The following is a 57,671-nucleotide window of genomic DNA, read 5'->3' as shown; positions in this document are numbered from 1 at the left end:
TTCGCGAGCTGGAGCGCGCCGACGTCATCGTCGCCGATCGGCTCGGTCCGCGTGACGAACTGGGCAGCCTCGACCTCTCGGCGCGCATCATCGACGTCGGCAAGTCGCCGCACCATCACCCCGTGCCGCAAGACGAGATCAACGCGACCCTGGTGCGCGAGGCGCGGGCCGGCCGGTACGTCGTGCGCCTCAAGGGCGGCGACCCCTATCTGCTCGGCCGCGGTGGCGAGGAGTACCTCCACTGTCGGGCACACGACATCGAGGTCGACGTCGTTCCGGGCGTGACGAGCGCGGTCTCTGCGCCGCTCGCCGGCGGAATCCCCGTGACGCACCGGGGTGTGTCGGCAGGCGTACTCGTCTTGTCCGGTCACGACGACCTGTCACTCCCGGCCCTGGCCGCATGGCCCCACACCATCGTCGTCCTCATGGGGATGGGGCGTCTCGCGGAGCTTGCTGCGGGGCTCGTCGACGCGGGCAAGAGCCCCGCGACGCCTGCGGGCGTCGTGCACCGGGCGTGGACGCCGGCTCAACGCGTCGTCAAGGCAACGCTCGCCGACATCGCCGCACGCTGCGCCGAGGGCGGTATCGGTAACCCGAGTGTCATCGTCATCGGTGACGTCGTCGACGCGCTCGGTGACGAGCAGATCGCAGCCCTCAGCCACAACATCGAAGGGGAGCGCCCATGACGCAGGATCTTGCCGGACGCCGCATCGTCCTCACCGCCCAGCGCCGGGCCGAGGAATTCGCCGGAGCACTCGAACGACGTGGCGCTGAGGTGATCCACGCGCCGACCATGTCGCACGTCCCTCACGTTGACGATGCCGAACTCAACGCTCGGACAGGGGAACTCGTCGACAAGAAGCCTGAGCTCGTCGTTGTCACGACGGCGATCGGTTTTCGCGGGTGGCTCGAGGCAGCCGAGGCGGCCGGGCAACGCGAAGCGCTCGTCGAAGCTCTCGCAGGCGCTCGCATCCTCACCCGCGGACCCAAGGCCCGCGGTGCCGTTCAGGGCGCCGGGCTCGAGGTCTCCTGGAGTGCCGAAAGTGAAACAGCAGACGAGGTGAAGCGTCATCTGGCGACCCTCGATCTGCGCGGCACGCGTGTAGCCGTGCAGCACCACGGCGCAGGGTCCGACGGCGTCGACGAGCAACTGCGCGACTCGGGCGCCGACGTCGTCTCGCTCGTCGTCTACCGCTGGGGCCCGGCTCCCGACCCGCAGGCCGTCGAGCGTGCCGTCCACCTCGTCGCGCGCGGCGGGGTGGACGCCATTGCCTTCACGGCAGCCCCCGGCGCGGATGCCTTCTTCACCGCAGCGCACCTCGCCGGGTTTCGGGACGAGGTCGTCGCCGCACTGCGGGAGGGGCGTGTCCGCGCGGCCGCCGTGGGCGACACGACGGCCGCGCCACTGCGTGCCTACGGCATCGAACCGCTCGTACCGGAGCGCTTCCGCCTGGGAGCGCTCGTCAAACTCGTCATCGCCGAACTCGGTCGGGACGCCTCGTGACGCCCAACCCGAGCGCCGGCGAAGCAGTAACGCCGGCGAGCAGGGCATCGACCCGACGCGCCGTCGTCCTCGTCGCCCACGGGACGGCGAACGAACGGGGCCGGCAGGTCGTTCTCGACCTCGTCACCGCCGTGCAGAACCGACGGCCGGAACTCGATGTCACCGACGCCTACGTCGACGTGCAGGAGCCACGCGTCGCCGACGTTGTCGCTCAACTCGCCCCCCGCTACGACGAGGTCGTCGTCGTGCCGCTGCTCTTCTGCGGCGGGTACCACGTCCGTGTCGACGTGGGGAAGGCCGTCGATGCGTGGCCGAACGCCCGCTCGACCGGCGCCCTGGGTCCGTCGCGCCGAATCGCCGACCTGCTCGTCCAACGCCTGACCGAGGCAGGCGTCGAGCGCCGGGATCCTGTTGTCATGGCCGCCGCCGGTTCCAGCCGGCTCGAGGCCGCGGCCGACGCCCGCGCTCAGGCGCGCCTGCTCGCCGAGGCGTGGGGTGCCGAGGTCGATGTCGCGTTCGGTTCGGCCGGCACGCCCGCAGTGCCCGACGCGGTCAACGCCAACCGCGACCGGCCCGGTGCTCGCGTCGCCGTCGCCTCGCTCCTGCTCGGGGAGGGCCACTTCTCCGAGAAGCTGCGCCGATCGGGTGCTGACATCGTCACCGAGCCGCTGGGCGCCGCCCCCGAGGTGGTCGAGCAGATCCTCGCGCGTCTCTACGAGGCCTGAGCCTGCAGCCGAGCAGCACGCCCTACGATCGTCGCCATGAAGCATCCCGCCGCCGTTCCCCTTCTGGCCGTGGCCGCCGTCCTGTTCTGGGCGTGGTCGATCTACGGTTTCGTCGCCGGTGTGCTCAACGGCTACGGCGACGGATCGGGCGGTAACGCCGGCCGTCTGGGCGCCGCCGCAGGCGTCCTCATGACGGGTCTGGTCGCGCTCGCGGCGACGATCTACCTCGTCAAAGCGCTCAAGGTGCGCCGCGGTCGGTGAACCGGGCCGCCCCGCACAGCGTGATCGGTGCGCACTGTTCGGCTAGGGTCGAACCAACCAAGCTGATACTCCGGCACACACGTTCAATTGGAGCCTTGTCATGACGTGGGTCATCATCCTTCTTCTCATCATCGTCGCGCTCGCCGTGGCTGCCGTTGTCATGTACAACGGCCTCGTCAAGCAGCGCAACACGGTGCAGGAGGCGTGGCACCAGATCGATGTCGAACTGACGCGCCGCCACGACCTCATCCCGAACCTCGTCGAGACGGTCAAGGGCTACGCGCAGCACGAGGCCAAGACGCTCGACGACGTCATCCGCGCTCGCGGCGCTGCCGTCAACACGCACGGTTCGCCCGACCACGCCGCTGACGCGGCCGCTGCGGAAGGCGAGCTGACGCAGGCCCTCGGTCGCCTCATCTCGGTCTCCGAGGCCTACCCGGACCTCAAGGCCAACCAGAACTACCAGCAGCTCATGGGCGAGCTGTCGGCCACCGAGGACCGCATCGCCTCCGCGCGTCGCTACTACAACGCCTGCGTGCGTGACCTGAACTCGAAGGTCGACTCGATCCCGACGAAGTTCATGGCCGGCCCCGCCGGTGTGACGAAGGCCGAGTACTACGAGGCCGACGAGGCCACGAAGGGCGCGCCGCAGGTCAACATGACGAACGCGGAGGCTCCGTCGGTGCAGTTCGACGCCCCGCAGAGCCAGCAGCGTCCGTACAACGAGCAGCCGCAGCTGCCGCCGTCGCAGATGCCGTACCCGACGCAGGGTGGCCAGTCGAACACGTTCCAGGCTCCTGGTCAGCAGGGCTACGGGGTGGAGTACCCCGAGCAGCGCAAGTGATCCGATCCCGACGACGCCCCGAATCGCAGCAGCGGTTCGGGGCGTCGCCCGTTTCCGCTTCCCGGCTGCGGATGATGAGTCGGACGAGCGAGGCCGAGGCCCAGCAGGCGGCCTCCGACGACCCGATGAAGTACCTGTGGGCCACCGAGGGTGCCTTCCGGATGCTCACCCTCGCGTATTCGCTCTTCATCCACACGGGCGCCGTCGATCACTACACGCGCCCGCACCTCGCGACGGCGCTCATCGCCGTGCAGTGCATCTGGTCGGGTGTCGTGGCCCTCGCGCTGTTCGCACGCCCGCGGTGGCGTTCCTGGCTCGTCGCGGGCGACATCGTCGTGACGCTCGGACTCATGTACGCGACGTGGATCGTCGCCGACGCGAGCTGGTGGGACCACAACCAGAGTCTGCCGACGACGATGTGGGCCACGAACGCCGTGCTGGCCGCCGGCATGCAGTGGGGCGTGACGGCGGGCTTCCTCGCCGGCGTCGGTGTTTCCCTCGCAAGCCTTCACATCGGCGACGATCTGTCGTGGATGGTGCGTTCGCCGACGATGCCGATTCTCGTGAGTTCCGGCATCGCAGCCGGTGTCGGGGGTGTCGGTGCGCGACGCTCACACGCTCAACTCGTCGCCGCTCTCGAGCTGCGTGCCCGTGCGGCCGAGCGAGAGCGGCTCGCGCGAGAGGTGCACGACGGCGTGCTCCAGGTGCTCGCGCTCATGGGGCGTAAGGGCCCGTCGTTCGGTGCGGAGGGCGCGGCCCTCGCGCAGTTGGCCACCGAACAGGAACGGGCGCTGCGCACCCTCATCGCCGACGTCGACGAAGCGCCGATCGCAGCGGCTCGAACGACCTCCGAGCCGTCCGGCGGATCGATGGACGATGCACCGCTCGACTTACGCCGTGAGCTCCTCGCACTGGCTGGTGACCGTGTTCGCGTCTCGGCAGGTTCGTCGCCCGTGCTCCTCGACGCCGCTCGAGCTGGGGAGTTGCTCGCCGCGACGAAGCAGGCGCTCGCCAACACCGAACGTCACGCGGGGGAGCACGCCACGGCCTTCGTCCTCCTCGAAGACCTCGACGACGAGGTGACGCTCACCGTCCGCGACGACGGCCCCGGCATTCCCGACGGCCGCCTCGCCGAAGCCAAGGCGCAAGGCCGCATGGGGGTAAGCCGGTCGATCGTCGGACGCGTCGAGTCGATCGGGGGCCGGGCGTATCTCGAGGCAGCACCGGGGGAGGGCGTCGAGTGGGAGTTCACGCTGCCGCGTTGAGTCACCTTGCCGAGGGCCAGCGCGAGAGGATGGGCACATGACTTCCGACGGTGCCGCCCCCACCACGCGACTCATGGTGGTCGACGACCACCCGATGTGGCGCGACGCCGTCGCGCGTGACCTGCGCGAGCACGGCTACGACGTCGTCGCGACGGCCGGCTCCGTGCGTGAGGCTGTGGATCGTGCCAAGGCAACCTCGCCCGACCTCGTCCTCATGGACATGAACCTGCCCGACGGCAACGGCACCGATGCCACGACGGCCATTCGCGCGGTTTTCGACGACGTCAAGATCCTCGTGCTGTCTGCGTCGTCCGAGCGCACGGACGTGCTCGACGCCGTCCGGGCCGGAGCGTCCGGCTACCTCCTCAAGAGCGCCGGCGCCGAGGAACTGCTCACGGCCGTCCACGACACGGCGCAGGGACGCGCCGTTTTCACCCCGGAACTGGCCGGCCTCGTCCTCGCCGAACTGCGCGGACGCGAGCGCGAGGAAAGCCCCGATCCCACTGCCGTGCTCACACCCCGCGAGACGGAGGTGCTGCGCATGGTCGCCAAGGGCCTGGCATCGAAGCAGATCGCCACCCGCCTCGGCCTGAGCCACCGCACCGTCGACAACCACATCGCCTCGACGCTGCGGAAGCTGCAACTGGGCAACCGCGTCGAGCTCGCCCGTTTCGCGCTGGAGAACGGGCTCGACTGACGCTGCTGTTCACTCGGGTGAGCGTGCACAGATCACCCAGGCCACCTGAGTAGCACTACTCAGGCCCGCGAGTCCCGTCGTCGCGAGGCTTGAGGCATGAACACACAGCAGCCGTACGGCACCCCCCAGGCCCCCCGTCCCGACCACCCCACGTCCTTCCCACCGCCGCAGCCCATGAACGTTGCGGCGGCGCCGTCACGTCCGTCGCACACCGAGTACCCGCAGCACGCGCAGACCCTCATCAGCAACAACGCGGACGCTGCCGCACGCGGAAGCCAGGGTCCGTGGAGCGGCCCGATCCCGCCTCAGGGCGCTCAGCAGTACGTCCCGCCGTTCCAGGGCGGCCACTCCGGCGGTCCGATGTCCCCCGGCGGTCCCGGTGGCGCCGGCTTCGCCGGCCGGCCGCCCTACGATCAGACGCCGACTCCTCCGGCCCCGCGTGAGCCGCGCTTCAGCCGCGAGCAGATGGTGGCCGCGCTTCTCGCGGCCGCCGGTATCGCAGTGACGCTCATCGGCGTCGTCCTTCTGCTCGCAATGGCCGCTCGTGAGGGCTTCCTCACCCCGCCGGTCCGTGTCGGTGGAGGCGCCGTTCTCGTCGGTGCCCTCGCCGCTGCCGCGCAGTGGGTTCGGCCCCGTCCGGGAGGTCGCATCGGTTCCGTCGCTCTCCTCACGACTGCGGTCGCCGGAGCCTTCTTCGACGTCGTCGCCGTGACGCGCATCTACGACTGGATCCCGCTCACGGCCGGCCTCGGTCTCGCGCTCGTCGTCGCAGCGGCAGCTAGCTTCCAGGCTCTGCGCTGGGACGAGAAGTGGCTCTTCATCGCTGTGACGATCGGCGTCGCGGCGCTTGCGCCCTACCTCACGGGCGGCATCACGGCGACGTTGGTCGGATTCCTCGCCGTGCTCCAGATCGCCGGTGCCATTCCCGAGATCACCAAGGGCTGGGACGAAACGGCGCTCGCCCGCACGATCCCCGTGTCGTTCGCCGGCATGTTCTGGGTGGCGCTCGAGGCGTCATCGACCCGCACGCTCGTCTTCGGTGCGTCGACGATCGCGGCCGTCGGCCTGCTCACCGCGGTTCAGGCCGGTCTCACGCGTCGTGACGCCATCGGCGCTCCGGTGGCACTGGCCGCCTCGTGGATTCCGCTGTGGGTCTTCGCCGGCTTCGAAACCGGAATGCGTTCGGCCCTCGTCGCCTCGATCATGGCCGTCGTGGCGCTCGGCGGCTTCGCCGTCCTGCGGACGAGCGGTTCCACCGTTCGGATCGCGACGCTCGTGCTCGCCGGTGTCAGCGCCGTCATCGCCGGTGTCTCTGCCGCCCAGGCCGACTGGTTCGCGATGCCGTTCCTCGTCATTGCCGTCGTGCTCATGGCCGTGCACGCTCGCGTTCCCGGCCCGATCGTCGCAGGTGGCGCCGTCATCGCGTTCTTCCTCGGATTCATGGCGCAGGGGACGGTCACCGCGTACGTGGACTTCTTCTACCGCAGCCGCGTCACCGACATGACGATGCAGACGCTCGTCACCGGGCTGATGTTCGTTGCCTTCGCAGCACTCACGGTTCCCGCCGTGCGTGGACGCAAGCTCGACGCCACGTATGCCCAGTTCCTGCTCGTCGTCGGCGGTTTCGCCGGGATCGTCGGCACGGCCATGACGATGCTGAGCGTCTTCGGTAAGACACCGACGGGCTTCTTCCTCGTGCACCTCGCCATCACGGTGATGTCACTGGCGCTCGCGGCCCTCGTCCTCACGTCCGGTCTGAGCCGGCCGCGTCACCTGACGGCGTCGATGGGCTGGGGTCTGGCGCTCGTCGGCTGCGCGCTCGTGAAGCTGTTCATCTTCGACCTGCAGTACATGGGCTCGATGACGAAGGCTTTCACCTTCATGGCCGCGGGCCTCGTTCTTCTCGCCGCGGGTACGAAGTACGCCCGGATCTACGGCGAGGCAGCCGCCGAGCGCAAGCGCGGCGAGCAGGCCGGACCGCAGGAGTTCGGCCCTCACGCACCGGCGTCGTTCTGAGAAAGGAGCCGTGCGGCGCAGCCGGTGCGCGAAGGGCGGGTGAGGTGGCCAGGGGGCTCCTCACCCGCCCTTCGTCATGTCGGGCGGCGTCGTTCGTCAGTTGGCGACGGCGAAAGCCTTGCCCGAGGAACTCGTGCACGACGAGGCGCGCTTGCCGTTGAACTCGCCGGTGGAGCACTGGTACTTCTCACCCTTGTACTCGACCGATTCGTTGGCGGCCTGGTCGCTCTTGCCACCGAACGCGTTCCACACGCCCTTCGCGTCGTCGCAGCTCATGCCGATGACGGAGGTCGTGGCTTCCTTGCCGTCGACAGAGATCTTGCAGTCGCCACCGGCCTGCGACTGCATCGACTCGAGACTCTTGGACGCCGAGGCCAGCTGGTCGTCGGCGTTGGCACTCGTGTCGCCGCCGGCACTCGTGGCCGCGGAACTCGCGCTGGAGGCGGCCTTGCTGGCTGTCGTCGCGGCGTCCTTCGCCTTCTCCTTGTCGTCCGACGAACAGCCGGTGACAGCGAGCATGCCGATCAGGGCCGTGGCTGCCAGAGCGGAGCGTGTGTTCTTCATCGAGATCTCCCCCCTCGTGGTGTCGTGAGTGTTTTGATCATGGCATCCACAGGGGTGAGCGCGGGGGAAACACCGCATGACATCGCGGGTAGCGTGAAGCGCATGTCCGACCTGTTCTGCCCGGCCCGCTTCTTCGTCGCGCGTCACGGTGACGCTGCCTACGAGACTCCGCGCGGTGTCATCACGGAGGCCGGCGGGTGGCTCACGCCGCTGGGCCTTTCGCAGGCGCGGGAGCTGGGGGAGAGCCTGCGGACCGAGAACATCGCGACGGTGGTGTGCTCCAACGTCGCCCGGGCGCAGGAGACGGCCCGCGTCGCCGCCGAGATGCTGGGCGTCGACTGGACGAGCCTGCCCGGCTTCGAGGAGTACCGCGTCGGGGAGCTCGTCGGTCAGCGGTTCGGTGACGCCGGCATGCAGCGCGTGCTCGCCGCCTGGATGGACGGTGACCTCGACGCCGCCTTTCCCGGAGGGGAATCGGGCCTCGACGTGGTGAACCGGTACCGAGAAGCCTTGCGGGACCTCGCCGATCAGTACCGCGGCGAGAGCGTGCTCGTCATCAGCCACGGCGGCGTGATGTCGCTCGCGCTACCGCGTCTGTCGGCGAACGTGCGCAACGACCTCGCGCGGCGTCAGTACATTCCGAACGCCGTGCCCGCCGAGGTGCTCGTCGACGCCGACAGCTTCCGCATCGAGCACTGGCCCGGGAAGGCGGACAAGAGCGTCATCTGACGCTGCCACTGCACGGTAAAGGCGGGTTGGCGCAGGGCCTTTAGGACCCGAGCTGTCCGGCCCATCCGCGCGGGAGGTCGAGCCAGGTGGCCATCGTCGCGAGTTCTCGCTCCAGGGCGCCGGCCGCTTCCGGGTGGCGCGTGAGCGCACCCGGCTCCCAGTGCACCGCGTGGGCTCGGAGGACGCCGTTGGCCCGGTCCGCCTTGAGGTCGACACGGGCCACGAGGTGCTCGCCGAAGAGGAACGGCAGCACGTAGTAGCCGTACTGACGCTTCTCGGCGGGTGTGTAGATCTCGAGCCGGTAGCGGAAGTTCCACAGCGCCTCGGTACGTTCGCGCTGCCACACGAGCGAGTCGAACGGCGACAGGAGCGCCTCTGCCTCGACGCGCCGCGGAGTTTTCGCATCGACGTGGCGCCACGCCGGCTTGTCGAAGCACTCGACGTCGACGGGCTCGAGTTCGCCGGCGCGCACGAGATGGTCGATGGCCGGCACGACCTGTGCCGTTTTGAGTCGGAAGTAGTCGCGCAGGCACAACACCGTGCCCACGCCGTGCGCGATCGCGCTGCGGCGCACGAGGTCGACGACGTCGTCGAAGAAGTCGACGTCGTCGCCGGCCGGCGGGGCGAGAAGCGGTTCGGGGGAGAAGAAATCCTCCGCGACGGCGCTCGTGGCGATCTCACGGGGTAGGACGCGCTCGAGGCTCGCGTACCGGCGCTCGAACTGACGGGTGCGCCCTGCCGACGTGATGCGCCCGGCCCAGAACAGGTGCTCCAGCGCAGCCTTGATGAGGGACCAGTTCCAGCCCCAGTGCTCGCGCGAGAGTTCCTCGTCGTGCGCGAGTTCCGCCTCGATCGTCTTCGCCGTGGCGGGAGCGTGCGTCGTCACGTACTCGTAGACGCGCTCCACGAGCTCCGGGTGGTCCGCCGCGACGCGACGCATGCCGCCCCACGCGTCGGAGTGAGCGCGCGCCATGCGGTGACGCAGCAGCGGCCACACCTGCGGGGAGACGAGGCTGGCCTCGTGCGCCCAGTACTCGACGAGACGGCGCGGCGCGCGATCGCGCAGAGCGTCAAGGGCGGCCGGGTCGTAGGGACCGAGACGGCTGAAGAACGGCAGGTAGTGGCTGCGCGTGAGCACGTTGACGCTGTCGATCTGCACGACCTGAAGTCGCGCCGCGGTCGCGCTCAGGTGGCGGGTGGTGACCTCGTCAGGACGCGGGCGCGCGAAGCCCTGCGCCGCGAGGGCGATGCGACGAGCCTGGGAGGCACTGATGCGACGCGGCGAACTCATGCCCGGAGCCTAGCGGCGACCACCGACACCGGTCGTCACGGCAGAAAATGCGCCGCGGGGCATCGTGGGGTGCGGCGGGCGTTTCTATTACCGCGCCCCGCGTCGGTACCGTGAACGCATGGACGAGGTGAGGCGCCACGCGCGCAAGAACATGATCCGCGGCGCCGTGATGCTGTGGATCGTCGCACCGCTCTTCATCGGTGGCGGCATCGCGCTCATCACCAACCTCGCGAACGACGGCCACCGGGGCGCCCTCGTCATCACCGGCGTCGTCATCTGGGCGATCCTCTCGCTCATCGTTCTGCTCGGCGGGTTCGGCTCCCTCCTCATCGGTGTCTTCCTGTGGTGGAAGGCGCGCCAGGAGCGTCCGGTCGTGACGACGAACGTGTCGCGCTCGGAGCGCGACGAGGTGCTGCGAGACCTTCGCGGCGGAGCGCGCAGCGCGGAACCCACGCCGCCGGCGGACGATTCGCTGGAGCCCGGCGCGCGCCGGTAAACTTCGCAAGTTATGTGCACGCGGGGGTGCGGGACGGCTCGTCGTCCGGCACCCGGCAATTCGAACGAGGTGTGACGTGCCGGTCGGCAAGGTCAGGTTCTTCAACGCCGAAAAGGGTTTCGGCTTCGTCTCCGGCGACGACGGCGACGACGTCTTCCTGCCCGCGAGCGCGCTCCCAGCGGGCGTCACCCAGCTGCGTGGCGGCACGCGCGTCGAGTACAGCGTCGCCCAGGGCCGCAAGGGCGCTCAGGCCATGCACGTCGAGGTGCTCGAGAAGATGCCCTCCATCGCCGAGCGCAAGCGCAAGCCCGCCGAGCAGATGAGCGTTATCGTCGAAGACGTGATCCGTCTGCTCGACGACCTGTCCTCCGGTCTGCAGAAGGGGCGCTACCCCGACCGGTCCCATTCGAACAAGATCGCGGCGGTGCTGCGCGCCGTTGCCGACGACCTCGAGGTCTGAGACCCATGACTGAACCCGCAGTGGCCGAACCGGAGCGCGTCGAGGACTTCGCCGCCGACGCCGAGGTGACCGCACCGACGTCCGAGGCACCTCGTGCGACGCGCGCTCGCCGCGCCAAGGCCGTCAAGCACGACGCCGTTCTCGCGAGCGAGGCGGCGCAGAAGCTCGCGCTCGAGGCCGTCACCGCCATCGCCGATCCGGGCGCCGTCGGCGAGCATGTCGACTTCGTCATGGACGCGGAGCGTCTCGGAACGCACTACTTCGCGAGCAACGCCAAGGGCTACCCCGACTGGCGCTGGGCCGTCACGGTGGCCCGTGCGCCGCGCGCCAAGGTGGCCACGGTCTGCGAGACCAACCTCATGCCGTCCGCGACGTCGGTGCTCGCGCCCGAGTGGGTGCCGTGGGCCGACCGCCTCGCGCCGGGCGACCTCAGCGCTGGTGACGTCCTTCCCTACAAGGAGGACGACCCGCGCCTCGAGGCAGGCTTCGAGGCCACCGGTGACGAGGACGTCGACCAGGTCGCCTTCTTCGAGCTCGGCCTCGGCCGCAAGCGCGTGCTCTCGGCCGAGGGCCGTGACGAAGCGGCGCAGCGTTGGTACGACGGCGATCACGGCCCGAGCGCCGAGGTGGCCCGCAAGGCCCCCGCGCAGTGTGGTTCGTGCGGCTACTTCGTGCCGATGGCGGGCGTGCTGCGTCAGCAGTTCGGCGTCTGCGCCAACGACTGGTCGCCCGCCGACGGCAAGGTCGTTGCGCTCGACTTCGGCTGCGGTGCGCACTCCGAGGTGGAGATGCAAGCCCCCGAGGCCCACGACCACCAGGACGCTCCGGTGCTCGACGAGTTCGACGCCGACCTCGAGGTCGAGAACGCCGAGACCGACACCTCGGCTGCGACGAGCGACAAGGCGAACGAGAGCGAGTCGCCGCAGGCCTGAGCCCGCCTCGTGGCATCGAGGGAGGATTTCTTCCCTTGTGGTGCCCAAGGCCGTCGCCTACGCACACGACGGGAAGGTTTCTTCCCTTCTAGTGTCCGAGAACCCGGCCCATGACGAAGGCCGCTCACCTCGTGAGGTGAGCGGCCTTCGTCATGCTCGCACGGTGCGTCAGACGGTGGGTTCGCGCCACTTGCGCTCGAACGGCAGGCGCCAGCCCCGCGGTGCGATGAGCTGGTGGATCTGGTTGGGGCCGTAGGTGCCCGGGTCGTACGGGCGCACCGGCGGCGGGTTGTCGAGCAGCGGTTGGCTGACCTCCCACAGGCGCTCGATGCCGTCGGCCGTCGTGAACAGGGTGTGGTCGCCGCGGATGGCGTCGTAGATCAGACGCTCGTAGGCCTCGAGTGCGCCTCCGGCCCAGTCGGTGTCGCCCATGGCGAACTGCATCGACAGCTTGTCGAGGCGGAAGCCCGGCCCGGGGCGCTTGCCGTAGAAGCTGAGCGACATGCGGGCCTTGTCGGCGAGGTCGAACGTCAGGTGGTCGGGGCCGTGCTGACCGACGCCCGATCCGCTCGGGAACATCGACTTCGGGGGCTCCTTGAAGGCGATCGAGATGATGCGTGCGCCCTCGGCCATCTTCTTGCCGGTGCGCAGGTAGAACGGCACGCCGGCCCAACGCCAGTTGTCGATGTAGCACTTGAGCGCGATGAACGTCTCGGTCTCGCTCTCGGGGCCGACGCCCTTCATGTCGCGGTAGCCGAGGTACTGCCCGCGCACGACGTCCTCGGGGTTGAGCGGCATCATCGAGCGGAAGACCTTGTTCTTCTCCTCGGTGATGGCATCAGGCTCGAGTGACGTCGGCGGTTCCATCGCGGTGAACGCGAGCACCTGGAACAGGTGCGTGACGACCATGTCGCGGTAGGCGCCCGTGGACTCGTAGAACTCGGCGCGCGTCTCGAGACCGAGCGTCTCGGGCACGTCGATCTGCACGTGGTCGATGTTGTTGCGGTGCCAGATCGGCTCGAACAGGCCGTTCGCGAAGCGGAACGCCAGGATGTTGAGCGCCGCCTCCTTGCCGAGGAAGTGGTCGATGCGGAAGATCTGGCTCTCGTCGAAGTACTCGTGGACCGCGGCGTTGAGCTTCTTCGCGCTCGCGAGGTCGGTGCCGAAGGGCTTTTCCATGATGACGCGGCTGCGTTCGACGAGCCCCGCCTGGTGCAGCTCGGCGAGGACGGAGAGGGCGGCCTTCGGCGGGACGCTGAGGTAGTGCAGGCGCTGGCTGCCCTGCGGGAAGTGCGACTCGGCCTCTTCGACGGCCTTGCGCAGGGCGTCCGGGCCTGCGTCGGAGCGGACGAAGGTGAGGCGGTCGTCGAAGTCGTCCCACTGCTGGTCGGTGACCGGGTGGGAGGAGAACTCGGCGATGGCGGTACGCGCGAACTCGCGGAACGACTCCGTGTCGAAATCCTCGAGCGACGTCCCGACGACGCGCAGGTCGTCACACAGGTCGCTGGCGAACAGGTGGAGCAGCCCGGGAAGGAGCTTGCGTCGAGCGAGGTCGCCGGTGGCGCCGAACAGGACGACGGTGGTTGCTGGTGCTGGCATGGCCCCAGCATTGCCGCTGGGCGGGCAAAAGGGAAGGCGCGCTCATCCGTGCGCGCGCGGCGCGTGAAGGCCGTGGCTCACGTGCGATGAGCCACGGCCTTCACGCGCAGGAGTGCGCCGTCATGCGAGACCGAGGCCGCGGCGTCCGATCTCGTTGAGGTCTGCTTCGGTGAAGCGTCCCTCCCAGTCGACCTCGTAGTTCTCGTCAGGGAAATCGCTCGGGCTGGCGCCCGTTGCGAAGGCCTCGCGAACACTGGCGCTGTACGCCTCGTTGCGCGGGCACCAGGGGGCGGCGGGGATGTACATGACGTTGCCCCAGCCCTCCTGGTTGGTCACGTCCTCGACGGCGTGCACCATGTCGCAGTGCCACCAGACCGAGTCGCCGGCTTCGACGTCGGGGATGACCGACAGAGCCTCCATGAGGTGAGGGTGCCACTTCCAGTTGCACGGGAAGACCTGGCCGACGGTGACCCCGCACATGTCGTCGTCAGGTACGTCCTCGACGAGCGGTCGAAGCATGAGGTAGGCCATCGCCTCGGGGATGGGCACGCTCTGCAGGACGCCCTGGTCGTTCTTCATGTCCGACAACGCGGTCCAGCCCTGGAAAGTGCGGAAGGCCGAGCACATCGTCGAACCGGGGTACTGCGGCCCCGACGTGCGGTGAGCGGCATCCCAGGGGTCGTATTCCTCGGGACGACCGTCGAAGAGTGGCGCGAAGTGCCTCTGGTACTCCTCGGTCATCCACAGGTCGAGCGTTCCCGGGTCGAGGTGTGCTCCGAGGCCGGCGGAGTCCGCGCCCGGAGGGCGACGGCGGATGCGGTCCGGGTAGAGCGAATCGCGGTTCGGGTCGAACCACTGCTGCCCGTCGGACTCGCTGGTCCAGACGCTGTTGAGGAAGGCTTGGACGGTTGCCATCCGTTCGCTCTGGCGGGCTTGCATCTGCGGCTTGCTCCAGTAGATCGGGTAGATCTCAGGCTTCGAACCGACGGTGCCGAAGAAGTCGTCGCCGGGGCCGCGGTAGTTCTCGAAGAAGGCGTTCTTCTCGACGTAGTCGACGATCTGGGCATCCCACTCCAGGGCCTGTTCGCGGGGGAAGTGCCCCTTGATCACGGCGCACCCGCGGCGGCGGATCTGCTCGCGCAGGGTGTCGCGCTTCGAATCGTCGAGGAGGTCTTCGTACCGCACGACCGGCCAGGGGTTCTCACCGCGTGCCTTCATCTCCTTGAGTTCTTCGACCTGGTCCGCGACGCGCTTCTCGACGACCTCGAAGACCTCTTCGACCGTGCGTCCCGACGCCTCGACGCGGGCGCGCAGTGCGGCCTTGATCTCTTTGATCGCCCCACGCAGGTCGTCGGGCGTGGACTGCCAGTGGGGAAGCTCCCTGGCCTCGGGGGCAGGCGACATCGTCACGGCGATCCTTTCGTAAAGGAGGTTTACAAACTAGGTGTCGTCAATCTAAGGCGCCCCCTCGCTTTTGTAAAGAGGGTTTACGATTCAGGGGTGACTGACACCGGCTCCCATCTCGTCCGAGCGTCGACCGATCGTCGAGTGCTCACGGTGTTGGTGCACGAGCGGGAGGCGACGCGTGCGTCGCTGGCCGAATCCGCGGGCCTCTCACGTCCCACCGCCGCGACGTCGGTGTCACGTCTCGTCGCTGCGGGCCTGGTCGAGGAAACGGGGGAACGCACGTCCGGGCGCGGACGGTCGACGGCGATCGTGCGTCTCGCGCCGCAGGTGGGGGTGGCGCTGGCGCTCGTCGTGGCGCCGGTCGGGGTCAGCGGTGTCGTAGTCGACATCCACGGTGACGAAATTGCCCGTGCACGCTCCGTCGACGGCCCACACGAGCAGCGACTGACTCGAGTGGCCAAGGCGGTCTTGGCCCGAGTTTCGCGAGACGGCCTCGTACCCGTGCGGTGCGCTGCCGTCTCGGTGGCTGATCCTGTCGACCGGCACACGGGGCGGGCGGTGCAGCTACCCGACGAGCCGTTCCTTGTCGGCGAACTCGACGCTCGCGCGGCGCTGGCTGACCTGTGTGACGACGTCATCGTCGACAACGACGTCAACTGGGCCGCGAACACGCTCGTCGAGGAAGGGTGTGTTGGACTCATCCATCTCGGTGACGGGCTGGGCGCCGCGATCGTCGAGGACGGCCGTGTGTTGCGAGGCGGTCGCGGTCTCGCCGGGGAGATCGGGCACATCGTCGTCCCGGGGCCGGACGGCACGGCGATCCCCTTCACCGAGGTGTTCGCGCGGCTCGGGCTGCGTCAGCCTGGTTCGAGCGCTGTCGATGTGGAGCGTCTGCTCGAGGTGACGGCATCGGATGACTCGGTGCGTCAGGCACTCGCAGTGGCTGTGTCGGCCGTGGTGGCCTCGCTCGTCGGGTGGGCTGATCCGTCGAAGGTCGTCGTGACCGGACCGTGGGCGAAGCAGGTGGCCGCTGCCGTGCGCGCCGAAGTGGCGCGAAGCGCGCGACCGGTCGATGTCGTCACGGCGCTCGACGACGATGCCACGGCACGAGGAGTGCGGCTCGCGGCTGTCGAGCGCTTGCAGGCCACCGTCCTGGGGGTGGCGGTCAGTAACCTCGGCAGAGAACAGGTGGGTGCGCGTCCCGGACGTATCGAACCCGCGACCTCCTAGCTCGAGGTCGCGGGTCCGATTGCTGGTCGGAGGCTCAGCTCACGCCGAGCAACTGCTTGATCGGGTCGATGGCGAAGTAGACGACGAACATCGCGGCCACGACGTACATGAGCGGGTGCACGTCCTTCGGCTTGCCCTTGACGAGCTTGATGAGCACGTAGCTGATGAAGCCTGCTCCGATACCCACCGCGATGGAGTACGTGAACGGCATGAGCGCCATCGTGAGGAAGGCCGGCAGGCCAATCTCCATGTTCTTCCAGTCGATGTCGGTGGCCTGCGTCATCATGAGGTAACCGACGATGACGAGCGCCGGGGCCGCAGCCTCCGACGGCACCATCCCGACGACCGGCGACAGGAACGTCGCGAGCAGGAACATCGTGCCCGTCACGATGGATGCGAGACCCGTACGGGCACCCTCGCCCACACCCGAGGCCGACTCGATGAACGCCGTGTTCGAACTGATCGAACCCGCACCACCGGCCATCGCGGCGATCGAGTCGACCACCATGATGCGCTCGGAGTGCTCCGGAACGCCGTTCTCGTCGAGCAGGTCACCTTCCGCGCCGACCGCGTACATCGCTCCCATGAGGTCGAAGAACGCGCCGAGCACAAGCGTGAAGATGATGAGGATGGCGGAGATGGCGCCGACCTTCGCGAACGCACCCGTCAGGGAGAAGTCGCCGACGATCGAGAAGTCGGGGGCTGTGAGCAGATCCTTCGGCATCGACGGAATGGTGAGCGACCAGCCCGTCGGGTTCTTCTCACCCTTCGCGCCCAGATCCGCGACGCCCTCGATGACGAGCGCCAGCGCCGTCATGGCGATGATGCCGATGAGCATGGCACCGTGCACACGACGCGCCATGAGCGCCGCGATGAGGAGCACGCCGATGATGAAGACGAGCACCGGCCAGCCCTGCAGGTTGCCCGTCGGGCCGAGCTGGAGGAAGCCGCCACCGGCGGAGTTGAAGCCAGCGTCGTGAAGCGCGACGAGGCAGATGAACAGGCCGATACCCACCGAGATGGCGGTCTTGAGCGAACGGGGGATGGCGGCGAACAGCGCCTTGCGGAACCCGCTCACGACGAGCAGGAAGATGATGAATCCCTCGATGACGACGAGGCCCATCGCGTCGTTCCACGTCATGCCGGGGATCTTGGCGACGGAGAACGCGAGGAACGCGTTGAGGCCGAGGCCGGTGGCGATGGCGATGGGGAACTTGGCGACGCTGCCCATGAGGATGCTCATGAGACCGGCGACGAGGGCCGTCACGGCGGCGACGGCGGCGAGGTTCGGCTCGGTGCCGCCTCCGATATAGTGACCCGTCGAGTCGGCCTGGGTGCCGATGATGAGCGGGTTGAGCACGATGATGTAAGCCATCGTGAAGAACGTGACCAGACCGCCGCGGATCTCGCGACCGACGGTGGAACCGCGCTCGGTGATCTTGAAGTAGCGGTCCAGTGCGCCGGACGGTGCGCCCCCGGGCTGGGCAGTCATGGGTGTGCTCGACATGGCACTGATGGTATTTCGTGCGGGAGCGTGCCCGTGTTCGGCGCCGAGGGGTGGGCGCTCCAGGCCGTGAACTAGGCTGGACGCCGTGACACCAGACCCCTCCCGTCGTGCGCGCGAACCGCGCCCGGACGGCGCGACGCCCCGTTCGGTGGAGCGCGCGCGGGAGATGCGCGAGCGCGCCGAGGTCTCCATGTCGTACGAGGCCGGCGTCCGTCTGCCCCAGGAGGGTGCGCCCCCGCCTGAGGAGTCGCCCTACGAGCGTTTCTTCACCGGCGGCGACACCGTCATTCCGAAGCCGCAACCGCTTCACCTCGACACCGCCCGGGTCATCCTCGGTGGCATCGCCGTGTGGGCGCTCGCGCTCGTCGTGACGCTGCTCGTGCCGGCCCTTCACGAGGGCGACCGGCACTGGTGGCCGTGGACCTGCGTCGCCGGCATCGTGCTCGGCTTCATGGGTTGGGCGTACGTGCGTCGTGGGCGAGGGAACGCCGAAGCGGCCTGACCCCTGCGTCAGTTGATGCGGAAAAGTGCAGTCTGTGCATGAAATATCGTGCACAACCTGCACTTTTGGCGTCAGGCAGCTGACGGGCCGAAGAGCGCGTCGGCGTGACGGATGGCGTCGCGCAGGAGCGCGCCCACCCGGCCGGCGTCGATGTCTCTCGCCATGATCCTCACGATGACCCACCCGAGACGTTCCAGGTCGCTCTGACGAAGCTTCTCCGCCCGTAGGTCGCCGTCGTGACGGTACTTGCCCAACCCATCGACCTCGACGATGACGCGATGCCCGCGCACGACGAAGTCCGCTCGGGCGACGAACCCTCCGCGTTCGTCGAGGACTCGCAGTTGCGGGTCGAGGGCGATGCCTTCGAGCGCAGCCGCCCACGCGACCCGTGTCTCGAGCACCGACTCGCGTCGACCGTCCGCGAGGGCCAGTGCCGCTCGGGCGTGGGCGCTGCCCCTGCGTCGGCCCCAGGCGTCGAGGAGCGCATCGGTGTCGAGCAGGAGGCCGCGGCGTGCGGCGACGTCGGCGGGAACGAGACCGGCCAACGTCCCCTCGAGTGCCGCGACCTCGATGACGGCCGCCGTCGCCTGCTGCGTCATGAGGCCGTCGACCGGCTCGACGGAATGCGGCCACGGACGACGCGAAACGACGCCCGCTCGGTTCGAGTGGAGCTGTCGCTCCCGGGACAGATGAATGGCTGACGGCGGGGCCAGCAGCGGGAGACTGTGTGCCAGACAGGCGCTCGGGCCGACGAGATACGTGTCGGGGAGTGCCGCCATGAGGGCGCCCGCTCGCTGGAGGTACTGCCTCCGCTGTTCGGCGAACGTCGCAGGCGCAGCTTCGGCGACGACATAGACGCCGTGGGTGATGCGTCGCAGCTGCCCGCCGGAACAGAGACGTCGGCGCGCGTGGGCGTCGTACCCCAGCGCAGTGAGGGCGGCGGTCGTCAGGGGAGCGCCCGGCGGAAGGTCCATGCCACCACTGTGGCTGCACGAACGTGGGCGCCGCAGAGACCCTGTGGACAACCCGTCGTCACCGTCAGGTGATGCGGAAAAGTGCAGGTTGTGCATGAAATATCGCGCACAACCTGCACTTTCGGCGTCAGCGTCCTGACGGTCATCAACACCGTGCAGGCGCGGCGAACGCGTTGGCGCAGCTGACCTCAGATGTCGCTCTCGTCGACGATGCGGTAGGCGTAGCCCTGCTCGGCGAGGAAGCGCTGACGGTGGGCGGCGAAGTCGGCATCGACCGTGTCGCGTGTGACGATCGAATAGAAGTGCGCCGTGCGCCCGTCCGCCTTCGGTCGCAGCACGCGCCCGAGGCGCTGGGCCTCCTCCTGACGTGAACCGAACGTTCCGGAGATCTGCACGGCGACGCTCGCCTCGGGCAGATCGATCGAGAAGTTCGCCACCTTGGAGACAACGAGCTTCGTGATCTCGCCGTCGCGGAACTGCTGGAACAACTTCTGGCGCACCGCGACGGACGTCTCGCCTGTGATGAGGTCGGCGTCCAGACGGTTCGCGATCGTCTCGAGCTGGTCGAGGTACTGCCCGATGACGAGCGTCGGTGCGCCCTCGTGCTGCTTGACGATGCGCTCGACCACCGGGTCCTTCACCGTCGCGCAGGACGCGAAGCGGTAACGCTCGTCGGGCTCCGTCGTCGCGTAGGCCATGCGGTCGGCGTCGGACAGGCCCACGCGCACCTCCACGCAGTCGGCCGGCGCGATGTAGCCCTGGCTCTCGATGTCCTTCCACGGCGCGTCGTAGCGCTTGGGGCCGATGAGGGAGAACACGTCGTCCTCACGGTTGTCCTCGCGCACGAGCGTGGCCGTGAGGCCGAGACGACGGCGGGCCTGGAGGTCGGCCGTCATGCGGAAGATCGGCGCGGGCAGCAGGTGAACCTCGTCGTAGACCACGAGGCCCCAGTCGCGCGCGTCGAGCAGTTCGAGGTGCGGGTAGACGCCCTTCCGCTTGAGCGTGAGCACCTGGTACGTCGCGATCGTCACCGGGCGGATCTCCTTGCGCGCACCGGAGTACTCGCCGATCTCGTCCTCGGTGAGCGAGGTGCGCTTGAGGAGTTCGTCGCGCCACTGGCGGGCGCTGACGGTGTTCGTCACGAGGATGAGCGTCGTCGCCTTGGCCTTCGCCATGGCACCCGCCCCGACGAGGGTCTTGCCGGCACCGCACGGCAGGACGACTACGCCGCTGCCGCCGTCCCAGAAGCCGTCCACGGCCTGCGCCTGGTAGGGGCGCAGCTGCCAGCCGGAGGTGTCGAGCTCGATCGGGTGAGCCTCGCCGTCGACGAAGCCCGCGCGGTCCTCTGCGGGCCAGCCGACCTTGATGAGCTCCTGCTTGATCGCGCCTCGCTCGCTCGGGTGGACGGCGACCGTCAGCTCGTCGAGGCGTTCGCCGACGAGGGGCTTGATCTTCTTGTGGCGCAGCACCTCTTCGAGCACGGGCTTGTCCGTGGAGTGCAGGACGAGCTGTTCGCCGTCCTTCTCGAGCACGAGGCGCCCGTAGCGATCCATCGTCTCGGCCACGTCGAGCAGGAGGGACTGCGGCACGGGGAAACGGCTGTGTGTGATGAGCGCGTCGACGACGGTTTCGGCGTCGAGGCCGGCAGCGCGAGCGTTCCAGAGGCCGAGCGGCGTGACGCGGTAGGTGTGCACGTGCTCCGGCGCGCGCTCCAACTCGGCGAACGGCGCAATGGCCCGGCGGGCCGCCTCGGCATTCTCGTGGTCGACTTCGAGCAGGATCGTGCGGTCACTCTGGACGATGAGTGCGCCGTTCGGCACGTGATGGCCCTTTCGCCGGATGTCTGGGTTCTCTCAGCCTAACGACGAGGGGCGCGGGGCCATTCCGGCCTTGGGTGGGGGAGCGCGCCCGGCCCGAGCCGCCGCCGCGCACCCGCTATTGACAGTTGGTCAGTTGGTAACAAATCGGCAACGGCTATTGACCCTGCAATGTGGCACAGGACACATTGGTTGAACGCCCGTGCGACTCCGCTCGCGCTCGAATCGCCCCGCGCCTCAACGTCATTGAAGGAGTTCCCATGGCCGACACCTCGGCAGCCGTGAGCGACGCCGTCCAAGCCATCCCTGCGAAACGGCGTCGCCAACTGCTCATCTCGAGTCTGCTGAGCAGTTCGATCGAGTGGTACGACTTCTTCATCTTCGGTACCGCCGCCGCACTCGTCTTCCCGCACATCTTCTTCCCGGACAGCTCGGCCCTGACGGGTACGCTGCTCTCCTTCGGCACCTTCTGGGCGGCCTTCCTTGCCCGCCCGCTCGGAGGCATCCTCGCTGGGCACTACGGCGACAAGATCGGGCGCAAGCCCGTCGTCGTCTTCTGCATCTTCGCCATGGGAATCGCGACGTTCGGCATCGGCCTCCTGCCGACCGCCGCGACGATCGGTGTCGCGGCGCCGATCCTCCTCGTGCTCCTGCGCTTCGTGCAGGGCCTCGCGGCGGGTGGTCAGTGGGGCGGCATCATCCTGCTGCTCACCGAATCCGAAGGCCCGAAGAAGCGCGGCTACGCGGGAACCTTCGGGCAGATGGGTGTGCCGATCGGCGTCATCCTGGGCAACCTCGCCTTCCTCACGGTCTCGCACTTCGTCTCGGCCAAGGCCTTCCTCGACTGGGGCTGGCGCATCCCGTTCCTCCTAAGCGCCGTGCTGTTCCCGCTGGGCCTGTTCATCCACAAGCGGGTCGAGGACTCGGCCGAGTTCAAGGTGCTCCAGGAGCGCGCAGCCAAGCGCGCTGCTCAGGTCGGCAAGCAGGCACCGGTGTTCGAGGTGGTCAAGAAGGGCTGGAAGCGCATCCTGCTCGGCTGCCTCATGATGGGCGGCACGAACGCGATGTTCTACGTCGGCATCGTCGGTTCGTTGAGCTATGCCTCCAGCGACCTGGGCATGTCGCGTGACTCGCTGCTGGCGATCATGCTCGTCATCTCGTTGTTCAACATCCCGGTCATCCTGTTCTCGGGTGCTCTGTCGGACAGGGTCGGCCGCAAGCCCGTCGTGCTGTGGTCCGGCATCGGTCTGGCGCTGTCGATCTTCCCGTATTTCGCGCTCATGAACACGAAGAGCCTCGCGTTGTTCGCCGTCGGTTCGTTCATCACGAGCTTCTTCCAATCGTCGATCTACGGACCGCTGGCTGCGTACCTCGGTGAGATCTTCCACCCCAAGATGCGCTACTCGGGCATGTCGCTGGCCTACCAGCTGTCCGCGATCGCGCTGGCCGGTCCGACGCCGATGATCATGGCCACGGTCATCGAGAAGACCGGCAGCACGAACGGCATCGCGGCCTACATGGTGCTCCTCGGCGTACTCACCGCCGTCGGGGCGTTCCTCCTACCCGAGACCAACCCCAAGGAGGTGCGGGACGACCCCAACGCGCTGCCGGGCATCGTCGACCTCGACGACGACGTCGCCGAGCCGGCGCGCTGAGGCCCGAACGCCCTTCCTGCCGAACGTCGCCGTGGGTTCTCGAACTCGCGGCGGCGTTCGCTCTCAGCCCGGGGTGAGAAGGTAGGGGCATGACGAGCAAGATCAACTCCGGCCTGGACGTGACCAGCTTCGACCCGGACGTGCGCCCGCAGGACGACCTGTTCGCGCACGTCAACAACACGTGGGTGGCCAACCACCCGATTCCCGAGGACAAATCGCGCTACGGCGCCTTCGACATGCTGCGCGAGGCGAGTGAGAAGGCCATGCGCGACATCATCGAGGAAGCTGCGGGCAAGGCCGAGGCCGCCGAGAACGACGGAACGGACGCGGGGCCCGCCACGCAGAAGGTCGGCGACCTCTACCGCTCGTTCATGGACACCGAGCGCATCGCCACCCTCGGAACGTCGCCGATCCTCGAGGACCTCGCCGTCATCGCCGGCCTCACCGACAAGCGTGACCTGCTCATGCTGCTCGGCCACCTCGAGCGCTACGGCATGGGCGGCCTGTTCGGCTTCTACGTCAGCGCCGATGCGAAGAACAGCGACGAGTACATCGTCTACCTCGGCCAGAGCGGCCTGGGCCTTCCCGACGAGGCCTACTACCGCGAGGAGCAGTACGCCGAGATTCGCGACAAGTACACCGCTCACATGGAACGTCTCCTGACGCTCGTGGGCGTCGAGAACGCCGACGAGGTCGCCCCGCGCGTCTACGAGCTCGAGAAGGCCCTCGCGAAGCACCACTGGGACAACATCTCCACCCGCGACGCCGTCAAGAGCTACAACCGCTACTCGCTCGAGGAACTGCGTGACCTCTTCGGCGCGTTCGACATCGACGCGTGGCTCGAGGGTCAGGTCGTGCCGGACGGCGCGTTCGCGAATGTCGTCGTCGGCCAGCCGAGCTACTTCGAGGCCCTGGGCGAGTTGTTCGCCGAGCGTGACGTCGAGGACTGGAAGGCGTGGATGACGTGGCACCTCGTGACGTCGTTCGCCAGCTACCTCACCGACGACATCGTCGAGGAGCGCTTCGACTTCGCGGGCCGCGCCCTGTCGGGAACGCCGCAGCTGCGTGAGCGCTGGAAGCGCGGCGTCGGCCTCGTCGAGGGCGTGCTCGGCGAGGAGGCGGGCAAGCTCTACGTCGAGCGCCACTTCCCGCCCAAGGCCAAGGAGCGCATGGTCGAACTCGTCGACAACCTCGTCGAGGCCTTCCGCCGCAGCTTCCGCGAGAGCGCGTGGATGAGCGAGGAGACGCAGGCCAAGGCCCTCGAGAAGCTCGACCGGTTCACGCCCAAGATCGGCTACCCCGACAAGTGGCGTGACTTCTCCGAACTGCAGATCCTCGCCGATGACCTCGTCGGCAACGTCAAGCGTTCGGCGTCGTTCGAGACCGACTACCAGCTCGCCAAGATCGGCGGCCCTATCGACCGTACCGAGTGGCTCATGAGCCCGCAGACGGTCAACGCGTACTACCACCCGATGATGAACGAGGTCGTCTTCCCGGCCGCCATCCTGCAGCCGCCGTTCTTCGACGTGGACGCCGACGACGCCGTCAACTACGGCGGCATCGGCGCCGTCATCGGGCACGAGCTCGGCCACGGTTTCGACGATCAGGGTTCGCGCTTCAACGGCGACGGCGAACTCGTCGACTGGTGGACCGAGGGCGACCGCGAGCGGTTCGACGCCCTGGCGAAGAAGCTCATCGAGCAGTTCTCCCAGTACGAGACGCGCGACGCGCCGGGCGTCAAGATCAACGGTGGTCTCACCGTCGGCGAGAACATCGGCGACCTCGGCGGCCTGACGATCGGCTACAAGGCGTACACCATCGCCTGCGAAGAAGCCCCTGCGCCCGTGCTGGAGGGCTTCACCGGCGCGCAGCGCTTCTTCCTCGGCTGGGCACAGGTGTGGAGCGGCGTCGCCCGTGAGGCCGAGGCCAAGCGCCTGCTCGCCATCGACCCGCACTCGCCGATGGATGTGCGCGCCAACGCCGCTCGCAACCTCACCGAGTTCGTCGAGGCGTTCGACGTGAAGCCCGGCGACGGCATGTGGATCGACGAGGACGAGCGCGTTCGCATCTTCTGATCGACATCGTCTGATCGTTCGCCAGGAGCCGGCGACGAGGCCCGCTCCGCACGCCGGGGCGGGCCCCGCGCATGCCACCCTCGGGGCGCAGCCGTCCGCGCCCGTGGACGCGCATTCGTCCGGCAGGGTCCCCGCGCGGTCGAATAGCCCCATGACGCCCCGCCACATCGCCCTCGCACTTCTCGTCGTGCTCATCTGGGGCGTCAACTTCGTCGTCATCCACGAAGGCCTCGAGGGCGTGCCGCCGCTGCTGTTCGCGGCCATTCGCTTCAGTTGCATCGTGCCGTTCGTCGCCGTCGTACCGCGTCCGAAGGTGGCCTGGCGCGACCTCGCACCGGTGGGCCTGCTCATGTCGGCGGGGCAGTTCGGTTTTCTCTACTCGGCCATGGCCGCCGGTCTCGCCTCCGGGATGGCGTCGCTCATCCTCCAGGCCCAGGCGCTCTTCACCGTCGTCATCGCGGCCGCTCTGCTCAAGGAGCGACCGAAGGCGATCCAGCTCGTGGGCGTGGGTGTGGCCCTGGCCGGTCTCGTTCTCGTGGCGTCCGGACGCTCGGGCGCGACGCCACTCGTCGGGGTGATGCTCTGTCTCGCCGGTGCGCTGAGCTGGGGCGCGGGGAACGTCGCGGCCCGCCGCTGCGCCGGCGCGTCCGGCCTGGGACTGACGGTGTGGGGCAGCCTCTTCGTGCCGCTGCCGTTGTTCGCGCTGTCCTTCCTCATCGAGGGCCCGAACCGGATGGTCGAGGGGCTTCATCACTTCGGAGGCGCAGCGGTCGCCTCGACCGCCTACACCGTCGTCCTCGCAAGCCTGGTGGGTTACACGATCTGGAACGGCCTCATGGGCCACTACCCGGCTTCGAACGTCGCACCGTTCACTCTGCTCGTGCCGGTCGTCGGCTTCCTCGCCGGGTGGCTGTTCCTCGGGGAGGTGCCGGCTGTCTCGGCGTTCGCCGGAGGAGCGCTGCTCCTCGCCGGTGTTGCGATCATCGTCCTCGGCCCCAGGTATCTGGGACGAAAGACCCGCGTTCAGATTCCGGTGTGACTGGCGAGGGTCGCGCCGTCCGCGGCGTAGGTGAAGGTGGCCTCGTCGAAGCCACCAGCAAGCGCCGCAGGGAGCCAGTGGACGTTGTCCGGCCACATACGGCTCGTGGGCAGAGCGTCGACGGGCACCCACGTGACGAGCAGTTCGTCCGAGTCCTTCGGTTCGCCCGCGGCCGCGTCGGTGACGAAGACGTGCACGCGCATGTCGACCCCGCCGCCGTCCGGGAAGGCGAAGGTGACGACGCCCCGCGCGTCCAGATCGGCGTCGTTCACACGAAGCGACGTCTCCTCGAACAGCTCCCGCGCGGCCGCTCGGCGAGGTGCTTCACCCGGATCGACCTTGCCGCCCGGCACGACCATGCGGCCCTGGCCGAACCCGCGCAGCTTCTCCCCGAGCAGGAGGTGCGTGCGGCCCTCGAGGGTCCGGGTGACGACGACGAGGCACGTCTCGATCGGCTCGCTCACGCCGGTGCCACCCCGGTGATGCGGTGGATGGAGAACGAGCGGGTGGTCGTCGTGTTGTCGCCGATCTGCCCGACGACGCGCCCACCCGAGACGCTCGTCGGCCGGAAGAGGGCGCGCTTGATGTCGCCCGAGGCATCGACATAACCGATCCAGACGGGAGCCCGATCGGCGGCAGCGTCCTGCAAGGAGGTGAGTGTGACCGTCGGGTCGGACGAGGGGATGCGCGTGCGCTCGTCGTGCTGCGAGGGGCGCACGGCGCTCTTCTCCGCCTCCCGCATGCGCTGCGTCATGGCCGTCGCTTCGTCACCGTCGAGGCGGACAACACGAACCGGCGTGCTGCGGCGCCCGGGCGTGGGGGAGCGCTTCACCGCTTCGGTGCGCACGACGACGCCACCGTCCGAGGTCTCGGCAACCGGCGCGTGACGGTGCTCACGCAGAACGTCGAGCAGCGTCGAGGCGGGCAGGGGCGAGACGCACACGGTCGGAGCGATGCGGCGTAGCTGGAGCGAGGCGAGCGAGGAGTCCGCGACGAGGGCGTCGAGCGATCCCTCGTCGTCGCTGCGCACGTACGAACCGACGGAGCCGACGCGCAGATGGCCGTATCGACGCGCGACGTCGCCGAGAAGGTACTCGAGCGCCTGGGGGACCGGTGTCATCGAGTGACGCCGGAGGGCCTCGAGCGCTTCGCCCGAGGAGACGCCGTGGTCGAGCAACCGTCGGATGCTGCTCTCGGTGAACCGGAAGACCGTTGCGCCGCCACGTGATTCGACGTCGGCGCTGCGGCGCATGAACGTCGCGACCTCTTCCGTGAGAGGCCCTGGCGCAATAGCGGTGAGGTCGCCCTGGAGCATGACCTGCGAGACAGGCTGGGGCATGGAGGCGGCCATGAGGGCGGCGACGGACTCGAGGTTCGCCTCGCTCGTCGGGACGGAGTCGTCGCTCGGCACCGCGAGGAGCGCTCGACCGGCGGAGGTGAGGGCCGAGCGGCCCGTCACGCCGAGCCAGCCGGCCTCGCGCAACACGTCGTCGGCGCGGGTGGGGGCTCCCTCGGGAAGGCGCAGAGGTCGTTTCCAGCGCAGCAGGGCGTCGACCTGTTCGGTGGTCGGGGCGCTGCCTGCCTCGAGCGCGGCGAGCGTGGCGAGGACGTCGGCGCGGCGAGCCCGCATGAGCGGCCACGAGGCGTCCTTGCCGAGGACGTTGACGAGAGTGCCGTCGATCGTCTGACCGGCGAGGCTCGCGGCGCGCGTGGTGTCGCGCCACGCGAACGCCAGATGGGCCCAGCGACGGGCAGGAGTCCACGTGGCCCACTCGTCGTAGAACTCGGTGGGCCGCCACAGCGGATCGACCTCCCCGTCGGGAGCGAGAAGGCCGGCGGCGTAGGAGAGTTCGAGGACGAACGCCGTCAGATCGCTCGAACTGTCGATCGCTACGGCCGTGCGTCGGTGATCGCGTACGGCGACGCCTCCGGTGCGCAGCACGCGGGGCGGTTGGGCGTCCCAGGCGGCGACGACCTCGTCGAGACGCCACAACAGATCGAGCACGGCGCCGGCCGCCGCGTCGTCGGCACTCGCCTGCTCGACGTGGGTCATCTCGGCGGTCGGGGGAGCCCACGCCTCGCGGTACAGACGCCCGCCACGCAGCGCGAGCCCGACCTCACGCGGGATGACGGCGTCGCTGCCGCGCTCGCCGTCGACGGCCACCATGAGGCCGGCACCGACGAGTTCGCGGCGCACATCGCGCAGGGTCTGCGTGGTGAACGAGCCGCGTGCGGATGTCCACCGGAGTTGGTCGATGACGGCCTGAGCACGCGGTGAGAGCGCGTTGTAGGCCCGTGTCACGGCGTCGAAGTCGCCGTCGGAGCCGACGGCAAGGTCGTCCAGTCGTACGTCAAGATCGCTCGCGCTTCGTCCCAATCCTGCTGGGTGCGTGAGGGTTTCGCCGACAGCTCGGGCGGTGCGCCACCCGCCGGGAGAGCGCCAGACGAGAGCCTGGTGCCACAGCTCGCGGATACCGTCGTCGACGGCGGAACGTGACGCACCGAGCGCCGAAGGAGCGCCCTCGGCGCCGACGACGAGCAGCGCTTCCACGAGGTGGAGGAGGCGCGCGTCGAGGTGTTCGAGAGCGCGCTGGACGCTGGCGCGCGTGGAGGCCCGCGCGGCGAGCGACGTGATGTCGGCGGGTGCCGGGCGCGCCAGATCGGGCCGGGCGAGAAGGAGCGCCGCGAGGTCGTCGTCCGCGCGGCCCCTCAGGTCGTCGGCGAAACTACGGGCAGATCGAGGCACTCTCACCACGGTAGTCGCCGCGGGCGGCATCGGCATCCGCGGCGCCCATCGGGGTTCGATGTTGAGCGGTGTGGGCGGTACCCGTGCCGCGCTCACCGCTCAACATCGAGTTTCAGGCGCCGGTGATGCCGAACGGGGCGCTCCACGTCTCGCCGGGCGCGAGGGTGAGCAGGCCCTCCCCGGTGTTGAAGGCGTTGGCGGGGCACGTCATCGGCTCGACGGCGAGCCCCGACCGGCGGTTCTTCGGTTCGGGCAGGCCATCACCGGTGAAGGTCTGGACGTAGCGGTACGCACTCGCGTCGGCCCACAGTGTCGTCGTGCGCGAGCCGCTCGTGACCGAAGCCCGCCAGCGGCCGTCGGTGACGCCGATGTCCGTGAAGCACGTGTCGAGTGAGACCCCCTTGAGCGGGAGCCCGCCGGAGAAATCGTGGGTGCTCGTCTCGCGCCCGGTCGGGATGAGTCGCTCGTCGACGGTGAGCTGCGTGGCGACGTCGAGCGTCAGGGCGGCGTCGTCGAGCGAGGACTCACCCGCGGTGAGGTACGGGTGCGCTCCGAACCCGAACGGGCACGCGGTGGACGACAGGTTCGTGACGTTCGGGGTGACCGTCAGGCCGTCGGGGTCGAGCGAGTACGTCATCTCGACGCGCAGGGTCCACGCCCAGCCGGGCTGGGGATGGAGGGTGACGCCGACGGTCAGCCGGTGGGTCGAGCGCTCCACGAGATCCCAGGCGAGCCACTGCACGAGACCGTGCGAGGCGTTCGCCAGCCCCGGTTCGGTGTGCGCCAGGAGGTAATCCTCGCCGTCGAACGAGTACCGTCCGCCGTCGATTCGGTTGGGCCACGGCGTGAGGACGTGTCCCCGCGCGGCGTCCGCCATTGCCTCGACGGCATAACCGAAGACGAGGTCACCCTTGTCGTTGGTCAGGTGGCGCAGACCACCACCCACCTCGACAACGGTTGCCTCGTAGCCGTGCGCCGCGATGGTCCACTGCTCGCCGCTCGGGGCGGGGAGGTCGTTGAGGGTGCTCACGTCGGTCAGGCTAACGGCCCTGGCAGGGGTGGGCCCACCGCACACTCCGACCCGGGAGCGGGCAGGACCGGTCCCACCCGAGTGTCCGTCACACCCTGTCACGTGTGGCCTTCGGCGGCGGGGTGCGCGAGACTGGCCCGGTGAATCCTTCGACCGCTATGGCCACCGTCCTCGTCGACGAACTCGTGCGCCTGGGCATCACCGACGTCGTCCTCGCGCCCGGCTCACGTTCCGCGCCGCTCGCCTACGCGGTGGCGCGGGCCGACGCCGCGAAGAAGTTGCGCCTCCATGTGCGCATCGACGAGCGTTCGGCCGGCTTCCTCGCCCTCGGACTCGCGAAGATCTCACGCAACCCGGTGCCGGTCATCACGACGAGCGGCACGGCCGTCGCGAACCTCCACCCGGCCGTCCTCGAAGCGCACCACGCGCAGGTGCCGATGATCGTCATGTCGGCCGACCGTCCCGCAGAGCTGCGTGACACAGGTGCCAACCAGACGACGGATCAGGTCAAGATCTTCGGTCAGGCCACGCGCTGGTTCCACGAGTTCGCCACGCCCGCCGAGCGTGAGGGGCAGAACACCGTGTGGCGCTCGGTCATCGGTCGTGCGGTCGCGCACGCCGTGGGAGTGCCCACCGGCGACGCCGGACCGGTGCATCTCAACCTGCCGTTCCGTGAGCCGCTCACCCCCGAGACCTCCGACGACGGGACGTGGCCAGAGTCCCTCGAGGGCCGCGATCGTGGACGCCCGTGGCTGCAGTTGCGAGCCCCCGCCTCCCGCGTCGCCGTGGCGGACGGGCCGGGCATCGCCCCGGTGCCGCGCACCCTCGTCCTCATGGGCGACCTGCCCGACCCGCGCATGAGCGCGGAGATCGCCGAACTCGCGGACGCCGCCGGTTGGCCCGTCATCGCCGAGCCGTTCGGTGACTACCACCGTGGCCGCGCGATGCCGCACGGTTCGCTCATCCTCGCCTGCCACGACTGGCTGGACGAGCACCTGCCGGAACGCGTGCTCGTCGCGGGCCGCATGACGCTCTCGCGTGACGTCGCCCTGCTGCTGCGCAACCCCGAGGTGACGGTCGAGATCGTCACCGGATCGAACGCGTGGGCCGACCCCTCACACGTCGTCCAGCGGGTCCACGAGTGGGCCACGATCGCCCGTTCGCACGAGCTGGTCTCGGCGTGCGCCGACCGTCGCTGGGCCAGTGCGTGGCGGATGGCGGGCCACCGCCTCACCCAGGTCGTCGGGCCGCTCGTCGCTGAGTCGTGGCCCTCCGGAATGTCCGCGACGTCGACCGTCGTGCAGCACCTGCCGGCCGACTCGGCGCTGCTCGTGGGTTCGTCGAACACGGCGCGCGACCTCGACCTCGGGCGTAACCCGCAGCAGATCGCTCGCAAGGTGTCCGCGGTCGGCAACCGTGGCCTGTCTGGAATCGACGGGCTCGTCTCGACGGCCATGGGCATCGCACTCGCGCACGGGCGGCCGAGCTTCGCCCTCATGGGGGACCTCACGTTCCTGCACGACAGCAACGGGTTGCTGCTCGGCCCCGGCGAGCCACGCCCAGATCTCACCATCGTTGTCATCAACGACAACGGCGGGGGCATCTTCGGCACCCTCGAACAGGGGCGGCCGGAGTTCGCCGAGCACTTCGAGCGCGTCTTCGGTACGCCGACGGGCGCCGATCTCGAGCTGGTGTGCCAGGCGCACGGCGTCGAGTACACCCGGGCCACCTCGCGTGAGCACCTCATCGATCTCGTCTCGAACCCGCGGCCGGACGTCCAGGTGGTCGAGGTGACGGTCGATCGCAGCGGTGAGCGCCTCGGCCGCCGCAATCTCGTGGCCGCCGCCGTCGAGGCCGTTGCCGGTGCCGAGGAGATGCCGACGCGGTTCGAGCGTCGCTGAGCGCCGGCCCGGACGCGCTCGGTGTGCGTCAGGTGATGAGGTTGGCGGCGACGGTGGCGCCGAACTCGCGGGCCTCGGCGAGGTCGACGTCGCTCAGTTCGCCGAGGCGTTCGTACGGTTCGGCGACCAGACGAAGGTCGAGCCCGGTGGTGATGGCGTCGAGGGCACGACGCGCGCCGGTGGCGTCGCTGCGTCCGTGAACCCAGTAGGAGAAGGGGCGGCGCGCCACCTCCTCGAGCAGGTCGTCGTACGTCGAGTCGAAGCTGTGCTTGAGTGCGCCCGAGATGTAGCCGAAGTTCACGGGCGTGCCGAAGAGGTAGCCGTCGGCGTCGAGGTAGAGCTGCGGATCGGTGGCCTCGAGGGCTGCCACGGCGTGCACGTCGACCTCGTCGGCGAAGAACTCGGGATCGCTCGCACCCGCGAGCACGGCGTCGCGCAACGCAACGGTGGCGGGCGTCGGGGCGTGTGTGATGACGAGGAGTTGCTTCATCCCTCGACGGTAGCGGCGATCAGCGCAGCGCTTCGCGCATCGGTGCGAGTTTGGCGACCGACTCGGCCACCTCGCTCACCGGATCCGAGCCCTCGACGATGCCGCAGCCGGCGAACAGGCGGATGCGGCACGGGTTCTCGATGTCGATCTGGCCGCTGCGCAGGGCAATGCCCCACTCGCCGTCACCGCGCGCGTCGATCCACCCGACGGGCCCGGCGTACCGGCCGCGGTCCATGTGTTCCAGCTCGTCGATGACGAGGGCGGCCTCGCGCGTCGGCGTACCGCAGACGGCGGCCGAGGGGTGCAGTGACGCCGCGAGCGTGAGCGACGACGCGCCGTCGGTGAGAGCCCCGGAGACGTCCGTCGCGAGGTGCATGACGTTCGGCAGGTGCAGCACGAAGGGAGCGTCGGGCACGTTCATCGAGGAGCAGTGCGGCCGCAGCGCGGCCTCCACCGAACGCACGGCGAATTCGTGCTCGACGAGGTCCTTCGAACTGCGCGCGAGGCTCGCCGCGAGAGCCAGGTCGTGATCGTCGGAACCGGTGCGCCGGATCGTTCCGGCGAGCACACGCGAGGTGACGAGGCCCTTGTCCGAGCGCACGAGCAGCTCCGGCGTGCCACCGACGAGCCCGTCGACGGCGAACGCCCACGTGTCGCGGTAGGCGGTGGACAGGCGGGCGAGGAGCCAGCGCGGGTCGATGTCGGCGTCGGCGGTGTGGATCTCGTCGCGCGCGAGGACGACCTTGTCGATGCGTCCGGCGCGGATGTACTCGATGGCGTCTCCGACAGCGCCGCGCCACTGCGGCGTCGACAGCGCACCGTCGGTGCGCTCCACGCCGGTGGGGGCCTCGGCGGGCTTCACCTCCGGCAACTGGTCGGTGGTGCGGTTGATCGTCGTCAGCCACGCGTGGCCGTCACGCCGACCGACGATCATCTCCGGCACGACGAGCGCAGCGCCTTCGTCGGAGGAGTTGCGGAAGCTGAACGAGCCGAAGCCGACGAGGCCGGTGCCCGGTCGTTCCACCTCGTCGACGACGTCGGCTGCGGCGACGAGGGCGTCCCACCACTCCTCGGCGTCGGCGAAGCGGGCGTTGCCGGAGGTGGAAACGGCTGCCGCGCGTCCCCAGCCCACGAGCCCTTCCTCGCGCCGAACCCAGGACATGACGTCCTCCGCGGGGCGCCCTGCGGGGATGAGGCCGACGAGGTCACCGGGGTCGGTGAGCTCGTACGTGCGTACGCGCAGACGCGGCGTGGCGGCGGGACGGGCTTCGTTCACAATGGACCAGCCTAAGGCGCGCTTCGGCCCAGGCGGTGACGGGTGCGAGAATGCAGGCATGAATCGAGCAGGCCTGGACAAGCGACCCTCCGACGTGGCGCGGATGTTCGACGACGTGGCGGCACGCTACGACCTCATGAACGACGTGCTCTCCCTCGGTCAGGACCGTCGCTGGCGCAAGCAGGTGCTCAAGGCGCTGGCTCCCCGGCCCGGTCAGGTCGTGCTCGACATCGCCGCCGGAACCGGCACGTCGTCCGAGCCCTTCGAAGCCGCGGGAGCGCACGTCGTGCCCGCCGACTTCAGCCTCGGCATGCTGCGCGAGGGAAAGAAGCGCCGCGCCGACATGGCCTTCACCGCCGCGGACGCGACGAAGCTGCCGTTCGCCGACGCCTCGTTCGACGCGGTGACGATGAGCTTCGGCCTGCGCAACGTCGTCGATGTCGACGGCGCCCTCGCCGAGTACGCCCGCGTGACCAAGCCCGGCGGCACCCTCCTCATCTGCGAGTTCAGCCAGCCGACGAACGGTGCCTTCCGCAAGATCTACGGCGAGTACCTCATGCAGGCGCTCCCGCCGGTGGCGCGCGCCGTCAGCTCCAACCCGGAGAGCTACGTCTATCTCGCCGAGTCCATTCAGGCCTGGCCGGCGCAGCGTGAACTCGCCACGCGCATCAAGGCAGCAGGCTGGGGCGACGTCGAGTGGCGCAATCTCTCGGGTGGCATCGTCGCGCTTCACCGCGCGGTGAAGCCTGCGGCGGCGAAGGGACAGAAGAACCAGCCGAAGTCCAAGGGCGGGGCGGCGTGAGCGACACCTCGAACCTCACGCCGGGCACCGGTGTGAACAGCGCAGACGCATCCGAGCGCGCCGACGTCATCGTCGTCGGCGCCGGCCCCGGCGGTTCGACGATGGCCGCGTACCTCGCGGACGCGGGCCTCGACGTCCTGCTCCTGGAGAAGACGCGCTTCCCGCGCGAGAAGGTCTGCGGTGACGGCCTCACGCCGCGCGCCGTCAAGGAACTCGACCTGCTCGGCATTCCGACCCCCGAGAGCGAGGGGTGGATCCGCAACAAGGGGCTGCGCCTCGTGGGCCGCGGTATGCGGTTGCAGGTCGACTGGCCCGAGGCGTCCGGCTTCCCGACTTACGGCCTCGTGCGCACCCGCCAGGACTTCGACGACATCCTCGCGCGTCACGCGGTGAGCAAGGGTGCCCGTCTCCTGCAGGGTGTCAATGTCACCGAGCCGCTGCGCGAGGGCTCGCAGGTCGTCGGTGTCAGGGCCAAGCTCCTCGGTGAGGACGGCCGTGCCACGGGTGATACGGCCACCTACCGCGCCCCGCTCGTCGTCGCGGCTGACGGCAACTCGAGCCGCTTGGCGCTCGCCGTCGGGCGAGAGAAGCGCGAGGACCGCCCCATGGGCGTCGCAGTGCGCGGCTACTACACGAGCCCCCGCACGCACGACGACTACCTCGAGAGCTGGCTCGAGCTGCCCGGACGTGACGAGCACGGGCGCGAGGTCCTGCTCCCGGGCTACGGCTGGATCTTCGGCGTCGGCGACGGCACCTCGAACGTCGGCCTCGGCATCCTCAACACCTCCAAGGCCTTCGGGCGCACCGACTACCGCGAGGTGCTCAAGCGCTGGGTCGCGCAGATGCCGGCCGAATGGACCTTCACCGACGAGACGCTCGTCGGCGACCTGCGCGGCGCAGCCTTGCCCATGGGTTTCAACCGGACGCCGCACTATGCGGACGGCCTCATGCTCGTCGGTGACTCGGGCGGCATGGTCAACCCGTTCAACGGCGAAGGCATCGCCTACGCCATGGAGGCCGCACGCCTCGGAAGCGAGGTCGTCGCGAGTGCCTTCACCCGTGGCCGCCATGACGACGCTGCCCGCGAACGCGTCCTCGAGACCTACCCCAAGGTGATGAAGGACGCCCTCGGTGGGTACTTCACCCTGGGGCGTCACTTCGCCACGATCATCGGCAACCCGCAGCTGATGAAGCTCGCCGTGACATACGGTTTGCCGCGGGAAGACCTCATGAAGCTCGTCGTCCGGGTCATGGCGAACCTCGCCGACCCGAAGGGGACGAGCACCACCGACCGCCTGTACAGCGCCCTGACGCGCATCACGCCCAGCGCGTGAGCGACGACGAAAGAGTGAACCGATGACATCCCCTGCCGCTGCGGTCGTGCCCGAGGCGTCGGACGAACTGACGCAGCGCCTCGCCGACGGTCTCGTGCGCGTCAACGACCGCCTCGACGAGGTCGTCGATCACGACAGCCCCCTCGTCAAGGAGGCGAGCCACCACCTCGTCGACGCCGGGGGCAAGCGTTTCCGCCCGCTGCTCACGTTGCTCACCGCCGAACTCGGCACGGGCGCGAGCAACGAGGTGGTCGATGCCGCCGCCGCTGTCGAACTGACGCACCTCGCCTCGCTGTACCACGACGACGTCATGGACGAATCCGACCTGCGTCGCGGGGTGCCGAGCGCCAACTCGGTCTACGGCAACTCCACGGCGATCCTCGTCGGCGACCTGCTGTTCGGCAAGGCCTCCGAGCTCGTCGCTCACCTCGGCTCCGAGGCCGTGCTCCTGCAGGCGCGTACCTTCGTCCGCCTGTGTGCAGGCCAGATCGAGGACGAGCGTCAGGCTCCTGACGGCGAAGACCCCATGGCCTATTACCTGCGTGTGCTCGCCGACAAGACCGGTGTGCTCATCGCGGCCGCCGCGCAGTACGGCGCCATGTTCTCCGGCTGCGACGCGCGCGTCATCGACCTGCTCGGCCGATACGGCGAACTCGTCGGCCTCGTCTTCCAGCTCTCCGACGACATCATCGACATCACGAGCGACGCCGAGACGCTGGGCAAAATGCCCGGCACCGATCTGCGCGAAGGCGTGGCGACCCTGCCGACGTTCTACGTCAACGCCTCGAACGACCCGGCCGACGAGCGGCTCAAGGAGCTCCTCGCGCGCCCGTTGGTCGATGACGCCGAGCACGCCGAAGCCCTTGAGCTGTTGCGTCGTCACCCCGCGATCGACAAGGCACGTGAGCACACTGCCTCGCTGGCTCGTGAGGCGGCTGCGCTCATCGACGAGTTGGGCGAAGGTGACGCGCAGACGGCTCTCAAGGCGCTACCGATGAGCGTCGCGTCGCGTTCCGCCTGAACCCGCGAGACGCGTCACGCAGTCCGATAGTTGAAAGATGAAGGTGTTTCTTTCGTCGGGTCACGCGTCTTCATGAGGGAGTAGGGTCGCAAGCATGCCTCGGTTGGACATCGACACGCGCAGGACGCAGCTCATCGACGCTGCCATCCGCATCGCGCTCCGTGACGGCCTCGACAACACGACGGTGCGGCGCATCGCGACGGAGGCGGGTGTCTCGCTCGGAACGGTGCACTACTGCTTCGACAACAAGCGGGCCCTGCTCGAAGCAGTCGTCGAGACCCTCCTTCAGCGTGAGGTCGACGTAGCCGAGTTCGACCTGCCCGACGGCGCCACCCCCGTCGACGCCATCAAGCAAGCCTTCCGGTACTACTGGACCTTGAGTGGTGCCCAGACCGAGCGGCAGCGCCTGGTCTACGAACTGGTGGCCTACCTCGTGCGCCAGGAGGCTCCGGGTCCGCAGCTCGCGCAACGCATCTTCGCGAACAAATACGAGGTCGTGCGCGGCTTCGTCGAACTGTTCCAGAAGAAGGGGGAGGCCGAACTCGGTCTGCCCGCCGATGTCATCGCCCGGATGACTGTTGCCATGACGGACGGCGTCGCTCTCGCGTGGCTCGCGGACGGGGATGACGAGAAGGCCCTCGAGGTTCTCGACAGCTTTGCAGAGATTCTCGCGAGGACCCAGACGTGACCTCCGTGTTCGACGCCCCCATCGATGCAGGTGAGGGGCCGCAGTTCGTCGTCGATCAAGGCGTGCTGCGTGAGAACTTCGAGAAGTTGCGTCGCGCCGCCGACGGTGTGCCGCTCCGGCTCGCGAGCAAGTCGGTGCGCGTGCGCTCGATCCTCGAATGGGGCCTCGAGCAGGACGGGGTCTGCGGTCTGCTCGTCTACTCGGCGGCCGAGGCGCTCTGGCTCGTCGAGAACGGCGCCCACGACGTCGTCATCGCCTACCCGAGTGTTGACGTGGCGACGATGGCGATGGTTGCGCAGAACGACACCGCCCGCCGCGAGATCACGTTCATGGTGGACCTTCCCGAGCACCTCGAGATGATCGGGCGGATCGGACGCGAGCACGGGTGCGAGTTGCGTGTGAGCCTCGACGTCGACGCGTCCCTGCGGATCGGACGCCTCTCACTCGGCGTCCACCGATCGTCGGTGCACACCGCCGAAGAGGCCGGAGAATTCGCGCGCCTCGCCTCCGAGACCGAGGGTGTGCGCCTCGTCGGCATCATGATGTACGAGGCCCAGGTGGCCGGCGTCGCCGACGCCACCCCCGTGCACCGACTCATCAAGCGCCGCTCCGTGCAGGAGCTGGAGGTGCGTCGCGGTGCGGTGCGTCGGGCCGTCGAGCAATACGCCGACCTCGAGTTCGTCAACGGTGGCGGAACCGGCTCGGTGCACCTGACCGGAAACGACGGTGTCGTCACCGACATCGCTGTGGGCTCCGGACTGTTCACCTCGACGTTCTTCGACAACTACCGCGATCTGACCACCAAGGCGGCCGCTTACTTCGTCTCGCCGGTCGTGCGGCGTCCGTCCGAATCCGTCGTCGTCACGTTCAGCGGCGGCTACCTCGCCTCCGGTGTCGGTAACTCGTCGCGTATGCCCACCCCGGTGTGGCCCGAGGGGTTGCGCTATTTCGGTCAGGAGGGCCCGGGCGAGGTGCAGACCCCGTTGCGTGGCCCCGGAACGCGTGGGCTCGCGATCGGCGACAACGTCTGGTTCCGCCACACCAAGGCGGGCGAGGCGTGCGAGCGTTTCGACACCGTTCACGTCGTGGAGGGTGGGCGCGTCATCGAGACGGTGCCCACGTATCGAGGGGAGGGCAAGAACTTTGGCTGAGTGGAGCAACTGGGCGGGCAACGTCACGGCGACGCCGTCACGCGTCGTCTCGCCGAGCGATACTGCCGCGATAGCGGAGCTCGTGCGTGAGAGTACTGCGGCTGGACGCAAGGTTCGCCCCGTCGGTGCCGGCCACTCGTTCACTCCCATCGCGCAGCCGGTCGACACCCAGGTGCGTCTCGACGCGATGTCGGGCATCGTCTCGGTCGACGAAGCGACGAACCGCGTGCGCGTCAAGGCGGGCACCCACCTGTACGAGCTCGTCAACCTGCTCGCCGACCGCGGCCTCGCGCTCGCGAACATGGGTGACATCGACCGTCAGACGATCTCCGGCGCCGTCTCCACCTCGACGCACGGCACGGGCCTCGCGTGGACCGGCTTCGGCGGCACTGTCGTCGGCGGCGAGATGGTCACCGGCACCGGCGACGTGCTGCGCTGGAGCGAGGGCGGCGAGAACAGCGACCTCGTGCCGGCGCTCGGCGTCACGCTCGGAGCACTCGGTGTGCTCACCGAGGTGGAGCTGCAGTGCGTGCCCGCGTTCACCCTCTCGGCCGTCGAGCGTCCCTCGACGATGACCGAGGAACTCGCCGTGCTCCCCGCGACCCTCGCCGAGACCGATCACTACGAGTTCTACTGGTTCCCGCACACCGACAAGGTGATGACGAAGCGGAACACGCGCGGCGCCGGCGATGCCCCGACGAAGCCGTTGGCGCAGTGGCGCCACAAGCTCGACGACGAGTTCCTCTCCAACACGCTCTTCGACGCGATCTGCCGCCTGAGCGTCGCTCGCCCGAACCTCACGCGCCGCATCAACAACGTCTCGGCGCGGGCCCTCTCGGCGCGAGAGTTCAGCGACGTCAGCCACAGCGTCTACGCCTCACCGCGCACCGTGCGTTTCCGCGAGTCGGAGATGGCTGTGCCGGTCGAGGCGGCCGAGTCGATCCTGCGTGATCTTCAGGCCTGGGTGGAGCGCACCAACGAGCCTGTCGCCTTCCCCGTCGAGGTGCGCTGGACGGCCGGCGACGACCGCTGGATGTCGACCGCCTACGGCCGCGAGAGCTGCTACATCGCCATCCACCACTACGTGAAGGCCGACCACCGGACGTACTTCAAGTACTTCTGGGACATGGCGCGCGCTCACGAGGCGCGCCCGCACTGGGGCAAGATGCACGACTACGACGCTGAGTACCTGCGCACCGTCTACCCGAAGTTCGACGACTTCGTGGCGCTGCGCGAGCGCTTCGACCCGCAGCGGGTCTTCACGAACGCCTACCTCGACCAGGTGCTCGGCGCCTGACGCTGACCTCAGGTTCTCCGGCCGGCCCCGCCTCGACCTCGGTCTAGGTGGGGGCGGCCGCTGACGTCTCCAGGGGCGTCGCGCGGCGCGCTCGCCGGGTTCGCCGGGCTTGGGCGAGGGAGTCAGCCGTGAGGACGACGAGGGCGATCCAGACGAGGCCGAAGCCCACCCAGCGTCCGGCGCTCATCATCTCGCCGAGCACGAGCACGCCGCACAGCAGCTGTATGACCGGCGTCATGAACTGCAGGAGCCCGATCGTCGAGAGTGGGATACGGCGCGCTGCGGCGGCGAAGAGCAGCAGCGGGATGGCGGTGGCGACGCCCGACAGGGCGAGCAGCACGGGGTGCCACGAGCCGTTACCGGACCACGTGCTGCGCCCCGTGGCGCCGAGCCACACGAGCATGACCGCCGCGAACGGAGCAAGGACGACCGTTTCTGCGGTGAGCCCCTCGAGCGCGGTGAGGCGCCCGCCGACACGCTTCTTCATCAGCCCGTACGCCGCGAAGCTGAGGGCGAGGCCGACGGAGATCCACGGCGGGCTGCCGTAGTCGACGGCGAGGTACACGCAGGCGATGACACCGATGGCTACGGCGAGCCACTGCATCCTACGTAGCTTCTCGCCGAGCACGAGCACCCCCAGCATGACGGTGACGAGCGGGTTGAGGAAGTAGCCGAGCGCGGCTTCGGTGACGTGTCCCGTCGTCACGGCGAGGACGTAGACGACCCAGTTGATCGCGATGAGCACCGCTGCGATCGAGATGGCGCCGAGGCGTTTGAGATCGCCGAACAGGCTCCTGAGGAAGCCGAGATGACGTGTGACGCCGAGCAGGACGAGGCACAGCAGGAGCGTCCACAGGATGCGGTGGGCGAGGATCTCCCACGGCCCGGCAGGGATGAGGGCGTGGAAGTAGAGCGGGAACATGCCCCACGCGAGGTACGCGAGGAAGCCGTAGAGCGTGCCCTTGCGTGTCTCGTCCTCGTTGCTCACGAAGCCCGTCCCTTCATCACCCCGTCGCTCCGGTTTCGGGGCGCGACCTCATTCGATCACGCCGCCCGAACCGGCCGACGGGGGTGTTCACGCTGCGGCCTCAGCCGTCCTGCTCGCGCAGACGGTGACGCAGCCCGGAGGCGCGCAGGATCGGCGTCTCCACAGCGAGTTCGACGGCCTCACGCGTGCCGACGACGGTGAGGCGCTCTGTCGCTCGGGTGAGAGCCGTGTAGAGCATCTCGCGGGTGAGCAGGCGCGAGCCGACCGGCGGCACGATGACGGTGACGTGCTCGGCCTGGCTTCCCTGGGCCTTGTGCACGGTCATGGCGTGCATCGTCTCGAGGTCGCCCAGGCGCCACGGCGAGAACGTGCGCACGCCGGAGGCGGTTTCCATCGCGGCCACGAGCGCGGTGCCCTGGCGGATGATGACGCCGCTGTCGCCGTTGAAGAGCCCGAGGGCGCGGTCGTTCTTCGTCACGATGACCGGGCGCCCCACGTACATGGCGTACGGCGTGACGTCGGGGAACCGCTCGGCGAGGGCGTTCTCGATGAGACGGTTCCACCGCGCCACACCGAACGGCCCGGTGCGGTGCGCCGCGAGGAGCCGACTTGCGCGAAGCTGCGCGACAGCCGCCTCTGCGTTGCCCGTGGCCGCGACCTCGCGCAGCCGGGAAGCGGCCTCGACGAGGTGAGGCAGCATCGTGAGGTCGGGGGCGTCGGTCTCGAGGAACTCGACGCCGTCGTCCGGGCTGTCGATGGCTGCGAGCACACGCTCCGAGGACGGCGGGACAGTTCCTTCGCCGCCGTCGGGATGGTCGCCGGTCGGCTGCGCGAAGGCCTCCGCCACCGCTGCGCGACCCTGCGTGAGGCGGTGGTGCGTGGCGAGCCGGATCACTCCGGTGTCGAGCCCGGCGACGAGGTCGCCGAGCACGGAACCCGCCTCGACGCTCGCGAGCTGGTCCGGGTCGCCGACGAGCACGAGGCGCGTGTTCGGCCCGAGCGCTTCGAGCAGGCGTGCCATGAGGCTGAGCGAGATCATCGACGCCTCGTCCACGACGACGACATCGTGCGGGAGCGGATTGCCCCGACCGTGGACGAACCGTTGGGAGTTGGTGCGGTCGTAGCCGAGCAACCGGTGGAGCGTGAGCGCGTCGTTGTCGGCGAGCACGTCCGCTTCGCGCAGCGATTCGGCCATGCGTGCCGCGGCCTTGCCCGTGGGGGCAGCGAGTGCGATGCGTGTCGCGTCGCCGAGGGCTGCTCGGGCGGCCACGAGCATCGCAGCGACCGTGTAGGTCTTACCCATGCCGGGACCACCGGTGAGGACTGTCGTTGCGGACGTGAGTGCCGAGTCCACTGCGGCGCGTTGGGCGTCGTCGAGGGCGCCCCCTTCGAGAGCCGCACCTGCGCGCCGGAGAGCGTCGTCGTCGACGGGCGCAACACCGCGTGAGCGCAGGAGACCGGCGACGATCACCTCGTCGCGGAAGTAGCGATCGAGGTACGCCAAGCCGTACTCGAGGTGCACGACACCCTGCCCGACGAGGGGACCGGTGCGCAGGTCGTCTGCCAGCTGGTGCGACGACGGTGGCGCGACGATGTCGGCGAGCGTGATGGTCGGTGCCTCGGTGTCGTCGTCGAGCGAACGGTCCCGTTCGGGTGTGAGGCGGCCGATTTCGTCGAGTGCGAGCGCGCTGGAGCCCTCGCGCACGGCGCGCACGGTCAGCGCGAGCGTGGCGATCTGCCACGTGTCGGTCGGCGCGTCGACGAGCCGGGCGACGCGGCTCGCGACAAGGGCATCGCCCTCGGTGACGAACGCCGCCGCCCTGAGCGTTTCGAGCGGAGTGCCGTTCGGTGTGTCGCCGCCCGGCTCTGCGGAACGCTCGCCGGGTGTGGTCGGCAGCTGCGTGTCGGTCATCGGACACCACCTGCCCGTACCCCGTCGACGGCGTCGGACAGCGCGACGACGAGTGTCGCCGGCGGCCGCCAGGTGAAGACTCCGCACGGCGTGCCGTTCTCGCGCGGCGTGTCGGGGCCGGCCATGCCACGGACGTAGAGGTACATCACGCCTCCGAGATGCTCGTCGGGGTTGTAGCCGGGCAGCCGCCAACGCAGGTAGCGGTGCAGCACGACGGAGTACAGGATCGCCTGCAGCGGATACGACGAGTGGTTCATCGCCTCGACGAGCCGCGACGGCGCGTAGTCGGCCAGCGTCAGCGCCGCGTCGACATCGCCGAGTCGGTTGGTCTTGTAGTCGACGACGAAGTAGCGGCCACCATGACGGAAGGTGAGGTCGATCGAACCCGTGAGGTAGCCGCGCAGGAGCTCATCGCCGAGTGCCGAGGTATCGAGCTGATCCGCATAGGTGCGCAGGGGGTCGCCTTCGTCGAGGTGCTCGCGCAGGAGCGGAGCGAAAGCGCGCAACGTCGATGACGGGTGGGGCTCCTCGCCGCCGGAGAGAGGGAGCTCGAAGTCCATCTCGGGCAGTCGATCGGTGGAGACGATGTCCCGCAGCGTCACGTCGTCGGCCAGGGGGCCGAAGGGCGTGTCCATGACGGCGACGAGGGCGTCGGCGAGTGACTCGACCTCGACATCCGCGGGCCAGCGCATCTGCTGCTCGAGGATGTGGGCCCGCAGCTCGTCGCGCAGGTCCGCGGCCTGGAAGTCAGCCTCCTCGAGCACGCCGTGGACGAGGGAACCGAACGTCGCGCCCATCGGCTGATTCGCCATGGGGGAGGAGATCTCGCTGCCCGGCATGTCCGGGGACGGCGGCGTCGCGAGTTCGACGTCGGCGTCCTCGTCGAGGCGGACGGCGAGGTGCTCGGGTTCGCTTGTCACATCACCGAGGGCGGCGAGTTCGTCGGCGGCCTCACCGGCGGCGGAGAGCGCCGAGTAGGACGTACGGCGCCAGGCGCGATCGACGTCCGCGTCGTCGAAGGTGTTCACCGCAAGCCGCGCGTCACCCCGCCTGACCGTGATGTGCGGAGGAACGGTGTTGGGGTCGATTTCATGGACGGTGAACGCGCCGTGCTTCGCCCAAGCGGCAAAGACCTCGCGGACCCGGTCCACCTTGGGGGTGCCGTTCTGTTCCGTGGTGGTGAGCCACTTCTCGGATGCTCCGTCGGCGCGCTCCTGAAGGAGCGCATCGAGGGCCTCGGGGCCGTTGGCCTGCCCGAAGAGCAACCGGTGCAGGGCGCTCTTGGACGTGTTCTGCTTCGTGCCGGCCCACCACAGGACGAGGCCGCTCTGCGCCCGCGTCATCGCGACGTACGCCAGACGCATCTCCTCCCCGGTGTTCTCCTCCGTGGCCTCGGGAGCGTTCACCGTCGCGGGGTCGAAGGACAGCTCCCGGCGGTTGTTGCGGTGCACGACCCCCGGAGTCTTGGTCGGCTGGTCGTGCCGGTCCCACAGCGTCGGGGCCAGAACGATGGGGTATTGCAGACCCTTGCTGCTGTGGATGGTCGACAACGTGACGGCGAGGGCGTCGGAGTCGAGGCGCATGATGCGTGCGTCGGCGGTTGCTTTGGCGTCCTGTGTGCTCTGCTCCTGCAGCCAGGCGACGAGCGAGGAGATGCCTGCCTGGGCCGACATCTGCCGGGCCGCGAGCAACTGGGCGCAGTGTTCGATGTCGGTGACGTCGCGTTCTCCGCCGGTGCGGCGCAGGAGGCGGGCGAGCATGCCGCGCGCACGTAGCGCGTCGACGATGCCAGGAACGCCGCCGGAATGGAACCGCGCCAGCAACATGGCGACGAGTTCGGCTGCCTCGTCGACACCCGAGTCGTCGATCGCGTCGAGGCGCTCGGCGGACCACCCGACGAGCGGCGTGAGGCAGGCGGCCCTGACCCGCTCGGGGCGGTGCGGCTGCTCGAGTGCCATGAGCAGTTCGAGCCACCACTGGCCGGCGGAGCTTCGCAGCACCGACTCGCTCGACATCATGACCGCCGGAATGCCCAATTCGCGCAGGTACTCGCGCACTTCGACGAGCTGATTGTTGGTACGGCACAGGACGGCCAGGTGATGGGGAGCGAGGGGCTCACCGTCGAACGTCGTTCCCCCGGCGAGAAGCTGCGCGGCCCTCGCTGCGACGTCGCGCAGGACGATGGAGCGGGCCAGCCCGACGGCCAGCCCGGCCTCGGGAACCCAGCGCAGTTCGACGGGGGCGTCAGCCTGCCCTGGCTGTCCGCCGAGGCGTGAGGTGTGCTGGGCCGCGCCGACGCGGTGCGTCACGATGCCGGGTGAGAGCTGGACACCAGCCATCAGTGTCTGCAGGCTCTCGACGAGCGGAGCGTCGCTGCGGTAGTTCGTCGGCAGCGTGAAGGAGTTGACGGCCGTTTTCGCTGCCGACAGGTATGTCTGTACGTCGCCACCGCGGAAGGCGTAGATGGCCTGTTTCGGGTCGCCGACGAGGATGAGTGAGCGGCCCTTCTCGCCGAATGCGCGGGAGAAGACCTCCCACTGGACCGGGTCGGTGTCCTGGAACTCGTCGACGAGGACGACGCTCCAGCGCTCCCTCATGCGATCACATGCGGGGGAATTCTCGTCGTTGAGCGCCGAGCGCAGCTGGGAGAGCAGGTCGTCGTACTCGAGGATGCCGCCGCGGCGCTTGCGGCGTGCGTACTCCTCCCGCACGGCACGGCTGAAGGCGATCGCGGTCTCGAGGTGCGCCGGCGGCGGAACCGGGCCGATCTCTGCGGTGCTGTTGTCCAGCGTGGCCTTCGCGTATTTTTGTGTTTCCTCGTAGTCGAGGGTGAAGTTCGCTTCCTTGCTGAACCGGAGGAAGACGTCGTCGACCACCTCCTGGCGCAGGGTCTCGGTGTCCTCGACGAGCGTGGCGTACGGGTCCGAGTCGCCCGCGACGCCCAGACTCTTGAGCACGTAATGGCAGAACTGGTGGATCGTCGCGATGGTGGCGGAGTCGAACGTTGCGAGCGCTCGGGCCAGACGGGCCCGGCGCTGATCCACCGCCTCGGCGCCGCCGCCGCGCAGCGCCGTGACGAGTTCGTCGTCGTCATCGCCGGCTGGTGCGCCGAGGCGGTGCAGCGTGTCCTCGAGCTGGCCGCGGACGCGTTCACGCAGTTCCTGGCTCGCGGCGCGCGAGAACGTGACGACGAGAAGCTCGTCGAGGGGGAGTTCCTCCTCGGCCACGAGCCGGGTGACGAGCGCGGCGAGGGTCCACGTCTTGCCCGTGCCGGCGCTGGCTTCGATGAGTGTGGTGCCCTCCGGGATGGGAGCGGTGATGCTGAACGGCTGCATGACGTTCGGCACTGTGTCGGGCAGCGCGGGCTGGTATCCGCTCATGACGAGAGCTCCTGACGGTGGTCGACGATGGGGCCCCACAGGCGCGGCGCCAGCAGCGTGAAGCGCCCCTCCGCGTCCAGGCGAGCGAGGCTGGCTCGCCCCTCGAAGACACGGCTCCACCACTCGTTGGCGTCTTCCCGGGTGTACTCGTAGCTGCTCTCCCACTCCCAACGAGCCTTCATGAGGCCGCGCTCCACGGCCTTCGCCTCGTTCGGGTTGGCGCTGCGCATCGCGGCACGGTAGCCCTCCACGTACGCAAGGCCGGTCTTGGCCGGGACCGGTAACGGAGCGCGCAGCCCGTAGCCGCGGTTGAGGACGAGTGAGACGAGGCTCTCGCGCGCTTCGGCCGAGTCGACCGTGAGAACGCAGGAACCGCTTCTTCCGCGAACCGCAGCCCGCCAGGTTCGGTCGGGGAAGCAGGCGGCCAGGGCGAGCACTTTGACCCACCCCGAAGCGAGGTGCCGGGCGTTGACGCTGCCGTAGTTGACCACCTGGATCTCGTCGCCGATGACCCCCGGCACCACACCGGTGAGACGCACCGAGGTGCTGGGCGCGCCCTCGGCGCTCGGCGGCAGGGCGAGATCGAGGTGGATGTCGTGCGACGTGCGGTCGCCCGGGGGGAGACCCTCGAGAACGCCACGCACCTGCCTCTCGATGGTGGCCGCGTCGTCGCGGCCCGCCTTGAGAAGGTCCGGAGGCAGACTGCCTCGGCGCCTCTCGTCGGCCAGCGCACGATCCAGAGCTCGGCCGGAGAGCACCTGGCGCAGAACGCGGTCACCGACGGCCCACTTTTCAAGGGGATCGAGTTGGATCGGTAGACCGTCCTCGACTTCCTCGGCCTCGTAGGTGACGCCGATCTGCAGGCGCGAGCGCAGGAAGGTGCGTGCAGGGTTCTCGAGGAACGACGTGAGGTCGTCGAGTGTGACGTCGGTCGGGGGTGCGGGCGCGAGCGGTTCGGAGAGCAACGCCGGGCGGGGCAGAGGGTCGGCGTGGAACTCGCGCAGGGCCCGGGCTCCCTGGAGCGCGGCGATGTCGTAGGAACCGCCGGGCAGGGGGGAGGCCTCGACGAAGTTGCGTTCGTCGAACGCCTGAAGGGGGTGCAGGTGCTCGAACGGCGCCCCCTCGTCCGCACTCTGGGCCGTGTTCTGGGCAGGGGATTCGCCCGTGCCGGTCCGAGCGGCCGCCGAGATGATCTCCTGCAGCGGGACGGCCGGTGGGCGGCGGGTGCCGTCACGCTCGTCGAAGCCGGAGTAGAACGCGATGAAGTGCTGCTGTGCCGCCATGAGGGCGTCGAGCAGGAGCTGCCGGTCCTCACTGCGGGCATCGCGTTCGCCGACGAGTGGGTGGCGGGCCAGCACGTCGTCGCCGTCGACGACCTGAGCGCGCGGGAACGTGTCGTCGTCGAGACCGAGCAGGACGACGGCCTTGTGCGGCACCGAGCGCATGGGCGTGAGCGTGCAGACACTGACGGCCCCGTTGCGGAAGTTGCTGCGCGTGCGGCGCGGACCCCAGCGCTGCTCCAGCATGACGCGCACATCGGTGATGCGAAGCGCGGCACCCGATGCGGAGCCGGTTTCGAGGAACGACAGTTCGCGTTCGAACTCGGCGCGCTGCCAGGCCATGTCATGAGCGGGTGCAGCTACGGCGAGCACGTTGCGCCGCAGCCACGCGAACCACTCCTCGGGAGTGAAGCTCGCCCGCGGCAGGGCGGGGTCGACGGCGCTCACGCGGCGGATCTCCCACGCCGCTTCGCTCACCTTCGTGAGGAGGGCGACGAAGGCCTCGGCGACGGCGATGTCGGAGCTTCCGAGATCGTCGACCGGGACGAATTGCGACGCCGCCGCGTCCGTGTCAGCGCTCATGGCGACGCCCAGGGCCAGCCGGTCGAGGGCCTGCGCCCAGGTGTTGTTCTCGAGGCCGCCGAGGCTGTACTCGCCGCGATGCTGGGCATCGAGACCCCAGCGAGCCTCCGTCGTGCGGACCCACCGGGCGATGCGTTCGAGCGCGTCGGTGTCGAAGCCGAACTTCTCGGCCACCGCGGGGAGCCCCGCGAAGTCGAGCACCTGCGAGGCGGTGACGCGGCTCGTCACGAGTTCGACGAGACGCTGCGCGGCTTCGGCCAGCGGGTTGGTGGCCGAAACGGCGCGGTCCGCCAGTTGCACGCGTAGACGCCGGCCGGGGTGGTGGTCGTGCTCGTCGACGGCCGCGAACGTGGCCTTGATGAGCGGTGCGTACGTTTCCACGTCGGGGCACATGACGACGATGTCGCGCGGCTCGAGATTGCCGCCCTCGGCGCTCACGAGCCACAGGAGCGTCTCGCGCAGTGCTTCGACCTGACGGGCAGCGCCGTGGCACACGTGGATCTGCACCGAGCGATCGTCTTCGGGCACGCTCGGCACCGACGACGGCGCTCGGTCGGCGCGGATGTCGTCCTGCATGAGAGCGAGGCGGGTCGGCGTCGCCCGAGAGGCGTCGCGACTCTCCCCACCGCCAGAATCGGTGGCATCGACGACACTGCGTGCGAGCAGAGCCGCCTCGACCTCACGGATGTCACGGCCCAACGTGGCGAGCAGCGGATGCGCGGCCGCCTCGGCGCTCGCATCATCTCGGCGGGCGACGATGCCCTGCGGGTTCTCGGCCAGCGCGGCCCAGAGGGCCGGGCTCGGGTGCGGCAGCCACACGTGGACATCGCACACCTGCCCGAGGGCCTCGAGCAGGTCGAGCATGGCGGCCGGCATGCGCGTGTAGCCGAAGAAGGAGACGCGTTCCGGCAGGTCGCTCGGCGCCGTGCCCGCCCGCAGATCGGCGAGGGTGCGGTCGAGGCGCTGGACGGGGGAGGCGTCGGCGCTGCCACATGCCAGGACGCGCTCGACCACGGTGCGCCACAGCGGGGCCTGCCACGCGAGATCAGGATCGACGAGGTCGTTCTCGCGGCCCGCCTCCCAAGCACGCATGAGCTCGGGGCGGTCGTCGGCATACCGGGCGAACAGGCCGGCCACACGGCGCGCCACCGCGTAACGGCGCGACTGCCGGGCACGGTGCCACCACGGATCCTCACCCGCCCGCACCGCATCGGCACCGAGATGCCGCGCCAGAGCCTCGAAGCCCGAGCGTGAGACGCACTCGTCCATGGCTGCGAGCACCGCCCACGCGAGGCGGTCGGGGTGCCACGGATCGTCGTTCTCCCGCCCCAACAGGAGCGAGATGAAGGTGTGCGGTGTGCGCACGTCGATCCCCGCGCAGACGCCGTCGTCACCGAGCGTGGCGCCGAGGCGGTGCGAGAGCCGCTGCGTCAGCCAGCGTTCGACGCCGGCCGAGGGAGCGACGACGAGCTCGCGGGCGAACACGTCGAGCGGTGCCTCGGCGAGCAGCTGCGCGAGCTGGTCGGCGAGGGCCGTGGGATCGTCACGACGATGCAGGATGAGGGCCACGTCGCGACACTAACGCGAGCCTCCGACAACCGCGCCGTTGCGCGAAAAACCTCCGCTCGAACGGTCTGGTGAACCACGGGCGCCTCGAGCCGGGCGGAGGGACGGCGCGTATGGTGCCACGCCCGATGTGTCTCACTGTGAAGACACGCACTCCCAGCCTTTCCACCCCCGGCGAGTCGGCTCGTTAGGCTAGCCTGGTGAATTCCGAACTCCTGGGCTACCTCGTGGTGCTCGGCGTCACCCTCGGGGGCGTCGGTCTCTTCACGGCTGCCATGGTGGTTCGTCGAGTTCTGGCACCGCGAGCTCCGAGCGGGGCGAAGCTCGCCACGTACGAGTCGGGAGTCGACCCGAGCGGCGGCGACTGGCAGCAGTCGGGCTTCCGCTACGTGGCGTACGCGTTCCTCTATGTCGTCTTCGCGGTCGACGCCGTCTACCTCTTCCCGTGGGCGCTCGTGCTGCGCACCTCCGGGCTCGGCGTCGCTTCGGTCGTCGAGATGGGCATCTTCATCCTCGTGCTTCTCGTCGGTCTGGCCCACGCCGCCCGTCGCGGCGTCCTGAGCTGGCTGTGAGGCGGGTGATCCGATGACGACCGATCTGCCCATGCCCACCGTGCGTCCGAGCGTCGGCGCCGTTCAGGAACACGTTCCCAAGCCGATGCGCCTCGTCCTCAACTGGGGTCGCCGGTACTCGCTGTGGGTCTTCAACTTCGGGCTCGCCTGCTGCGCCATCGAATTCATCGCCGGGTCGATGTCGCGTCACGACTTCATCCGCCTCGGTGTCATCCCGTTCGCTCCCGGCCCGCGGCAGGCCGACCTCATGGTCGTCTCCGGCACGGTGACCGACAAGATGGCTCCTGCCGTGCGGCGCCTCTACGACCAGATGCCCGAGCCGAAGTACGTCATCAGCTTCGGTGCGTGCTCGAACTCAGGTGGGCCGTACTGGGATTCGTACTCCGTGACGAAGGGCGTCGACCAGCTCGTGCCCGTTGACGTCTACGTGCCCGGCTGCCCGCCGCGCCCTGAGGCGCTGCTGCAGGGCATCGTCACGCTCCAGAACCAGATCGCCGAGGAGAAGGTGAGCAGCGAGGGCATCCTCGCCCGCCTCAACCCGTTCGCCGGCCGGGGGCGCACCGCCGCGTCGGTGCAGCGCCCCCTCGTGACGAAGCCCGCCGCACCCGAGGCGGAGACGGTGGCAGAGCCCGCGAAGGAAGGTGGGGCCACCGAGTCGAAGGCAACGCCCGAGCCCGCACCTGCGGACGCCAAGCCCGCAGGCAAGGCGAATCTCAGCGACGACGAGCGCGCCGCCCGCATCGCGGAAGCCCGCCGCAAGGCGCGAGAGCGCAAGGCGGAGAAGGACACCTCGCCGGCCGCCGGGGAAGGCGCGAGCGACAACGGCGGCAAGCCCGCCGCGAAGACCGACCTCTCCGACGACGAGCGTGCGGCCCGCATCGCGGAGGCTCGTCGCAAGGCGCGTGAGCGCAAGGCCGAGCAGGAGAAGGCAGCACAGTCAGGCGGTACCGAGGAAACAGCCGCCGACGTGGCCAAGCCGGCCTCGAAGGCCGACGCTCCAGACGACGAGCGCGCCGCCCGCATCGCCGAGGCGCGCCGTAGGGCGCGTGAGCGCAAGGCGGAACAGGAGAAGGCTGCGCAGACGGGCGACCTCGAAAAGGCCCCCGACAAGGCACCGACGACGAAGGCCGACATCTCTGACGACGAGCGGGCCGCCCGCATCGCCGAGGCCCGCCGTAAGGCACGCGAACGTCGCGCCGCCGAGCAGGCGAAGACCGACGAGACCAAGGCGGGGACCAAAACGGAGCAGGCGAAGACCGACGAGGATGGTGAGGGATGACGCGCGACGTCCCCACCCACGACATCGAGACGTCCGACTGGGTCGAAGCCCATGAGCGTCTGCGCTCGGAGGGCTTCACGTTTTTCGACTTCCTCACCGCCGTCGACGAGAGCGACCGTGGCGAATCCGGTCCCTCCGACGGCAAGCCCGCGGGCTTCGACATCGTCACGCACCTGTACGACATCGCCGGCGGCGCTCGCCGCAGCATCCTCATGCGCACGCGCCTCGAAGTCGACGACCACGGTGCGGGCGCCCCGAGTATCGCCAGCCTCACCGGGCTGTGGCGCGGCGCGGCCTGGCACGAGCGCGAGACCTTCGAGATGTTCGGCATCGACTTCGCCGGCTTCGACGACGGCACCGGGCAGGGCGTGCGCAAGCTCCTGCTGCCCGCGAGTTTCACCGGTACGCCGCTGCGCAAGTCGTTCGTCCTCACGGCGCGTGCGAGCAAGGAGTGGCCGGGCATCAAGGATCCCGGTGAGTCCGGCGGCCGCGCGGGCGCCTCGAAGCGTCGCAAGGTCATGGCCCCCGGCGTGCCCGACGAGACGTGGGGGCCGCGATGAGCGTCCTCGAGATCGTCCTGCGTAGCGTCGCCGTGCTCGTGTGCTTCATGGTGCTGCCGCTCGTGCTCGGTCAGGCCGAGCACAAGGTGATGGCCCACATGCAGGGGCGCCTCGGCCCGATGAAGGCCGGTGGCTTCCACGGATGGGCGCAGCTCATCGCTGACGGTGTGAAGTTCGCGCAGAAGGAGGACATCGTTCCTCGCGCCGCCGACAAGCCGGTCTTCCGCCTGGCGCCTGCAGTCTCGATGTTCAGCTACCTGCTCGCCCTCGTCGCCATCCCGTTCACGCCGTCCACCGTGGCCGGCGACCTGCCAGCATCGCTCGTCTACGTGCTGGCCGTTTCCGGCATCGGCACTGTGGCGACGCTCATGGCCGGCTTCGGTTCGGGCAACAAGTACGCGATGCTCGGCGCGTTCCGTTCCGCCGCTCAGCTCGTCAGCTACGAGGTGCCGCTCATCCTCGCGTGCGCGTCGTTCGCGATGGCGGCAGGGTCGCTCTCGATCGGCGGCATCGTACACGCCTGGCACCCGATCTGGCTGCTGTGGCAGCTGCCCGGTGCGATCGTGCTGCTCATCGCGGCCACCGCCGAACTGCAGCGCCCGCCGTTCGACATGCCCGTGGCCGACTCCGAGGTCGTCATGGGTGCGATGACGGAGTACACGGGCCTGCGCTTCGCGCTGTTCCTGCTGTCCGAGTACGCGGGCATCGTCGTCATGTCGGCGCTGTTCGCCGCGCTCTACCTCGGCGGGTGGAACGGTCCGTTCGACGGGGCGCTCGGCTTCGTCTGGATGCTGCTCAAGACCGCCGCCGTCGCGTTCGTCGTCCTGTGGGTGCGCATGAGCTGGCCGCGCCTGCGCGAGGACCAACTGCAGCGCTTCGCGTGGTTCTTCCTCGTTCCCCTTGCCCTGTTCCAGTTGGCTCTCACCGCGGCAGGAGTGATCTACACCGCATGACCGAGCAGAACGCGAACCACGACCACGGCGAGCACGTGCACGAGCACGCTCACCACGTCCACGACCTGCCCGCCTCGGGCCGCGAGAAGGGGCCGATCCGCGGCCTTCTTTCCGGAATGGCCACGACGGCGCGCACCATGACGAAGAAGACGTCGACGCGTCAGTACCCGGACGAGAAGCCGGACCTGCCGCCGCGTAGTCGCGGCGTCATCGCGCTGCTCGAGGAGAACTGCACGGCGTGCATGCTCTGTGCGCGCGAGTGCCCCGACTGGTGCCTCTACATCGACTCGCACAAGGAGACGATTCCCAGCGAGACGCCGGGTGGGCGTGATCGTCAGCGCAACGTCGTCGACCGCTTCGCCATCGATTTCTCACTGTGCATGTACTGCGGCATCTGCATCGAGGTGTGCCCGTTCGACGCGCTCTTCTGGAGCCCGGAGTTCGAGTACGCCTCCGGCGACATCCGCGACCTGCTCCACGAGAAGGAGCAGCTCGGCGAGTGGATGCGCACGGTTCCGGCCCCGCCCGACCTCGACGAGCGTGCCCCCGAGGCGCCCGAGGTCGCAGCGGCGAGCAAGCCCCCACGGGTGGCGCGCCGGAACGTGACGAAGTGACCCGAGCCAACGCGACGACGACGAAAGGAGTGAGCCCATGACCGTGCACGACGCCCTCTTCGGCTGCCTCGGCCTCATCAGTGCCGTGTCGGCCGTCTGCGCCGTAACGACGCGTCAGCTCGTACACGCCGCGCTGTGGCTCACCCTGTGTATGACGACGTTGTCGGGCTGCTACCTCGTGCTCGGCGCCGAACTCGTCGCGCTCGTGCAGCTGCTCGTCTACGTCGGTGCCGTCGTCGTGCTCGTGTTGTTCGCCGTCATGTTGACGCGCGCTCCCATCGGCAAGAGCGCCGATCACGACGTGCCGATGGCCGGCCGGATGGTGGCCCTCGTCATTTCCGCAGCCACCGGTGGCCTGCTCTTCGCCGCCTTCGTGGCAGCCTTCGGGTCGCAGCAGGTCGGCCTCGACGGCGGAACGAACGCCAACCTCGCCGCCAACCTCTTCGGCCGCTTCGCCTGGCCGTTCGAGGTGCTCTCGCTCGTGCTGCTCGCCGCGCTCGTCGGCGCCCTCGCGATGATCGGCACGCGCAAGGACGGTGGCTCGAAGTGATCCACCTCCTCCTGCCCTTCGCACTCGCCGCCGTGCTCGCCGGTTCGGGCGTCTACGGCGTGCTGGCGCGCCGGAACGCGGTGCTCATGCTCGTCGGGGTCGAACTGATCCTCGCCTCGGCGAGCCTCATCCTCGTCACGATGAGCACGACCCTTCCCGACGACGCCGCAGCAGGGCAGATCCTCACGATCTTCGTCATCACGCTCGCCGCCGCCGAGGTGACGCTCGCGCTCGGCATCATCCTGGCCGCGTTCCGACTGCGCGGGCACATCGACCTCACCGAGCGCCTCGACGATGACGCGGCCCACGCGCCCGTCGACGACCGGACCGACGGGCGGGTGACGTCGTGACCGCACACCTCGCGCAGGCCGCCGTCGCCGTCCCGCTGCTCGGCGCGGTGCTGGCTTTCCTCCTGGGGCGCCGTAACGCCGGCGCCTACGCGCTCGCGGCCCTCGGCACGCTCGGTGGCCTCGTCGCGGCGATTCTGCTCGTCGCGCAGCAGCTCACGACGCCGGTCGCCCAGCACCTCGTCACCGTCGGGTCCCTGCCGCTCGGGCCCGCGCTCAAGGCGCCGCTCGAACTGCGGGTGACACCGACCGGCGCGCTCATCGCGGCCGTCGCGCTCTTCGTCGCGACGTGCGTCCAGATGTTCGCGCGCTGGTACCTGTTCTCCGACCCGCGCTACCGCTCGTTCGCCGCCACGGTCTCCGCCTTCACCGCCGCCATGGTGCTCGTCGTCCTCTCCGACGACGTGCTGCTCACCCTCGTCGGCTGGGAGGTCATGGCCTGGTGCTCCTACCTGCTCATCGGCCACGAGAGCAACCAGCCGGGCCCGCGCCGCGCCGCGCTCAAGGCGTTCCTCGTCACGCGCGTGGCCGACGCGCCGCTCGTCGTCGGCCTCGCCGGCCTCGCCATGGGTGCGCGCACGACGCGCATCAGCGAGGTCGTCACGGCCTGGAGCACCTCGAACCTCGACGCCCACGGCACCCTGCGCCTCGTTCTTCTGCTCGGCCTCGTGTGCGGTGTGCTCGGCAAGTCCGCACAGCTTCCGTTCACCGACTGGCTGCCCGACGCCATGGAGGGCCCGACGCCCGCGTCGGCACTCATCCACGCCGCGACGATGGTGGCCGCGGGCACCGTCGTCCTCGCCCAGTTCCTGCCGCTCTTGGCCGCCGAACCGACGGCCCGTCTCACCCTCGTCATCGTCGCCGGCGCGACGTCCGTGTTCGCTGCGGTGAGCGCGTTCGCGCAGGTCGACATCAAGCGGCTGCTCGCGTGGTCGACGATCAGCCAGGTCGGCCTCATGCTCCTCGGCCTCGGCGCGCTGGCCCCGGGCGAGGGCGCCGACGCCGCGCTCCTGCACCTCGTCGGTCACGCCTTCTTCAAGTCGCTGTTGTTCCTGCTCGTCGGCTGGCTCGCGGTGGTCGTCGGCTCCACGCTCGTCACCCGGATGACGGGCGCAACCCGTCGGCTGCCCAAGACCTTCGTCCCCGTGACCCTCGCCCTGTTCACGATGGCCGGCCTGCCGCCGACCGTCGCGTTCGTCTCGAAGGACGCGATGCTCGAGAACGCCGTGCGCTCCCAGAGCGACGGACACGTCGAGGGACTCGTCGGCTTCATCATGCTCGCGCTCATCATCGTCGGCACCGCCGCGTACTCGGCCCGCGCGTGGCTCATCCTGCAGCACCGCACCGTCCTCGAACGGCGTGGTGAACGTCAGGTGCTCACTGACTCCCACACGGTGCGTGACGTCGACATCGTCGAGATGCTGCGCAGCACTCCGGAGGTCAACGAGTTCGGTGACGAGATCGACCCGATCGAGGAGATCGAGGAGATCGAGGAGGACGAGGTGCTGCCGCGCCCGGGCGTCTCGGTGCGCCTCGCGCTGTGGCTGCTCGTGCTCGGGGGAGTGTTCGGCGGGCTCCTCGCCTTCACGCGGCTGTTCGACATCGACACGAGTCACCTCAACCTCGCCATGATGGGCGCCTCGGTACTGCTCATCGTCGCCACCGGCCTCGTCGTGCGCATCATGTCGCTCGGCCAGCTCTACGGTGACGCCGCCCGTCGCCTGCCGCGCCACATCCCGCTGGCCGCCTCGCGAGGGTTCGGTGTCGAGACGCTCTACCGCACTCTCGTGACGCGTCCCGTGCTCGCGCTGGCTCGCGGCGTCCACCGCCTCGACTCGGGTGTCGACGCCGCTGCGACGCGCGCGCCCGGTGCCCTCGCCCGCGCCGGCAAGGCTCTCGACGGCGTCCACGGACGACGTCCCGCGACAGGCCTGTCGTGGGTGATCGTCGGCGTCGTCATCGCTTCGATCCTGGGGGTGACGCTGTGGTGAGCCTCGTTCTGCTCGCGGCCGTGGCGGTGCCGCTCGGCGTCGGTGCCGCCCTCATGGCGGGCGACCGACTCGGACGCCCTGTCGGTCACACCGGCGCCTGGGCCGTCGCGATGCTCGCGAGCGTCGTCACCCTCGCCGCGTGCGTCGCGGCCGTCGTCACGGACGCCCACATCGACAAGCCGTGGGTGCCCGGTCTCGGAATGCGCCTCCACCTGGCCACCGACGGCATCAGCGCTCCGCTCGTCATCCTCGCGGCGGCCGTGACGCTGCTGGCCGTCGCCGTCAGTTCCCGCCAGCGCCCGAAGGGCACACCCGGGCTGTTCTACGGCTGCCTGCTCGTCGTGCTCGGTGGTGCCGTCGCGGCGTTCAGTGTCCGTGACGCGGTTGCGTTCTTCATCGCCTTCGAAGTCGTTCTCGTGCCGATGTGGGTCCTCATCGACCGCTTCGGTGACGCCGCGGCCGACCGCCGTCGTGCCGGGTGGATGTTCGTTCTCTACACCGTCGGCGGCTCGATGTTCATGCTCGCCGGCATCCTCCTGCTCGTTGTCTCGGCGGGCACGAGCGACCTCGAACGGCTCGCCGGTGGTGCGGCTGCCGCACTGCCGTTCCCCATCGCGATGACGGCGGGCGTGCTGCTCACGCTCGGCCTCGCCGTCAAGGTGCCGCTCATCGGTGTTCACTCGTGGCTGCCGCGGGCTCACACGGCCGCCCCGACGGCCGGCTCGATGCTCCTGGCTGCTGTCCTGCTCAAGCTCGGCACGTACGGCTTCATCCGTCTCGTCGTCCTGCCGCTGCCCGTCGCGTGGCGCACGATCGCCCCCGTCATCGCGGTTCTTGCGGTGGTCGGCATCGTCGTCGGGGGGCTCGTTTGCCTCGTCGAACGCGACCTCAAGCGCCTCGTGGCGTGGTCGTCGATCGCGCACATGGGCTTCGTCATGCTTGCGCTCGCAGCCGGTCAGCAGATCGGTCTGCAGGCTGCGCTGTACGGCAACATCGCACACGGCGTCATCTCCGCGCTCCTGTTCGCCGTCGTCGGCGCGCTCAAGGCGCGTCGCGGTGCGGTGGACGTCGACGAACCGATGGTCGGCTTGCGTAACAGCGATCCGCGGCTCGGTTTCGCCCTCGTCGTCGGCACCGCCGCAGCCATCGGCCTGCCCGGTCTCGCCGGCTTCTGGGGTGAGATCCTCGCGCTGTTCGCTGCCTGGGGTGCTCCGCACCGCCCGGGCGCCCTGTTCCACGTCCTGACGGCAGCGGCCGCGTTCGGCGCCGTTCTCGCTGCGGCCTACGGCGTGCGTGTGCTGCGTGCGGTGTGGGCCGGGGAGCGCGCGCCCGAGGCCGCTGACGCCACGCTCGGCACGAGCGACGGGGCCACCCCGGCGTCCACCGCCGGTGAGCACGCCGAGGCGAGCGCCTCTGTGGCCACCGAGCGGGTCGTCGGTCTCGAATGGCTCGCCATCGGCGTGCTCGTGGCGGCCGTCTTCGTCCTCGGCCTTGCGCCGACGCTGCTCATGAACGTGGCGGACGCCGACCTGCCGCGGCTGCTCGGAGGCCTCAAGTGAAGATTTCCTTCGACGCCCTCGCACTCGCTCCCGCCGTCGTGCCGATGGTGGGTGCCCTTCTCGTGCTCCTCGTCGACGTCGTTCTGCCCGGGCGAGCCCGCCTCCCGTGGGTGCTCGCCGTCCTGGCGTGTCTCGGCGGCCTCGGCGCACTTATCGTCGGTGGCGGGGCCGGCGGGGCCGCCCCCCGCCCGGGGGGCGCCGCGGGGGGCGGGG

48 protein-coding genes and 2 pseudogenes (1 of these 50 running past the window's edge) are annotated in these 57,671 nt (G+C 69.3%); 34 read left to right on the top strand and 16 right to left on the bottom strand.

Annotated elements, in window-relative coordinates:
- The 8 genes from cobA to K9D12_RS07425 all read left to right on the top strand — a co-directional run.
- Nucleotides 1–686: the 3' portion of a uroporphyrinogen-III C-methyltransferase gene (cobA, locus tag K9D12_RS07460; protein WP_225911048.1), read on the top strand. The gene continues 67 nt to the left of window position 1, outside the view; the window shows 686 of its 753 coding nt (coding positions 68–753); the start codon falls outside the window, past its left edge; the stop codon is at nucleotides 684–686.
- Nucleotides 683–1,504 (top strand): uroporphyrinogen-III synthase, encoded by an 822-nt coding sequence (locus tag K9D12_RS07455; RefSeq protein WP_223059847.1) that lies wholly within the window; start codon nucleotides 683–685, stop codon nucleotides 1,502–1,504. Before cobA ends, K9D12_RS07455 begins: the two co-directional genes overlap by 4 nt.
- A complete protein-coding gene (locus tag K9D12_RS07450; protein ID WP_223059846.1) occupies nucleotides 1,501–2,229 on the top strand; it encodes a CbiX/SirB N-terminal domain-containing protein in 729 nt (242 codons plus the stop codon). Before K9D12_RS07455 ends, K9D12_RS07450 begins: the two co-directional genes overlap by 4 nt.
- Before the next feature lie 36 nt (nucleotides 2,230–2,265).
- Entirely contained in the window at nucleotides 2,266–2,490 is a 225-nt protein-coding gene (locus K9D12_RS07445; protein WP_047310459.1) for a hypothetical protein, read from the top strand.
- 100 nt (nucleotides 2,491–2,590) lie between these two features.
- Entirely contained in the window at nucleotides 2,591–3,334 is a 744-nt protein-coding gene (locus tag K9D12_RS07440) for a LemA family protein (protein WP_047310458.1), read from the top strand.
- A gap of 74 nt (nucleotides 3,335–3,408) precedes the next feature.
- Nucleotides 3,409–4,599: a MacS family sensor histidine kinase gene (gene macS / locus K9D12_RS07435; protein ID WP_223059845.1), complete on the top strand. Its 1,191-nt coding sequence runs from the start codon at nucleotides 3,409–3,411 to the stop codon at nucleotides 4,597–4,599.
- A 37-nt stretch (nucleotides 4,600–4,636) separates the two neighbouring features.
- Nucleotides 4,637–5,296, top strand: a complete 660-nt coding sequence (locus K9D12_RS07430; protein WP_223059844.1) for a response regulator transcription factor — start codon at nucleotides 4,637–4,639, stop codon at nucleotides 5,294–5,296.
- A 96-nt stretch (nucleotides 5,297–5,392) separates the two neighbouring features.
- On the top strand, nucleotides 5,393–7,312 hold the full coding sequence (locus tag K9D12_RS07425; protein WP_223059843.1) for a hypothetical protein: 1,920 nt from the start codon (nucleotides 5,393–5,395) through the stop codon (nucleotides 7,310–7,312).
- Nucleotides 7,313–7,408: 96 nt separating this feature from the next.
- On the opposite strand, the gene K9D12_RS07420 is transcribed toward K9D12_RS07425, so the two are convergent.
- The gene (locus K9D12_RS07420; protein WP_223059842.1) at nucleotides 7,409–7,876 is read right to left on the bottom strand and encodes a hypothetical protein; all 468 of its coding nucleotides are present in this window, start codon (nucleotides 7,874–7,876) and stop codon (nucleotides 7,409–7,411) included.
- 102 nt (nucleotides 7,877–7,978) lie between these two features.
- Between K9D12_RS07420 and K9D12_RS07415 the strand changes: the two genes are divergently transcribed.
- Entirely contained in the window at nucleotides 7,979–8,605 is a 627-nt protein-coding gene (locus tag K9D12_RS07415; protein WP_129664191.1) for a histidine phosphatase family protein, read from the top strand.
- 40 nt (nucleotides 8,606–8,645) lie between these two features.
- Here K9D12_RS07415 and K9D12_RS07410 read toward each other — a convergent pair whose 3' ends face one another.
- Nucleotides 8,646–9,896: a winged helix-turn-helix domain-containing protein gene (locus K9D12_RS07410; protein ID WP_223059841.1), complete on the bottom strand. Its 1,251-nt coding sequence runs from the start codon at nucleotides 9,894–9,896 to the stop codon at nucleotides 8,646–8,648.
- Nucleotides 9,897–10,014: 118 nt separating this feature from the next.
- Between K9D12_RS07410 and K9D12_RS07405 the strand changes: the two genes are divergently transcribed.
- The 3 genes from K9D12_RS07405 to K9D12_RS07395 all read left to right on the top strand — a co-directional run bounded on the left by K9D12_RS07405 (nucleotide 10,015) and on the right by K9D12_RS07395 (nucleotide 11,784).
- Nucleotides 10,015–10,392 carry a hypothetical protein gene (locus tag K9D12_RS07405; RefSeq protein WP_129664195.1) on the top strand — a complete coding sequence of 126 codons (378 nt, stop codon included), beginning with the start codon at nucleotides 10,015–10,017 and terminating at the stop codon, nucleotides 10,390–10,392.
- Between the two features lie 76 nt (nucleotides 10,393–10,468).
- The gene (locus tag K9D12_RS07400) at nucleotides 10,469–10,852 is read left to right on the top strand and encodes a cold shock domain-containing protein (RefSeq protein ID WP_223059840.1); all 384 of its coding nucleotides are present in this window, start codon (nucleotides 10,469–10,471) and stop codon (nucleotides 10,850–10,852) included.
- A 5-nt stretch (nucleotides 10,853–10,857) separates the two neighbouring features.
- Complete coding sequence (locus K9D12_RS07395; protein WP_118912294.1) at nucleotides 10,858–11,784, top strand: DUF3027 domain-containing protein; 927 nt, start codon at nucleotides 10,858–10,860, stop codon at nucleotides 11,782–11,784.
- A 168-nt stretch (nucleotides 11,785–11,952) separates the two neighbouring features.
- On the opposite strand, the gene zwf is transcribed toward K9D12_RS07395, so the two are convergent.
- Nucleotides 11,953–13,383 carry a glucose-6-phosphate dehydrogenase gene (zwf, locus tag K9D12_RS07390; RefSeq protein ID WP_118912293.1) on the bottom strand — a complete coding sequence of 477 codons (1,431 nt, stop codon included), beginning with the start codon at nucleotides 13,381–13,383 and terminating at the stop codon, nucleotides 11,953–11,955.
- A 120-nt stretch (nucleotides 13,384–13,503) separates the two neighbouring features.
- Nucleotides 13,504–14,787, bottom strand: a complete 1,284-nt coding sequence (locus tag K9D12_RS07385) for a DUF1479 domain-containing protein (protein ID WP_047311076.1) — start codon at nucleotides 14,785–14,787, stop codon at nucleotides 13,504–13,506.
- Nucleotides 14,788–14,883: 96 nt separating this feature from the next.
- Between K9D12_RS07385 and K9D12_RS07380 the strand changes: the two genes are divergently transcribed.
- On the top strand, nucleotides 14,884–16,020 hold the full coding sequence (locus K9D12_RS07380) for an ROK family transcriptional regulator (protein WP_223059839.1): 1,137 nt from the start codon (nucleotides 14,884–14,886) through the stop codon (nucleotides 16,018–16,020).
- A gap of 34 nt (nucleotides 16,021–16,054) precedes the next feature.
- Here K9D12_RS07380 and K9D12_RS07375 read toward each other — a convergent pair whose 3' ends face one another.
- A complete protein-coding gene (locus K9D12_RS07375) occupies nucleotides 16,055–17,527 on the bottom strand; it encodes an NCS2 family permease (RefSeq protein ID WP_223059838.1) in 1,473 nt (490 codons plus the stop codon).
- A gap of 85 nt (nucleotides 17,528–17,612) precedes the next feature.
- On the opposite strand from K9D12_RS07375, the gene K9D12_RS07370 reads away from it, so the two are divergent.
- Nucleotides 17,613–18,029, top strand: coding sequence for a DUF2530 domain-containing protein (locus tag K9D12_RS07370; RefSeq protein ID WP_231579496.1), 417 nt, complete (start codon nucleotides 17,613–17,615; stop codon nucleotides 18,027–18,029).
- A gap of 71 nt (nucleotides 18,030–18,100) precedes the next feature.
- Here the strand turns inward: K9D12_RS07370 and K9D12_RS07365 are convergent, their stop codons facing one another.
- On the bottom strand, nucleotides 18,101–19,003 hold the full coding sequence (locus K9D12_RS07365) for a DUF559 domain-containing protein (protein WP_223059837.1): 903 nt from the start codon (nucleotides 19,001–19,003) through the stop codon (nucleotides 18,101–18,103).
- Between the two features lie 188 nt (nucleotides 19,004–19,191).
- The gene (locus K9D12_RS07360; RefSeq protein ID WP_223059836.1) at nucleotides 19,192–20,823 is read right to left on the bottom strand and encodes a DNA repair helicase XPB; all 1,632 of its coding nucleotides are present in this window, start codon (nucleotides 20,821–20,823) and stop codon (nucleotides 19,192–19,194) included.
- Nucleotides 20,824–21,080: 257 nt separating this feature from the next.
- Here K9D12_RS07360 and K9D12_RS07355 point away from each other — a divergent pair, with 257 nt between their 5' ends.
- From K9D12_RS07355 to K9D12_RS07345, 3 genes are all read left to right on the top strand, one after another.
- On the top strand, nucleotides 21,081–22,475 hold the full coding sequence (locus K9D12_RS07355) for an MFS transporter (protein ID WP_223059835.1): 1,395 nt from the start codon (nucleotides 21,081–21,083) through the stop codon (nucleotides 22,473–22,475).
- Nucleotides 22,476–22,564: 89 nt separating this feature from the next.
- On the top strand, nucleotides 22,565–24,550 hold the full coding sequence (locus K9D12_RS07350) for a M13 family metallopeptidase (protein WP_223059834.1): 1,986 nt from the start codon (nucleotides 22,565–22,567) through the stop codon (nucleotides 24,548–24,550).
- Between the two features lie 151 nt (nucleotides 24,551–24,701).
- Nucleotides 24,702–25,589 (top strand): EamA family transporter, encoded by an 888-nt coding sequence (locus tag K9D12_RS07345; protein WP_129664209.1) that lies wholly within the window; start codon nucleotides 24,702–24,704, stop codon nucleotides 25,587–25,589.
- Here K9D12_RS07345 and K9D12_RS07340 read toward each other — a convergent pair.
- From K9D12_RS07340 to K9D12_RS07330, 3 genes are all read right to left on the bottom strand, one after another.
- Complete coding sequence (locus K9D12_RS07340; RefSeq protein WP_129664211.1) at nucleotides 25,574–26,053, bottom strand: 8-oxo-dGTP diphosphatase; 480 nt, start codon at nucleotides 26,051–26,053, stop codon at nucleotides 25,574–25,576. The two genes, K9D12_RS07345 and K9D12_RS07340, sit on opposite strands and share 16 nt — an antisense overlap.
- Nucleotides 26,050–28,335, bottom strand: a complete 2,286-nt coding sequence (locus K9D12_RS07335) for a helicase-associated domain-containing protein (RefSeq protein ID WP_322612775.1) — start codon at nucleotides 28,333–28,335, stop codon at nucleotides 26,050–26,052. Before K9D12_RS07335 ends, K9D12_RS07340 begins: the two co-directional genes overlap by 4 nt.
- Nucleotides 28,336–28,447: 112 nt before the next feature.
- Entirely contained in the window at nucleotides 28,448–29,365 is a 918-nt protein-coding gene (locus K9D12_RS07330) for an aldose 1-epimerase family protein (RefSeq protein WP_370633474.1), read from the bottom strand.
- 140 nt (nucleotides 29,366–29,505) lie between these two features.
- Here K9D12_RS07330 and menD point away from each other — a divergent pair, with 140 nt between their 5' ends.
- Nucleotides 29,506–31,266: a 2-succinyl-5-enolpyruvyl-6-hydroxy-3-cyclohexene-1-carboxylic-acid synthase gene (gene menD, locus K9D12_RS07325; protein WP_370633473.1), complete on the top strand. Its 1,761-nt coding sequence runs from the start codon at nucleotides 29,506–29,508 to the stop codon at nucleotides 31,264–31,266.
- Nucleotides 31,267–31,294: 28 nt separating this feature from the next.
- Here the strand turns inward: menD and K9D12_RS07320 are convergent, their stop codons facing one another.
- Both K9D12_RS07320 and K9D12_RS07315 read right to left on the bottom strand, forming a co-directional pair.
- On the bottom strand, nucleotides 31,295–31,756 hold the full coding sequence (locus tag K9D12_RS07320; protein WP_047310443.1) for a flavodoxin family protein: 462 nt from the start codon (nucleotides 31,754–31,756) through the stop codon (nucleotides 31,295–31,297).
- A gap of 19 nt (nucleotides 31,757–31,775) precedes the next feature.
- The gene (locus K9D12_RS07315) at nucleotides 31,776–33,032 is read right to left on the bottom strand and encodes an isochorismate synthase MenF (RefSeq protein WP_370633472.1); all 1,257 of its coding nucleotides are present in this window, start codon (nucleotides 33,030–33,032) and stop codon (nucleotides 31,776–31,778) included.
- A gap of 58 nt (nucleotides 33,033–33,090) precedes the next feature.
- Between K9D12_RS07315 and K9D12_RS07310 the strand changes: the two genes are divergently transcribed.
- The 6 genes from K9D12_RS07310 (at nucleotide 33,091) to K9D12_RS07285 (ending at nucleotide 39,325) form a co-directional block, all read left to right on the top strand.
- Nucleotides 33,091–33,834 carry a demethylmenaquinone methyltransferase gene (locus K9D12_RS07310; RefSeq protein ID WP_047310441.1) on the top strand — a complete coding sequence of 248 codons (744 nt, stop codon included), beginning with the start codon at nucleotides 33,091–33,093 and terminating at the stop codon, nucleotides 33,832–33,834.
- Entirely contained in the window at nucleotides 33,831–35,168 is a 1,338-nt protein-coding gene (locus K9D12_RS07305; protein ID WP_082128609.1) for a geranylgeranyl reductase family protein, read from the top strand. Before K9D12_RS07310 ends, K9D12_RS07305 begins: the two co-directional genes overlap by 4 nt.
- 22 nt (nucleotides 35,169–35,190) lie before the next feature.
- Nucleotides 35,191–36,189 carry a polyprenyl synthetase family protein gene (locus K9D12_RS07300; protein WP_047310440.1) on the top strand — a complete coding sequence of 333 codons (999 nt, stop codon included), beginning with the start codon at nucleotides 35,191–35,193 and terminating at the stop codon, nucleotides 36,187–36,189.
- Between the two features lie 94 nt (nucleotides 36,190–36,283).
- Nucleotides 36,284–36,877, top strand: a complete 594-nt coding sequence (locus tag K9D12_RS07295) for a TetR/AcrR family transcriptional regulator (RefSeq protein WP_223059831.1) — start codon at nucleotides 36,284–36,286, stop codon at nucleotides 36,875–36,877.
- A complete protein-coding gene (locus tag K9D12_RS07290) occupies nucleotides 36,874–38,028 on the top strand; it encodes an alanine racemase (protein WP_223059830.1) in 1,155 nt (384 codons plus the stop codon). The genes K9D12_RS07295 and K9D12_RS07290 overlap by 4 nt, the downstream gene beginning before the upstream one ends.
- On the top strand, nucleotides 38,021–39,325 hold the full coding sequence (locus K9D12_RS07285; protein WP_223059829.1) for a D-arabinono-1,4-lactone oxidase: 1,305 nt from the start codon (nucleotides 38,021–38,023) through the stop codon (nucleotides 39,323–39,325). Before K9D12_RS07290 ends, K9D12_RS07285 begins: the two co-directional genes overlap by 8 nt.
- 43 nt (nucleotides 39,326–39,368) lie before the next feature.
- Here K9D12_RS07285 and rarD read toward each other — a convergent pair whose 3' ends face one another.
- The 4 genes from rarD to recC all read right to left on the bottom strand — a co-directional run bounded on the left by rarD (nucleotide 39,369) and on the right by recC (nucleotide 49,036).
- Nucleotides 39,369–40,247, bottom strand: a complete 879-nt coding sequence (gene rarD / locus K9D12_RS07280; protein WP_225911059.1) for an EamA family transporter RarD — start codon at nucleotides 40,245–40,247, stop codon at nucleotides 39,369–39,371.
- A 166-nt stretch (nucleotides 40,248–40,413) separates the two neighbouring features.
- Nucleotides 40,414–42,225, bottom strand: a complete 1,812-nt coding sequence (locus tag K9D12_RS07275) for an AAA family ATPase (protein ID WP_187035948.1) — start codon at nucleotides 42,223–42,225, stop codon at nucleotides 40,414–40,416.
- A complete protein-coding gene (locus K9D12_RS07270; protein ID WP_223059827.1) occupies nucleotides 42,222–45,605 on the bottom strand; it encodes a UvrD-helicase domain-containing protein in 3,384 nt (1,127 codons plus the stop codon). Before K9D12_RS07270 ends, K9D12_RS07275 begins: the two co-directional genes overlap by 4 nt.
- Complete coding sequence (gene recC, locus K9D12_RS07265; RefSeq protein WP_223059826.1) at nucleotides 45,602–49,036, bottom strand: exodeoxyribonuclease V subunit gamma; 3,435 nt, start codon at nucleotides 49,034–49,036, stop codon at nucleotides 45,602–45,604. The genes K9D12_RS07270 and recC overlap by 4 nt, the downstream gene beginning before the upstream one ends.
- Nucleotides 49,037–49,233: 197 nt before the next feature.
- On the opposite strand from recC, the gene K9D12_RS07260 reads away from it, so the two are divergent.
- From K9D12_RS07260 to K9D12_RS07215, 10 genes and pseudogenes are all read left to right on the top strand, one after another.
- Nucleotides 49,234–49,605, top strand: coding sequence for an NADH-quinone oxidoreductase subunit A (locus tag K9D12_RS07260; protein WP_223059825.1), 372 nt, complete (start codon nucleotides 49,234–49,236; stop codon nucleotides 49,603–49,605).
- A 13-nt stretch (nucleotides 49,606–49,618) separates the two neighbouring features.
- Nucleotides 49,619–50,107: pseudogene (locus K9D12_RS07255) on the top strand (NADH-quinone oxidoreductase subunit B); the annotation flags it as partial.
- Between the two features lie 773 nt (nucleotides 50,108–50,880).
- Complete coding sequence (locus K9D12_RS07250; RefSeq protein WP_223059824.1) at nucleotides 50,881–51,444, top strand: NADH-quinone oxidoreductase subunit C; 564 nt, start codon at nucleotides 50,881–50,883, stop codon at nucleotides 51,442–51,444.
- Nucleotides 51,441–52,397 carry a complex I subunit 1 family protein gene (locus K9D12_RS07245; RefSeq protein ID WP_047311067.1) on the top strand — a complete coding sequence of 319 codons (957 nt, stop codon included), beginning with the start codon at nucleotides 51,441–51,443 and terminating at the stop codon, nucleotides 52,395–52,397. Before K9D12_RS07250 ends, K9D12_RS07245 begins: the two co-directional genes overlap by 4 nt.
- Nucleotides 52,394–53,011, top strand: a complete 618-nt coding sequence (locus K9D12_RS07240; RefSeq protein ID WP_082128608.1) for an NADH-quinone oxidoreductase subunit I — start codon at nucleotides 52,394–52,396, stop codon at nucleotides 53,009–53,011. Before K9D12_RS07245 ends, K9D12_RS07240 begins: the two co-directional genes overlap by 4 nt.
- 37 nt (nucleotides 53,012–53,048) lie before the next feature.
- Nucleotides 53,049–53,561 carry an NADH-quinone oxidoreductase subunit J gene (locus tag K9D12_RS07235; protein WP_223059823.1) on the top strand — a complete coding sequence of 171 codons (513 nt, stop codon included), beginning with the start codon at nucleotides 53,049–53,051 and terminating at the stop codon, nucleotides 53,559–53,561.
- Complete coding sequence (gene nuoK / locus K9D12_RS07230) at nucleotides 53,558–53,911, top strand: NADH-quinone oxidoreductase subunit NuoK (RefSeq protein ID WP_047310431.1); 354 nt, start codon at nucleotides 53,558–53,560, stop codon at nucleotides 53,909–53,911. Before K9D12_RS07235 ends, nuoK begins: the two co-directional genes overlap by 4 nt.
- Nucleotides 53,908–55,899: an NADH-quinone oxidoreductase subunit L gene (locus tag K9D12_RS07225; protein WP_223059822.1), complete on the top strand. Its 1,992-nt coding sequence runs from the start codon at nucleotides 53,908–53,910 to the stop codon at nucleotides 55,897–55,899. The genes nuoK and K9D12_RS07225 overlap by 4 nt, the downstream gene beginning before the upstream one ends.
- Nucleotides 55,896–57,458, top strand: coding sequence for an NADH-quinone oxidoreductase subunit M (locus tag K9D12_RS07220; RefSeq protein WP_223059821.1), 1,563 nt, complete (start codon nucleotides 55,896–55,898; stop codon nucleotides 57,456–57,458). The genes K9D12_RS07225 and K9D12_RS07220 overlap by 4 nt, the downstream gene beginning before the upstream one ends.
- Nucleotides 57,455–57,671, top strand: a pseudogene (locus K9D12_RS07215) (hypothetical protein); the annotation flags it as partial. The gene K9D12_RS07220 and the pseudogene K9D12_RS07215, both read left to right, overlap by 4 nt.

Source organism: Dermacoccus sp. Tok2021, from assembly GCF_019895135.1.
GTDB classification, from domain to species: domain Bacteria; phylum Actinomycetota; class Actinomycetes; order Actinomycetales; family Dermatophilaceae; genus Dermacoccus; species Dermacoccus abyssi.
Note: the sequence above shows the minus strand (reverse complement) of the source record. Positions and strands in the feature narration are given on the sequence as shown.

Coding starts and splice junctions, on each gene's coding strand:
- K9D12_RS07455 (WP_223059847.1), top strand. CDS start 683: ATGACGCAGGATCTTGCCGGACGCCGCATCGTCCTCACCGCCCAGCGC.
- K9D12_RS07445 (WP_047310459.1), top strand. CDS start 2,266: ATGAAGCATCCCGCCGCCGTTCCCCTTCTGGCCGTGGCCGCCGTCCTG.
- K9D12_RS07440 (WP_047310458.1), top strand. CDS start 2,591: ATGACGTGGGTCATCATCCTTCTTCTCATCATCGTCGCGCTCGCCGTG.
- macS (WP_223059845.1), top strand. CDS start 3,409: ATGAGTCGGACGAGCGAGGCCGAGGCCCAGCAGGCGGCCTCCGACGAC.
- K9D12_RS07430 (WP_223059844.1), top strand. CDS start 4,637: ATGACTTCCGACGGTGCCGCCCCCACCACGCGACTCATGGTGGTCGAC.
- K9D12_RS07425 (WP_223059843.1), top strand. CDS start 5,393: ATGAACACACAGCAGCCGTACGGCACCCCCCAGGCCCCCCGTCCCGAC.
- K9D12_RS07420 (WP_223059842.1), bottom strand. CDS start 7,876: ATGAAGAACACACGCTCCGCTCTGGCAGCCACGGCCCTGATCGGCATG.
- K9D12_RS07415 (WP_129664191.1), top strand. CDS start 7,979: ATGTCCGACCTGTTCTGCCCGGCCCGCTTCTTCGTCGCGCGTCACGGT.
- K9D12_RS07410 (WP_223059841.1), bottom strand. CDS start 9,896: ATGAGTTCGCCGCGTCGCATCAGTGCCTCCCAGGCTCGTCGCATCGCC.
- K9D12_RS07405 (WP_129664195.1), top strand. CDS start 10,015: ATGGACGAGGTGAGGCGCCACGCGCGCAAGAACATGATCCGCGGCGCC.
- K9D12_RS07395 (WP_118912294.1), top strand. CDS start 10,858: ATGACTGAACCCGCAGTGGCCGAACCGGAGCGCGTCGAGGACTTCGCC.
- zwf (WP_118912293.1), bottom strand. CDS start 13,383: ATGCCAGCACCAGCAACCACCGTCGTCCTGTTCGGCGCCACCGGCGAC.
- K9D12_RS07385 (WP_047311076.1), bottom strand. CDS start 14,787: ATGTCGCCTGCCCCCGAGGCCAGGGAGCTTCCCCACTGGCAGTCCACG.
- K9D12_RS07375 (WP_223059838.1), bottom strand. CDS start 17,527: ATGTCGAGCACACCCATGACTGCCCAGCCCGGGGGCGCACCGTCCGGC.
- K9D12_RS07365 (WP_223059837.1), bottom strand. CDS start 19,003: ATGGACCTTCCGCCGGGCGCTCCCCTGACGACCGCCGCCCTCACTGCG.
- K9D12_RS07355 (WP_223059835.1), top strand. CDS start 21,081: ATGGCCGACACCTCGGCAGCCGTGAGCGACGCCGTCCAAGCCATCCCT.
- K9D12_RS07350 (WP_223059834.1), top strand. CDS start 22,565: ATGACGAGCAAGATCAACTCCGGCCTGGACGTGACCAGCTTCGACCCG.
- K9D12_RS07345 (WP_129664209.1), top strand. CDS start 24,702: ATGACGCCCCGCCACATCGCCCTCGCACTTCTCGTCGTGCTCATCTGG.
- K9D12_RS07320 (WP_047310443.1), bottom strand. CDS start 31,756: ATGAAGCAACTCCTCGTCATCACACACGCCCCGACGCCCGCCACCGTT.
- K9D12_RS07310 (WP_047310441.1), top strand. CDS start 33,091: ATGAATCGAGCAGGCCTGGACAAGCGACCCTCCGACGTGGCGCGGATG.
- K9D12_RS07300 (WP_047310440.1), top strand. CDS start 35,191: ATGACATCCCCTGCCGCTGCGGTCGTGCCCGAGGCGTCGGACGAACTG.
- K9D12_RS07295 (WP_223059831.1), top strand. CDS start 36,284: ATGCCTCGGTTGGACATCGACACGCGCAGGACGCAGCTCATCGACGCT.
- rarD (WP_225911059.1), bottom strand. CDS start 40,247: ATGTTCCCGCTCTACTTCCACGCCCTCATCCCTGCCGGGCCGTGGGAG.
- K9D12_RS07275 (WP_187035948.1), bottom strand. CDS start 42,225: ATGACCGACACGCAGCTGCCGACCACACCCGGCGAGCGTTCCGCAGAG.
- K9D12_RS07270 (WP_223059827.1), bottom strand. CDS start 45,605: ATGAGCGGATACCAGCCCGCGCTGCCCGACACAGTGCCGAACGTCATG.
- K9D12_RS07250 (WP_223059824.1), top strand. CDS start 50,881: ATGACGCGCGACGTCCCCACCCACGACATCGAGACGTCCGACTGGGTC.
- K9D12_RS07245 (WP_047311067.1), top strand. CDS start 51,441: ATGAGCGTCCTCGAGATCGTCCTGCGTAGCGTCGCCGTGCTCGTGTGC.
- K9D12_RS07240 (WP_082128608.1), top strand. CDS start 52,394: ATGACCGAGCAGAACGCGAACCACGACCACGGCGAGCACGTGCACGAG.
- K9D12_RS07235 (WP_223059823.1), top strand. CDS start 53,049: ATGACCGTGCACGACGCCCTCTTCGGCTGCCTCGGCCTCATCAGTGCC.